This window comes from Rheinheimera sp., from assembly GCF_036782235.1.
Lineage (GTDB): Bacteria > Pseudomonadota > Gammaproteobacteria > Enterobacterales > Alteromonadaceae > Pararheinheimera.
On record NZ_DAIPZL010000002.1, the window covers coordinates 1 to 54,644 of the forward strand.

General features: G+C 49.0%; 62 protein-coding genes and 1 riboswitch (1 of these 63 running past the window's edge). Of the genes, 37 read left to right on the top strand and 25 right to left on the bottom strand.

What is annotated here, in order from left to right; genetic code table 11:
• Window positions 1-360: 360 nt before the first annotated feature.
• A complete protein-coding gene (locus V7P87_RS02175) occupies window positions 361-1,209 on the bottom strand; it encodes a YicC/YloC family endoribonuclease (RefSeq protein WP_333795972.1) in 849 nt (282 codons plus the stop codon).
• Window positions 1,210-1,455: 246 nt separating this feature from the next.
• Here V7P87_RS02175 and rph point away from each other — a divergent pair, with 246 nt between their 5' ends.
• The 3 genes from rph to V7P87_RS02190 all read left to right on the top strand — a co-directional run bounded on the left by rph (window position 1,456) and on the right by V7P87_RS02190 (window position 3,371).
• Complete coding sequence (gene rph / locus V7P87_RS02180) at window positions 1,456-2,169, top strand: ribonuclease PH (RefSeq protein ID WP_260657001.1); 714 nt, start codon at window positions 1,456-1,458, stop codon at window positions 2,167-2,169.
• 7 nt (window positions 2,170-2,176) lie between these two features.
• On the top strand, window positions 2,177-2,824 hold the full coding sequence (gene pyrE / locus V7P87_RS02185) for an orotate phosphoribosyltransferase (protein WP_333795973.1): 648 nt from the start codon (window positions 2,177-2,179) through the stop codon (window positions 2,822-2,824).
• 172 nt (window positions 2,825-2,996) lie between these two features.
• Window positions 2,997-3,371 (top strand): diacylglycerol kinase, encoded by a 375-nt coding sequence (locus V7P87_RS02190; protein ID WP_333795974.1) that lies wholly within the window; start codon window positions 2,997-2,999, stop codon window positions 3,369-3,371.
• Between the two features lie 20 nt (window positions 3,372-3,391).
• On the opposite strand, the gene slmA is transcribed toward V7P87_RS02190, so the two are convergent.
• The 3 genes from slmA to coaBC are packed head-to-tail and all read right to left on the bottom strand — an operon-like array spanning window position 3,392 to window position 5,687.
• Window positions 3,392-3,982: a nucleoid occlusion factor SlmA gene (slmA, locus tag V7P87_RS02195; protein ID WP_333795975.1), complete on the bottom strand. Its 591-nt coding sequence runs from the start codon at window positions 3,980-3,982 to the stop codon at window positions 3,392-3,394.
• Window positions 3,983-4,002: 20 nt separating this feature from the next.
• A complete protein-coding gene (gene dut / locus V7P87_RS02200; RefSeq protein WP_333795976.1) occupies window positions 4,003-4,461 on the bottom strand; it encodes a dUTP diphosphatase in 459 nt (152 codons plus the stop codon).
• The gene (gene coaBC / locus V7P87_RS02205; protein ID WP_333795977.1) at window positions 4,458-5,687 is read right to left on the bottom strand and encodes a bifunctional phosphopantothenoylcysteine decarboxylase/phosphopantothenate--cysteine ligase CoaBC; all 1,230 of its coding nucleotides are present in this window, start codon (window positions 5,685-5,687) and stop codon (window positions 4,458-4,460) included. The genes dut and coaBC overlap by 4 nt, the downstream gene beginning before the upstream one ends.
• A gap of 70 nt (window positions 5,688-5,757) precedes the next feature.
• On the opposite strand from coaBC, the gene radC reads away from it, so the two are divergent.
• The 5 genes from radC (at window position 5,758) to mutM (ending at window position 8,531) form a co-directional block, all read left to right on the top strand.
• Window positions 5,758-6,432 carry a RadC family protein gene (gene radC, locus V7P87_RS02210; protein ID WP_333795978.1) on the top strand — a complete coding sequence of 225 codons (675 nt, stop codon included), beginning with the start codon at window positions 5,758-5,760 and terminating at the stop codon, window positions 6,430-6,432.
• A 166-nt stretch (window positions 6,433-6,598) separates the two neighbouring features.
• Window positions 6,599-6,835 (top strand): 50S ribosomal protein L28, encoded by a 237-nt coding sequence (gene rpmB, locus V7P87_RS02215; RefSeq protein ID WP_260657007.1) that lies wholly within the window; start codon window positions 6,599-6,601, stop codon window positions 6,833-6,835.
• Between the two features lie 10 nt (window positions 6,836-6,845).
• The gene (gene rpmG / locus V7P87_RS02220) at window positions 6,846-7,001 is read left to right on the top strand and encodes a 50S ribosomal protein L33 (protein ID WP_031566726.1); all 156 of its coding nucleotides are present in this window, start codon (window positions 6,846-6,848) and stop codon (window positions 6,999-7,001) included.
• A gap of 234 nt (window positions 7,002-7,235) precedes the next feature.
• Window positions 7,236-7,712, top strand: a complete 477-nt coding sequence (locus V7P87_RS02225) for a hypothetical protein (RefSeq protein ID WP_296294854.1) — start codon at window positions 7,236-7,238, stop codon at window positions 7,710-7,712.
• A gap of 9 nt (window positions 7,713-7,721) precedes the next feature.
• Window positions 7,722-8,531, top strand: coding sequence for a bifunctional DNA-formamidopyrimidine glycosylase/DNA-(apurinic or apyrimidinic site) lyase (gene mutM, locus V7P87_RS02230; RefSeq protein WP_333795979.1), 810 nt, complete (start codon window positions 7,722-7,724; stop codon window positions 8,529-8,531).
• Between the two features lie 64 nt (window positions 8,532-8,595).
• Here mutM and V7P87_RS02235 read toward each other — a convergent pair whose 3' ends face one another.
• Complete coding sequence (locus V7P87_RS02235) at window positions 8,596-10,218, bottom strand: BamA/TamA family outer membrane protein (RefSeq protein WP_333795980.1); 1,623 nt, start codon at window positions 10,216-10,218, stop codon at window positions 8,596-8,598.
• Between the two features lie 146 nt (window positions 10,219-10,364).
• Window positions 10,365-10,694 (bottom strand): hypothetical protein, encoded by a 330-nt coding sequence (locus V7P87_RS02240; RefSeq protein WP_333795981.1) that lies wholly within the window; start codon window positions 10,692-10,694, stop codon window positions 10,365-10,367.
• Between the two features lie 141 nt (window positions 10,695-10,835).
• Window positions 10,836-10,932, top strand: a riboswitch (TPP riboswitch).
• A gap of 43 nt (window positions 10,933-10,975) precedes the next feature.
• Between V7P87_RS02240 and V7P87_RS02245 the strand changes: the two genes are divergently transcribed.
• Genes V7P87_RS02245 through V7P87_RS02260 form a run of 4 tightly spaced genes read left to right on the top strand, consistent with a single transcriptional unit; the run spans window position 10,976 to window position 14,770 of the window.
• Entirely contained in the window at window positions 10,976-13,063 is a 2,088-nt protein-coding gene (locus tag V7P87_RS02245) for a TonB-dependent receptor (RefSeq protein WP_333795982.1), read from the top strand.
• A gap of 11 nt (window positions 13,064-13,074) precedes the next feature.
• Entirely contained in the window at window positions 13,075-13,323 is a 249-nt protein-coding gene (locus V7P87_RS02250; RefSeq protein WP_296294847.1) for a thiamine-binding protein, read from the top strand.
• Entirely contained in the window at window positions 13,320-13,961 is a 642-nt protein-coding gene (gene pnuC / locus V7P87_RS02255) for a nicotinamide riboside transporter PnuC (RefSeq protein ID WP_333795983.1), read from the top strand. Before V7P87_RS02250 ends, pnuC begins: the two co-directional genes overlap by 4 nt.
• Complete coding sequence (locus V7P87_RS02260) at window positions 13,901-14,770, top strand: phosphotransferase (RefSeq protein ID WP_333795984.1); 870 nt, start codon at window positions 13,901-13,903, stop codon at window positions 14,768-14,770. Before pnuC ends, V7P87_RS02260 begins: the two co-directional genes overlap by 61 nt.
• A gap of 7 nt (window positions 14,771-14,777) precedes the next feature.
• On the opposite strand, the gene V7P87_RS02265 is transcribed toward V7P87_RS02260, so the two are convergent.
• Window positions 14,778-14,960, bottom strand: coding sequence for a helix-turn-helix domain-containing protein (locus V7P87_RS02265; RefSeq protein WP_333795985.1), 183 nt, complete (start codon window positions 14,958-14,960; stop codon window positions 14,778-14,780).
• Window positions 14,961-15,173: 213 nt separating this feature from the next.
• Here V7P87_RS02265 and V7P87_RS02270 point away from each other — a divergent pair, with 213 nt between their 5' ends.
• From V7P87_RS02270 to V7P87_RS02305, 8 genes are all read left to right on the top strand, one after another.
• Complete coding sequence (locus V7P87_RS02270; protein WP_333795986.1) at window positions 15,174-17,294, top strand: S9 family peptidase; 2,121 nt, start codon at window positions 15,174-15,176, stop codon at window positions 17,292-17,294.
• A 369-nt stretch (window positions 17,295-17,663) separates the two neighbouring features.
• Window positions 17,664-19,244 (top strand): sodium/proton antiporter NhaB, encoded by a 1,581-nt coding sequence (nhaB, locus tag V7P87_RS02275; RefSeq protein WP_333795987.1) that lies wholly within the window; start codon window positions 17,664-17,666, stop codon window positions 19,242-19,244.
• Window positions 19,245-19,446: 202 nt separating this feature from the next.
• A complete protein-coding gene (locus V7P87_RS02280; protein WP_333795988.1) occupies window positions 19,447-22,245 on the top strand; it encodes a monovalent cation/H+ antiporter subunit A in 2,799 nt (932 codons plus the stop codon).
• On the top strand, window positions 22,245-22,595 hold the full coding sequence (locus V7P87_RS02285; RefSeq protein WP_333795989.1) for a Na+/H+ antiporter subunit C: 351 nt from the start codon (window positions 22,245-22,247) through the stop codon (window positions 22,593-22,595). Before V7P87_RS02280 ends, V7P87_RS02285 begins: the two co-directional genes overlap by 1 nt.
• Entirely contained in the window at window positions 22,595-24,091 is a 1,497-nt protein-coding gene (locus V7P87_RS02290; protein WP_333795990.1) for a monovalent cation/H+ antiporter subunit D, read from the top strand. Before V7P87_RS02285 ends, V7P87_RS02290 begins: the two co-directional genes overlap by 1 nt.
• Window position 24,092: 1 nt before the next feature.
• Window positions 24,093-24,614, top strand: coding sequence for a Na+/H+ antiporter subunit E (locus tag V7P87_RS02295; protein ID WP_333795991.1), 522 nt, complete (start codon window positions 24,093-24,095; stop codon window positions 24,612-24,614).
• Entirely contained in the window at window positions 24,608-24,877 is a 270-nt protein-coding gene (locus V7P87_RS02300; RefSeq protein ID WP_333795992.1) for a K+/H+ antiporter subunit F, read from the top strand. The genes V7P87_RS02295 and V7P87_RS02300 overlap by 7 nt, the downstream gene beginning before the upstream one ends.
• A gap of 9 nt (window positions 24,878-24,886) precedes the next feature.
• Window positions 24,887-25,243 (top strand): Na+/H+ antiporter subunit G, encoded by a 357-nt coding sequence (locus V7P87_RS02305; protein ID WP_333795993.1) that lies wholly within the window; start codon window positions 24,887-24,889, stop codon window positions 25,241-25,243.
• A gap of 13 nt (window positions 25,244-25,256) precedes the next feature.
• Here the strand turns inward: V7P87_RS02305 and V7P87_RS02310 are convergent, their stop codons facing one another.
• From V7P87_RS02310 to V7P87_RS02355, 10 genes are read right to left on the bottom strand one after another with little or no spacing between them, the layout of a single operon-like run.
• A complete protein-coding gene (locus V7P87_RS02310) occupies window positions 25,257-25,532 on the bottom strand; it encodes an HPr family phosphocarrier protein (protein WP_333795994.1) in 276 nt (91 codons plus the stop codon).
• The gene (gene rapZ, locus V7P87_RS02315) at window positions 25,522-26,379 is read right to left on the bottom strand and encodes an RNase adapter RapZ (protein ID WP_333795995.1); all 858 of its coding nucleotides are present in this window, start codon (window positions 26,377-26,379) and stop codon (window positions 25,522-25,524) included. Before rapZ ends, V7P87_RS02310 begins: the two co-directional genes overlap by 11 nt.
• Entirely contained in the window at window positions 26,376-26,846 is a 471-nt protein-coding gene (gene ptsN / locus V7P87_RS02320; RefSeq protein WP_333795996.1) for a PTS IIA-like nitrogen regulatory protein PtsN, read from the bottom strand. The genes rapZ and ptsN overlap by 4 nt, the downstream gene beginning before the upstream one ends.
• A gap of 10 nt (window positions 26,847-26,856) precedes the next feature.
• On the bottom strand, window positions 26,857-27,144 hold the full coding sequence (hpf, locus tag V7P87_RS02325) for a ribosome hibernation promoting factor (RefSeq protein WP_260657028.1): 288 nt from the start codon (window positions 27,142-27,144) through the stop codon (window positions 26,857-26,859).
• A 25-nt stretch (window positions 27,145-27,169) separates the two neighbouring features.
• Entirely contained in the window at window positions 27,170-28,657 is a 1,488-nt protein-coding gene (locus V7P87_RS02330) for an RNA polymerase factor sigma-54 (RefSeq protein ID WP_333795997.1), read from the bottom strand.
• 48 nt (window positions 28,658-28,705) lie between these two features.
• Window positions 28,706-29,431, bottom strand: coding sequence for an LPS export ABC transporter ATP-binding protein (gene lptB, locus V7P87_RS02335; protein WP_260657030.1), 726 nt, complete (start codon window positions 29,429-29,431; stop codon window positions 28,706-28,708).
• A gap of 1 nt (window position 29,432) precedes the next feature.
• Window positions 29,433-29,921 (bottom strand): lipopolysaccharide transport periplasmic protein LptA, encoded by a 489-nt coding sequence (gene lptA / locus V7P87_RS02340; protein ID WP_333795999.1) that lies wholly within the window; start codon window positions 29,919-29,921, stop codon window positions 29,433-29,435.
• Window positions 29,911-30,465 carry an LPS export ABC transporter periplasmic protein LptC gene (gene lptC / locus V7P87_RS02345; RefSeq protein WP_333796000.1) on the bottom strand — a complete coding sequence of 185 codons (555 nt, stop codon included), beginning with the start codon at window positions 30,463-30,465 and terminating at the stop codon, window positions 29,911-29,913. The genes lptA and lptC overlap by 11 nt, the downstream gene beginning before the upstream one ends.
• Complete coding sequence (kdsC, locus tag V7P87_RS02350) at window positions 30,462-31,019, bottom strand: 3-deoxy-manno-octulosonate-8-phosphatase KdsC (protein WP_333796001.1); 558 nt, start codon at window positions 31,017-31,019, stop codon at window positions 30,462-30,464. The genes lptC and kdsC overlap by 4 nt, the downstream gene beginning before the upstream one ends.
• Window positions 31,019-31,987, bottom strand: a complete 969-nt coding sequence (locus V7P87_RS02355) for a KpsF/GutQ family sugar-phosphate isomerase (protein WP_296294819.1) — start codon at window positions 31,985-31,987, stop codon at window positions 31,019-31,021. The genes kdsC and V7P87_RS02355 overlap by 1 nt, the downstream gene beginning before the upstream one ends.
• Before the next feature lie 407 nt (window positions 31,988-32,394).
• Between V7P87_RS02355 and mlaF the strand changes: the two genes are divergently transcribed.
• The 7 genes from mlaF to murA all read left to right on the top strand — a co-directional run bounded on the left by mlaF (window position 32,395) and on the right by murA (window position 37,111).
• Window positions 32,395-33,210: a phospholipid ABC transporter ATP-binding protein MlaF gene (gene mlaF, locus V7P87_RS02360; RefSeq protein ID WP_333796002.1), complete on the top strand. Its 816-nt coding sequence runs from the start codon at window positions 32,395-32,397 to the stop codon at window positions 33,208-33,210.
• A complete protein-coding gene (gene mlaE, locus V7P87_RS02365; protein WP_296294815.1) occupies window positions 33,210-33,989 on the top strand; it encodes a lipid asymmetry maintenance ABC transporter permease subunit MlaE in 780 nt (259 codons plus the stop codon). Before mlaF ends, mlaE begins: the two co-directional genes overlap by 1 nt.
• A gap of 4 nt (window positions 33,990-33,993) precedes the next feature.
• Complete coding sequence (mlaD, locus tag V7P87_RS02370; protein WP_260657037.1) at window positions 33,994-34,461, top strand: outer membrane lipid asymmetry maintenance protein MlaD; 468 nt, start codon at window positions 33,994-33,996, stop codon at window positions 34,459-34,461.
• Window positions 34,461-35,129 carry an MlaC/ttg2D family ABC transporter substrate-binding protein gene (locus V7P87_RS02375; protein WP_333796003.1) on the top strand — a complete coding sequence of 223 codons (669 nt, stop codon included), beginning with the start codon at window positions 34,461-34,463 and terminating at the stop codon, window positions 35,127-35,129. Before mlaD ends, V7P87_RS02375 begins: the two co-directional genes overlap by 1 nt.
• Window positions 35,122-35,409 carry an STAS domain-containing protein gene (locus tag V7P87_RS02380; protein WP_296294810.1) on the top strand — a complete coding sequence of 96 codons (288 nt, stop codon included), beginning with the start codon at window positions 35,122-35,124 and terminating at the stop codon, window positions 35,407-35,409. The genes V7P87_RS02375 and V7P87_RS02380 overlap by 8 nt, the downstream gene beginning before the upstream one ends.
• A gap of 175 nt (window positions 35,410-35,584) precedes the next feature.
• A complete protein-coding gene (locus V7P87_RS02385; RefSeq protein ID WP_296294808.1) occupies window positions 35,585-35,842 on the top strand; it encodes a BolA family protein in 258 nt (85 codons plus the stop codon).
• Window positions 35,843-35,848: 6 nt separating this feature from the next.
• Window positions 35,849-37,111, top strand: coding sequence for a UDP-N-acetylglucosamine 1-carboxyvinyltransferase (gene murA, locus V7P87_RS02390; protein ID WP_333796004.1), 1,263 nt, complete (start codon window positions 35,849-35,851; stop codon window positions 37,109-37,111).
• Window positions 37,112-37,228: 117 nt separating this feature from the next.
• On the opposite strand, the gene V7P87_RS02395 is transcribed toward murA, so the two are convergent.
• The 3 genes from V7P87_RS02395 to V7P87_RS02405 all read right to left on the bottom strand — a co-directional run bounded on the left by V7P87_RS02395 (window position 37,229) and on the right by V7P87_RS02405 (window position 40,331).
• Window positions 37,229-38,317 (bottom strand): trypsin-like peptidase domain-containing protein, encoded by a 1,089-nt coding sequence (locus tag V7P87_RS02395; RefSeq protein ID WP_333796005.1) that lies wholly within the window; start codon window positions 38,315-38,317, stop codon window positions 37,229-37,231.
• Window positions 38,318-38,455: 138 nt separating this feature from the next.
• Window positions 38,456-39,817 (bottom strand): Do family serine endopeptidase, encoded by a 1,362-nt coding sequence (locus V7P87_RS02400; RefSeq protein WP_333796006.1) that lies wholly within the window; start codon window positions 39,815-39,817, stop codon window positions 38,456-38,458.
• Window positions 39,818-39,875: 58 nt separating this feature from the next.
• Window positions 39,876-40,331: a YhcB family protein gene (locus V7P87_RS02405; protein ID WP_333796007.1), complete on the bottom strand. Its 456-nt coding sequence runs from the start codon at window positions 40,329-40,331 to the stop codon at window positions 39,876-39,878.
• A gap of 107 nt (window positions 40,332-40,438) precedes the next feature.
• Between V7P87_RS02405 and zapE (V7P87_RS02410) the strand changes: the two genes are divergently transcribed.
• The 8 genes from zapE (V7P87_RS02410) to V7P87_RS02445 all read left to right on the top strand — a co-directional run bounded on the left by zapE (V7P87_RS02410) (window position 40,439) and on the right by V7P87_RS02445 (window position 46,855).
• Complete coding sequence (gene zapE, locus V7P87_RS02410) at window positions 40,439-41,551, top strand: cell division protein ZapE (protein ID WP_442967916.1); 1,113 nt, start codon at window positions 40,439-40,441, stop codon at window positions 41,549-41,551.
• 208 nt (window positions 41,552-41,759) lie between these two features.
• Window positions 41,760-42,188 (top strand): 50S ribosomal protein L13, encoded by a 429-nt coding sequence (rplM, locus tag V7P87_RS02415; RefSeq protein ID WP_260657045.1) that lies wholly within the window; start codon window positions 41,760-41,762, stop codon window positions 42,186-42,188.
• A 15-nt stretch (window positions 42,189-42,203) separates the two neighbouring features.
• Window positions 42,204-42,596: a 30S ribosomal protein S9 gene (rpsI, locus tag V7P87_RS02420; protein ID WP_260657046.1), complete on the top strand. Its 393-nt coding sequence runs from the start codon at window positions 42,204-42,206 to the stop codon at window positions 42,594-42,596.
• 485 nt (window positions 42,597-43,081) lie between these two features.
• Entirely contained in the window at window positions 43,082-43,672 is a 591-nt protein-coding gene (gene petA / locus V7P87_RS02425; RefSeq protein ID WP_333796008.1) for a ubiquinol-cytochrome c reductase iron-sulfur subunit, read from the top strand.
• Window positions 43,672-44,946 (top strand): cytochrome b, encoded by a 1,275-nt coding sequence (locus tag V7P87_RS02430; protein ID WP_333796009.1) that lies wholly within the window; start codon window positions 43,672-43,674, stop codon window positions 44,944-44,946. Before petA ends, V7P87_RS02430 begins: the two co-directional genes overlap by 1 nt.
• Window positions 44,946-45,686 carry a cytochrome c1 gene (locus V7P87_RS02435; protein ID WP_333796010.1) on the top strand — a complete coding sequence of 247 codons (741 nt, stop codon included), beginning with the start codon at window positions 44,946-44,948 and terminating at the stop codon, window positions 45,684-45,686. Before V7P87_RS02430 ends, V7P87_RS02435 begins: the two co-directional genes overlap by 1 nt.
• Window positions 45,687-45,753: 67 nt before the next feature.
• Window positions 45,754-46,392 carry a stringent starvation protein SspA gene (gene sspA / locus V7P87_RS02440; protein WP_333796011.1) on the top strand — a complete coding sequence of 213 codons (639 nt, stop codon included), beginning with the start codon at window positions 45,754-45,756 and terminating at the stop codon, window positions 46,390-46,392.
• A gap of 19 nt (window positions 46,393-46,411) precedes the next feature.
• Window positions 46,412-46,855: a ClpXP protease specificity-enhancing factor gene (locus tag V7P87_RS02445; protein ID WP_442967917.1), complete on the top strand. Its 444-nt coding sequence runs from the start codon at window positions 46,412-46,414 to the stop codon at window positions 46,853-46,855.
• Between the two features lie 65 nt (window positions 46,856-46,920).
• Here the strand turns inward: V7P87_RS02445 and ilvY are convergent, their stop codons facing one another.
• On the bottom strand, window positions 46,921-47,805 hold the full coding sequence (gene ilvY, locus V7P87_RS02450; RefSeq protein WP_333796013.1) for an HTH-type transcriptional activator IlvY: 885 nt from the start codon (window positions 47,803-47,805) through the stop codon (window positions 46,921-46,923).
• 184 nt (window positions 47,806-47,989) lie between these two features.
• On the opposite strand from ilvY, the gene ilvC reads away from it, so the two are divergent.
• Window positions 47,990-49,471, top strand: a complete 1,482-nt coding sequence (gene ilvC, locus V7P87_RS02455) for a ketol-acid reductoisomerase (protein WP_333796014.1) — start codon at window positions 47,990-47,992, stop codon at window positions 49,469-49,471.
• 159 nt (window positions 49,472-49,630) lie between these two features.
• A complete protein-coding gene (locus tag V7P87_RS02460; protein ID WP_333796015.1) occupies window positions 49,631-50,062 on the top strand; it encodes a methylglyoxal synthase in 432 nt (143 codons plus the stop codon).
• 10 nt (window positions 50,063-50,072) lie between these two features.
• Here the strand turns inward: V7P87_RS02460 and V7P87_RS02465 are convergent, their stop codons facing one another.
• The 4 genes from V7P87_RS02465 to V7P87_RS02480 all read right to left on the bottom strand — a co-directional run.
• Window positions 50,073-51,107, bottom strand: a complete 1,035-nt coding sequence (locus tag V7P87_RS02465; RefSeq protein WP_333796016.1) for a M48 family metallopeptidase — start codon at window positions 51,105-51,107, stop codon at window positions 50,073-50,075.
• A complete protein-coding gene (locus V7P87_RS02470) occupies window positions 51,107-52,168 on the bottom strand; it encodes a YjgN family protein (RefSeq protein WP_333796017.1) in 1,062 nt (353 codons plus the stop codon). The genes V7P87_RS02465 and V7P87_RS02470 overlap by 1 nt, the downstream gene beginning before the upstream one ends.
• Before the next feature lie 75 nt (window positions 52,169-52,243).
• Window positions 52,244-53,446, bottom strand: coding sequence for a cell division protein ZapE (gene zapE, locus V7P87_RS02475; RefSeq protein WP_333796018.1), 1,203 nt, complete (start codon window positions 53,444-53,446; stop codon window positions 52,244-52,246).
• Between the two features lie 139 nt (window positions 53,447-53,585).
• Window positions 53,586-54,644, bottom strand: the 3' portion of a protein-coding gene (locus V7P87_RS02480) for a S9 family peptidase (RefSeq protein WP_333796019.1). It continues 978 nt past the right edge of the window; 1,059 of the gene's 2,037 nt are visible here — the last part of the coding sequence; its start codon lies beyond the right edge, outside the window; it ends in the stop codon at window positions 53,586-53,588.

Below are 54,644 nucleotides of genomic sequence, written 5' to 3' on the forward strand. Positions count from 1 at the left end.
TGAAAACCGTTACCAAGAACGGCTGGGAAGTGTCTAGTTTATTGGTGGCGATTCACACTACAAAATACAGCCCGTCACCATCCGAGTGCTTGGCTGGTTCTTTGGTTAACAGGCTGTCTAGCTGTTTGGCTGTTAGCTTACCCATCAGTTACCCACCTCTATTTAGAGATAAATCAGTAGTTTGGCAGTATTTTGGCTTTTACCCACCACTGAGGTTTGTATGGTAGCTAGCATACCCACCATTTTACCCACCGTAAAGTGGTGGGTATTGGTGGGTGATAATGGACGTAAGTAGACTAAGTGTTGGTGTAATCTATTGATAAATATTGATTTTTAGATTATTTTGAACATTATTGGATGCTATTCCACGTTCTGGATCTGCTCCCGCATCTGCTCAATTAATACCTTCAACTCCACCGCCGTATTGGTGATCTCGGTAGAAATTGCCTTGGAAGATAGCGTATTCGCTTCGCGGTTAAATTCCTGCATCATAAAGTCGAGACGGCGGCCTACCGCGCCGCCTTGTTTCAGGCTGTGGCGGGTTTCTTTGATATGGGCGTCGAGGCGGTCGAGCTCTTCAGCCACGTCAGATTTTTGTGCCAGAAAGGCCATTTCCTGCTCAAGACGGTTGTTGTCGAGGTCGGCTTTAATTTCCTGCAGACGGCTCAGCATTTTGTCACGTTGCCATTGCAGCGCCTGCGGCAGGTGCGTGCGCAGGGTGGCGACGTGGCCGGCAATCTGGTCGAGGCGGTCGCGCAGCATTTGTTCAATTGCGGCGCCTTCGCGGCCACGGCCGGCCTGGAAGTCTTTCAGTGCAATGTCAAAACCGGCCAGTAACTCGGCCTGCAGGCTGTCCATATCGGCTTCCTGGGTTTCCATCACACCAGGCCAGCGCAGAATATCGGCTACATTCAGCTGGGCCTGCGGGCATTTGTCCAGCAGCTGCTGGGCAGATTGCAGCAACTGGTTGGCAAAAGTGTCGTTAATTTTCAGCTCGCCGCTGGCATTGGCTGCGCTGTAGCGCAGGTTAATTTCCAATTTGCCGCGGTTGAGGTTTTGCCGCAGTTTGTCGCGTAACAGCGTTTCTATACCACGGAACTGCTCAGGTAACCGAAAATAACTCTCGAGATATCTTTGGTTAACTGAGCGGATTTCCCATACTGCGTTGCCCCAGCTGGCTTTAATTTCGTGGCGGGCGAATGCGGTCATGCTATGGATCATGCAACTGTCCTTTAAAAACTACAAAAAACTGAGTATACCCAGAACCTTGCCATTAGGCGAATATGGCATGATGCCAGCACCTGGCTGTTGGCAGCGCTGCCTGGCGCAATAGCCTGAGCAATCACAGCAGCTGGCTAAACTGGGGCCAATCACAGCTGCGGATGGCTTTGCCGCGCACAAGCCTCTATAATGACCGGCTGAAATTTCAGCCAACTCAGTAAACAGAGGTCCTTCATGCGTCCAAGCGGCAGAACAGCCAGTCAAATCCGTCCTATCAGCTTCACCCGTAATTTTACCGCTCATGCCGAAGGTTCGGTGCTGGTTGAGTTTGGCAATACCAAGGTGCTTTGTACCGCTTCGATTGAAGAAGGGGTACCACGTTTTATGAAAGGACAAGGCAAAGGCTGGATCACCGCTGAATACGGCATGCTGCCGCGCGCCACTCACACCCGCAACGACCGTGAAGCTGCCCGTGGTAAACAAAGTGGCCGCACTATGGAAATTCAGCGTTTAATTGGCCGTGCCCTGCGTGCCGCAGTGGATTTATCTTTGCTGGGTGAAAACACTATCACTTTTGATTGTGACGTCATTCAGGCCGACGGTGGCACCCGCACTGCGGCTATTTCCGGTGCCTGTGTGGCTTTATGTGACGCTTTAAGTTTTTTACGCGCCAAAGGCAGCATTAAAACCAACCCGCTGAAATATATGGTGGCCGCGGTTTCTGTTGGTATTTATAAAGGTGAAGCAGTGGCTGACCTTGAATACACTGAAGATTCCGCAGCCGACACCGACATGAACGTGGTGATGACCGAAACCGGTAAACTGATTGAAATTCAGGGTACTGCAGAAGCCGAACCTTTTAGCTTTGAAGAAATGCAGGACATGATGGCGCTGGCCAAAACTGCTATCCGCGAAATTATCGACGAACAAAAACGTGTTTTAGCCTGAGGTAGTGATGAAAGCTTTTCAGATTGAATTTATTGAGTTTGCCCTGAGCCGTCAGGTGCTGAAATTTGGCTCTTTCACGTTAAAATCTGGCCGTACCAGCCCGTATTTTTTTAATGCCGGTTTATTTAATACCGGCGGCGACTTAGCGAAGTTAGGCCGTTTTTATGCGGCGGCAGTGCAGGATTCAGGCATTGAATTCGACGTGCTGTTTGGCCCTGCTTATAAAGGTATTCCTATTGCCACCACCACGGCAGTAGCGCTTTATGACCATCATCAGCGCGACGTGCCTTATTGTTTTAACCGCAAAGAAGCCAAAACCCATGGTGAAGGCGGCAATTTAGTTGGCTCGGCGCTGCAAGGCAAAATTATGCTGGTGGATGATGTGATCACCGCAGGGACGGCCATTCGTGAATCAATGCAAATTATTCAGGCGCAGGGCGCTGAACTTGCCGGTGTGCTGATTGCACTGGACCGGCAGGAACGGGGTCAGGGCGAGTTGTCGGCTATTCAGGAAGTTGAACGCGATTTTGGCACTAAAGTGGTGTCCATTATTGGCCTGAATGACCTCATCAACTATCTGCAGGGCAAGCCTGAACTGGCAGCGCATCTGGATGCGGTGACCGCTTACCGCGCCCAATATGGTGTCACTGTTTAACAGAGTTCAGACTTTCTTCAGGTAAAACTGCGATAACAGCGAAGGGCCAGCAGGCTGGCCCTGGTTGACAACAACAGGCTGTTTGACAGCAACAGAACCATGTCTTGGTATGCAAGGCATTTATTCACAGTAACAGCAGCAAATTTGTGCAAATCAGCAGGCAGGAAATTTTGTGATCAATAAACCCAATGGCAGCGGTTTGGGCCGCATTCTTAAAGCGACAGAATGTTCACGCAAAGGTTTTGTTGCCGCCTGGCGTTTTGAAGCGGCGTTCCGGCAGGAAGCTGTGCTTGCCATGCTGCTGCTGCCTTTATCCTTTTGGCTGGCAGATTCAGCGCAGCACTGGGCCTTGTTAGTGTCGGTATTATTGCTGGTGCTGATTGTCGAATTATTAAATTCCGCCATTGAAACCCTGACCGACAGGGTAAGCCTGGAACGGCATGAATTATCGGGCCGCGCCAAAGATTTAGGCTCGGCTGCTGTGACTTTAAGTTTAACTGTAGTGGCAATTGTCTGGGGCGTGGCGTTGTGGCAACAACTGAGTTAAAGCCGCTGCCAAAACGGCCTTTACTGAAACATACTCTGGCGTAATAACGCCCACTGCACGGCAAAATGCTGGCTGGGTAACCGGCTAAAACCAGAACGCACAAACTGGTGAATTTTGCCTTCACAAAGGGCCAGCAATAAGTTGGCCAGCTCGCCTTCATCCTGCACAAAACCTTTGCCTTCGCGTAACTTACGTTCGCGCAGGCACTGGCGCAGTTGCAGCTCCAGCTTGTCAAAAAGCAGCGCCACTCTTTCCCTGAGTCTTTCCTGCTCACCTTGTAAGGCGTCACCGGTCAGAATGCGGCACATGCCGGGGTTGCGGTCGGCAAACACCAGCAACATTTGCAAAATCAGCTCCACCCTTTGTTCGGTTTGTTTGTGTTCCTGCAAAATTTTACTGATGGTGCCAAGCAAAGTGGCTTCAATAAATTCAATTAAACCTTCGAACATCCGCGCTTTGCTGGGAAAATGCCGGTACAAAGCAGCTTCCGACACGCCCACAGCAGCCGCCAGGGCCGCTGTGGTAATACGTTGTCCCGGATGATTTTCCAGCATAGCGGCCAGCGCCTGCAGAATTTCATCTTTGCGGTTGTTGCTGCGTACTGTGCTCATATTGCTGTTGTCATTGGCATTTAGTGTTTGCCGGAATGGCCAAAACCACCTTCACCTCTTTCGCTTTGTTCAAAATCCGGCACCAGACTAAAATCGGCCTGCACGACCGGCATAAACACCAGCTGGGCAATACGGTCACCAGGTTGAATGGTAAAAGTGTCGCTGCCCCGGTTCCAGGTAGACACCATCAGCTGGCCCTGATAATCCGAGTCAATTAATCCCACCAGGTTACCCAGCACTATGCCGTGTTTATGGCCTAAACCTGAGCGGGGCAAAATGGTGGCACAAAGGTTCGCGTCACCAATATGAATGGCAATACCGGTTGGGATTAAAAAAGTTTCACCCGGTTTCAGCTCGAGCGGCGCATCTAATAAAGCGCGTAAATCCAGGCCGGCTGAGCCGGGTGTGGCATAAGCTGGCAGTGGATATTCAGTGCCGATGCGTGGGTCGAGAATTTTCAGTTCAATGCTTTTTTTCATTTTTTATATTGCTCAACAATTAATTGAATAAGGGCCTTTGCCAGGGTGCTCTTGTCCTGCAGCGCCAGTGAATGTTGCAGATCTTTGCCAAATACGGTCAGCGCATTTTGTTCGCTGTTAAAACCCTGACCCGCCACTGACACGTCATTGGCACAAATCAGATCGAGATTTTTCTGTTGTAGTTTTTGCATGGCATAAGCCAATACATTTTCGGTTTCGGCGGCAAAACCTACGGTAAAGGGGCGTCGCTGTGTCAGTGCGGCCACTTCCGCGATAATGTCGGGGTTTTTCACCAGTTGTAGGGTCAGCTCATCTTTACCGGCGGTTTTTTTCAGTTTCTGATCAGAGACTTCGGCCATACGGTAATCGGCCACTGCAGCACAACCAATAAAAATCTGCTGCTGTGGTGCAGCTGCCAAAGCAGCCTGATACATGTCCCGGGCACTGACCACATCAATACGGTTGACACCTGCCGGCGTTGTCAGTTGTACCGGACCGCTGATCAAGGTTACTTCAGCACCCAGTTTGGCGGCAGCGTCCGCCAAGGCAAAACCCATTTTGCCGGAGCTGTGGTTACTGATGTAACGCACCGGATCTATCGCCTCACGGGTAGGGCCTGCGGTAATCGCAATTTTTAAGCCCGCCAAAGGCTTGGGGTTTTGCTGAAAAAACGCCACCACCAACTCGGCCAGTTGAACGGCTTCCAGCATGCGGCCCATACCCACATCTCCACAAGCCTGCTCACCGGCTGCAGGGCCATAAATGTGAATATTACGTGACTTTAAGGTTGCTAAATTGATTTGAGTGGCTATGTTTTTATACATCTGCTGGTTCATGGCCGGTGCTATGGCCAAAGGCGCATTGGCCGCCAGAATGCAGGTAGTCAGCAGATCATTAGCCATACCGTGTGTGATACGGGCAATGACATCGGCAGAAGCCGGCGCCACCAGTATAAAATCAGCCCAGCGCGCCAGCTCGATATGACCCATAGCAGCCTCAGCGGCGGGGTCTAATAAAGATTGGCCAACAGGGTTACCCGACAACGCCTGTAATGTCAGCGGGGTAATAAATTCGCTGGCAGCCGGTGTCAGGATAACCCGTACTTCGGCGCCACGCTCTTTTAAGCGCCTGACTAAATCCGCACTTTTATAAGCGGCAATACCGCCGCTGATCCCTAACAGAATGTTTTTGCCCTGAAGCGGCAACAAATTGGCAGCTGTGGTCATGGAAAACAGGCCCGGAGTCGACAAAGTGGCCGTTAAGATAACACGAACTTCAACTCAAGGACGAGAGATGATGAGTATCAAACAATGGCCACAGGCCGAAAGACCCAGAGAAAAATTGCTGGCGCATGGCGCCGCATCTTTAACCGACGCCGAGCTGTTGGCTGTATTTTTAGGTAATGGCCTGGTGGGGGTGGATGCGCTGGCATTATCCAGAGAGCTGTTAACCGAATTTGGCAGCCTGAAACAGTTTTTCAGCGCCAGTGAACAAAAGTTTTGCCAGCGCCGTGGCCTTGGCATGGCGCGTTACGTTAAAACTCAGGCGGTACTGGAGCTGTGCCGGCGCTCTTTATACGAAGATCTCAAACGGGATATAGTGTTCAGCGAGCCGGCACTGGTAAAAAATTATCTGCAGTACAGCATCGGCATGGAAAAGCGCGAAGTCTTTATGTTGTTGTATTTAGACAGCCAGCACCGCTTGATTAAAGCAGAACCGCTGTTTTACGGCACAATAGATGCGTCACCTGTGTATCCGCGTATTGTAGTTCAAAGCGCTTTAGCGCATAATGCCGCCGCCGTTATTTTGGCTCACAATCATCCATCCGGAGTTGCTGAGCCGAGTCGCGCTGACAGAGCTATAACGGAGCGCCTGACCCAAGCCATGGCTTTGGTCGATATCAAGTTATTGGATCATTTTGTGGTCGGCGACGCAGAGGTCATTTCCTTTGCAGAACGCGGCTGGCTTTAAGATCTGATCGGATCGCAAACAAGATCGGTTAAATTCAGGGCAGAATTACCTTGAGTTTTAGACTGGGATCCTGTATAAATTGCGCCCTTTCAGAAATCCGGGGCATTCTTCCAGGCCAGAAGGATGACGATAGCTCGAGCTGAAGTAATTTTGGAGAAACATTGACATGTCTAGAGTGTGCCAAATCACTGGTAAAGGTCCGATGGTAGGTAACCGTCGTTCACACGCCAACAACGCAACTAAGCGCCGTTTCCTGCCTAACCTGCAAACTCACCGTTTCTGGGTTGAAAGCGAAAACCGTTTCGTATCGCTGCGTCTTTCAACACGCGCTATGCGTATCATCGATAAAAATGGTATCGATGCAGTTTTAGCTGATCTGCGTAAGCAAGGTCAAAAGGTTTAAGGATTAGAAAATGCGCGATAAAATTCGTTTAGTTTCTTCTGCTGGTACCGGCTTTTTTTATACAACTGATAAAAACAAGCGCACCATGCCAGAAAAAATGGAAATCAAAAAATTCGATCCTAAAGTGCGCAAGCACGTGATTTTCAAAGAAGCGAAAATCAAATAATCGGATTTATTTCCAAAAGCAAAACCCGGTCCTGTACCGGGTTTTTGTTTTTCTGCCCTTTGCAAAAAATGATTACGCCCTGATCAGGCTAGCCGTGCACAATGGCAGATGGTGTTGCTGTTATTTTGTCACTTGGCTTCTGCCTGCGCCTTTGCCGACAAAAGCCGCTGCTGTACTAGGCTTGTGCTTTGGCATGCATTACACTGCGTTTTTTCTGTTAAAGGTGAGCAGATTATGGCGCTGAGCCGACGTGACTGGAACAACATCATCATTTTTGCTGTGTTGGCGCTGATGCTGCTGTTTTTTATCGTGCCACAACAATTGGCCTTGTTAAAACAACAACAGCAACAAACGGAAAAGGTGATTGCTGAAGGTTTTAGTTTGCTACAGCTGCAGTTTGCGCAAACCAATGTGCAGCAAGCCGGCACTGTCTGGCATTTTCAGCCGCAGCTGGCAACAACAAACAGTGCCGCTGAAATTGCCAGTGCCTGGCAGCAGCTGCAGCTGCAGGCTGCCGTGAAAGCCATCACACTGGAAACACCGCCACTGGCCACTGTGGTGCTGCTGTTAGCTGGCGCCGACAGTGCTCAGCACTGGTGGTTATATCAGCATCAGCAGCAATATTATTTGCAGCGCCAGGGCCAGTCCGCTTTATATCCGATAACCGAAGTTCAATATCAGCAGCTGTTTCCACAGCCCTCTGTCCAGTGAGTGTGAGTGATGCCTGAATTACCAGAAGTTGAAGTGTCCCGCTTAGGAATAAGCCCGCATTTACAGGGCAGGACTCTTGTTGCAATGCAGGTGCGCCAGCGCCAGTTACGCTGGCCTGTGCCGGATGAAGTGATAGCCCTTTGCAATGAGCCCATTCTGGGGGTGTCGCGCCGGGCTAAATATCTTTTAATCCATCTGAGCGCCGGCGACATGCTGGTTCATCTGGGCATGTCGGGTAATCTGAAACTATTGCCCGCAACAACAGCGCCCGGTAAACACGACCATGTGGACTGGTTACTCGACAATCAGACTTTGCTGCGCCTCAATGACACCCGCCGTTTTGGTGCTGTATTGTGGCAAGCCAAAGGTAGCTTACATCCGATGCTGGCGGCGCTTGGCCCAGAGCCTTTAACAGCGGATTTTACCGCCGAACATTTGCATCTTTGCTGCCAGAAACGCAGCAGCGCCATCAAACTGGTGCTGATGGACAATCATGTGGTGGTTGGGGTGGGTAATATTTACGCCAATGAAGCTTTGTTTAAAGCCGGTATTTTGCCAACACGCCCGGCCAACAGTCTGACGCTGGCAGAATGTGCGGTGCTGACAGAAGTGGTAAAACAAACACTGCAGTTTGCTATTACCCAGGGCGGCACCACGTTAAAAGACTTCAGTCAGGTGGATGGTAAACCCGGTTATTTTAAACAGGAGTTACTGGTGTACGGCCGGGGTGGTGAAGCTTGCACTTCATGTGCCACTGAACTGCGGGAAGTGCGGCTGGGGCAACGCAGCACTGTATATTGCCCGGATTGTCAGCGCTGATCAAACTTCAGGCTCTGTACCGTCTGCCACCGCAACCCCGTCACAAGGGCTGCTGTCTGGCCGCTTAAAACTCTTTTTTCGCAATAAAACGCCAGCGCCAGCCGGATAATTCAGGGTTGTCGGTGACAGGTTTGGATAAATCTATGCTGATAATACTACCGCGGCTGGCGTGACTGGGCAGCAGCCGAAGACCGATGCCATAACCGTATAATCGGCCCTGATCCAGTTCAATTTGCTGGTCCGGATTATCCCAGGCGCGGCCAGCGTCAACAAAAGCGGCAATGGCCACATCAAATAACTGATATACATGCCAGGGGGTAATATAACGGTATTCACTACTGGCAATAATGGCTTTATCGCCGGTTTGATAATACAGCGGGAAAGCCCGCATACCTTCATCACCGCCAATGGCAATACGCTCATCGCGAAACAGATTGCCCCCCATGGCAACACGCAACTGACTGAGCCACACCTGATTGTCACTCAGATGTTTGATATACCGCAGCTGGGTGTTGAATAAACGCTGTTTTGGTAGTTCAGTGGCGTCCAGCAGGTGCAGATCGCTATTAAGCACCAGCCAGCTGCTTTGCCCCACAGCCCAGGTTTTATTCAAGGAAAGCTGATACTGCATACCGGCACTATAAGCACCAAGCCCTGTGCTGAGAGCACCCACTCTGGCGCCAAACTGCCAGCCAAAGTTAATGTCTTCGACCTTATTAAACAGATAAAAGTTATGCAGTTTCTGGTAATTGGATTCAAACCATTCAAAACCCAGCCAGACTTGTGATAAATCCCTGTCCGGTGGCGGCGGCAGGGTGGAATATTCGTTGGCGTTAAAGTGACGATCGTCCAGTTTTAGCCCAACACTGAGCCTTTGTACTGTCTGACCCTGCTGACCGAGTTTCCAGCCGGCATCAACCGACAAATACTGCACCTTGCTCTGATATTCGTTGTAAACATCACCCCGTTGATACTCGCTGATGTCTTTAATGTCTTTAAACACTTCAAAGCCGTAGGCGCGTTCGCTGCCAAGCTGATAAAAAGGTTTATTCAGCCGGAACTGGTAAGTTTCGCCATCGGAATTGTCGGCGTATTGCAGTGCGGTTTGCCAGTGGCTGCCCATAATATTGGGCGATAAAAACCGGGTTTTGTAACCATGGCGTTCGCTGTCACTGAAATACTCCACCATCAGCTGATTGCCGGTGCCCCATAAGTTGTCTTCGGCAAACCCCAGGTTGGTTTTGGTTTCGCCGCCTTCATGTCCGAGTGAAATTTTGGGTAATAACGACCAGTTATCCCAGCTGCTGACTTTCACCTGCACTGTGTTGTCGGCCGGGCAATAGTGACTGATGCTGACTTCGGCATGACGCAGATAACGGCGACTGCGCAGCAGCCGCTCAGTTTCATTTAATAAGGCTGGGTCAAGCCGCTGGCCCGTTTGAAACAATAAGTCGTCACGGATAGTCTGTTCGTCGGTGATCACATGGTAGTCATTGGCAAGATAATGAAACCAAACCACATGTTTTTTGTTCAGATCAAAAATGTCGTTACGCTGCAGTTCAACAGCAGCAATGGTCCAGTCTGAGGCTTTGCCCGGTAACGGCTGTTCCGCATTGACTGCAAAACATTCTACTGCCTGTATTTGCTGGCAGAAAAACAACAGTAATGTGATACATCGTCTGATCATTGTTGTGTCCTCACAAACTGCATCAGAGGTTGGTCCATCATATCAGCGCTTGGTTCATCATGTGGTTTTTGTTATTAAAAAAGCAAGAAATATCAAAGTGGTGGGAAAAGCTCTGCTAAAAGTTTAGCAGAGCAACACAGCAGATTTTATTGTTCGGCCTTTTTTATGGATTTAAGTAACGCCACCTGAGAGGGGCTGAGCCGGATCACGCTGCCAGGATAAGCACGGCCTGCCGGATAGTCCCAGTCTTTTGGTCTGGACTCGGCCACCACTTCTTTAAAACTCTTGCAGACTTTTGTAGAAGGTTTGCTGCCAAGTTTTTTGACATAAGCTTTTAAATAATCGTCACTGACACCTTCATTGGCCAGTACACAATACCCTTCGGTGGAATAAACCACTTCTTCAGCATCTTCTGCCTTCAGGTTTGACGTTACCAGAAGTCCCGCAATTAAACACAAATACAGACTTTTTTTCATATTTTTCCTCTTGTTAGTCAGCCACGCCTGAGCGGCGTTGTTTTAAAACTAGCTGAGTTTTAGCCAAGCGCCAGCCAGAAGCTTTTGCTGGTTCTAGCCGGTGCTGATTGCATGGCTGAAAAAAAGCCGATACACTGCCGCCGCAAAACCAAGGGGTGCGAAAGCTGAGATGCCAAAAGGCAAACCCTAAGAACCTGATCCGGATCATGCCGGCGGAGGGATGGTGTCTTTGACTTCCTTATACGCGGATGATCCATTTTTCTCACTGGAGTCATCTGTCGATGCGTCTGAAATCTGCTGTTTCTGTTATTGCCGTTGCGGTTTCCACTGTTGTTGCCCCTTATGCTGTTGCTGATGCGGCCGAGCAAGCTATTGAGCGTCTGAGCATTAAGGGCGATTTTCGTCAGGCTCAATTAAACCAGTTGCCCGGCAGTGTAGCTTTGATTTCAGAGCAGGACATTAAACGCCAGCACGCACAGCATCTGGATGATGTGTTGCAACAACTGGGCAATGTTAATTTTGCTGCCGGTGCTTCACGCGGCCGTTATCTGCAAATGCGCGGTATTGGTGAGCGCAGTGAGTTTGTTGACAGTATTAACCCGTCGGTGGGAGTGCTGGTGGACGGCATTGATTATTCACTGCTGGGATTACCTTCGCTGCTCGATGTGCAGCAGCTTGAGGTGTTTCGCGGCCCTGAAGCTACCCGTTTTGGGGCCAATGCCATGGCGGGCATGCTGAATTTTGTCAGTAGCGAGCCGGTATTTGAGCAAAGCACCAGTTTGTCGGCCAGCGTTGCCAACTACAACAGCAATCAGCTGAGTCTGGTGCATAACAACAGTCTGTCAGAGCAGTTTGCTTTCCGGCTGGGGGCTGAACATCAGTCTTCCGATGGTTTTATTAACAACCAGTTTTTAAACCGTGATGACACCAACAATATTGATGAAAATCATCTGCATACTAAATTCCGTTATCTGGTGTCGGAGCAGCTGACACTGGATGCTGTGCTGAATCTGCACGATATTAACAATGGGTATGATGCCTTTTCACTGGACAGAAACAGAACCACCTTGTCGGATGAACCAGGCCAGGATAAGCAGGATATTGCTGCAGCTATGGTAAAAGCCCATTATACCGGCTGGCAATTTGCCGAGTCCGTCACTCAGTTCAGTGTGCTGCATGCTGACAGCGATTATGGTTATGATGAAGACTGGAGTTTTCAGGGCATTCACCCTGATGGTTATGCCACCACGGATCAGTACCTGCGCGAGCGGCAAAACTACAGCCTGGATCATCGTTTTGTAGCGCTGGACCAAAGCTGGGTCAGTGGTTTTTATGTCAGCAGCCAACAAACCGATTTAAACCGCAACTATGGCGATTCATTTGCCGGTGAAGTTTATCCGTTTTTCAGTGAGCTAAAACGGCAGAACATCGCCTGGTATCTGGAAAGTCAGCATCAGCTGGCTCCTGACGTGAAGCTGACCGGTGGGCTCAGAGCTGAACGTTATCAGGACGATTACCAGGACAGTAACCAGATTATGCAGGACGGTGATGACTGGATGTGGGGCGGTAAACTGAGCCTGGATTATCAGGTTTCAGCCCAAAGTATGGTGTATCTGCTGGGCTCCCGTGGTTATAAAGTCGGTGGTATTAATGGTGAAGCGCTGGCCAAAGCCATGGATCCCAAAAACAGCAGCATTGCCGCCTTTCTAAAAGCCCACCCAACCTTTGCGCCTGAAACTTTATGGAATGCCGAGTTTGGTGTCAAAGCCACCACCGCAGAGCAAATGCTGGTGAGCCGGGTTGCTGCGTTTTATATGTGGCGCGACGATATGCAGGTAAACGGCTGGGTGAATCGTGGCACTAAGTTTATTGGTTATTTAAGCAATGCCGGCAGTGGCCGTAACTATGGCGTGGAAATGGAAAACCGTTTGCAGCTAATGCCAACGCTGGCACTTTTTGCCAACGCCAGTGTGCTGCACAGTGAAATCCGTGATTTTGTCACCGAAAAAGGTGTTGATCAGACGGGCCGTGAACAGGCGCATGCGCCGGATTTTCAATACAGCCTGGCGCTGGAATGGAGCATGCTGGATAACCTGCAGTTGAATACCGGGCTACAACACAAAGCCGGTTATTTTTATTCCGACTCGCATGATGCCAAAGCAGAAGGCATGACACTGCTGAACCTGAAACTGAGTTATCAGCTGGATGCATTGGAGCTGGCGCTGTGGAGCCGCAACGCCCTGGACGAAACTTATGGTGTGCGGGGCTTTTATTTTGGCAACGATCCGCGTGATGGTTATCAAGAGCATGTGTACGAACAATTTGGCGAACCGCGCCGTGTTGGCATCAGTGCCAGTTACCAGTTTTAAGGAGTGAGTTGATGCAACTTTCTATCGAAATCAGTAAATATCCGCTCACCGCCGAATATATCGAACCTATTGTGGGTTTTATTGCAGAGCTTAACCGCGAGCCTGGCTTGATTGTGGTGACCAACACCATGAGCACCCAGGTGTTTGGTGAATACGACACTGTGATGGCGGCGCTGCAGCGTTGTATCAAATGGTCTTTTGAGCGTTATGGCAAAGTGGTGTTTGTGGTGAAGTTTATTCATGGTGATTTAAGACCATGAGCGAGCTGCTCAGCGGCATTGTCTCTGGCTGGCAGCTGCAAACCAGCCTGGAATTACTGGCAACAGTGCTGGCGCTGGCTTACACAGTGCTGGCCATTCGCCACAGCTTATGGTGCTGGCCGGCAGCATTGCTCAGCACCTTATTAACGTTACAAATTATGCTGCAATCTCAGCTTTTTACCGACGCTTTGTTGCAGTTGTATTATGCCGCTATGGCGCTCTATGGCTGGTGGAACTGGCAGAAAATGCGCCAGCATAGTCATGGTGTGCCTCAAACTGTGGTGGAATGGCGGTTGTCACAACATCTGCTGTTGATAGGCGGCACTTTCAGCGCTGGCTTGCTGCTGGGCTTTTTGATGGCCAACTACACCAGCACTGATTTTGCTTATCTCGGGGCTCAGGTCAGTTGTTTTGCAGTGGTCAGTACCTGGCTGGTGGCCAAAAAAGTGGTATCAAACTGGCTGTACTGGGTCGTGATTGATGCGGTGTCTATTTACATCTATCTGCAAAAAGATTTGTATTTTTTCAGTGCACTTTTTGTTATTTATACCGTCATCGCAGCGGTAGGGTATCTGGCATGGCGCAGCAGCTATCAAGTTCAGCAGAACAACAAATCTGGCATCTGTGTCAGCGGTTAGAATTTTTTGCTTATCATCTGCCGCTGGCGCTGCAGAAGCTCGCCACCAGCAGTACCAACGATAACTATTATATCCACACTCAGCGTGGCCATTACCTGCTCCGGCACTACGCACCTTTTGTTGAAGGGGTGTGCCGGCAGCAGGAGCTGCGTTGTCAACATGCCGCCGCCGCCGTGGGTGTGGCGCCGGCGCCCCTTTGTCTGAACAACCATCAGCGGATGCTGGTGAGTGAGTTTTTAACCCGCAGCCGGCATTTTGACTGGACTTTGCATCATGGTGAACTGATGCAGCTGGTGGAAAAACTGGTGCGGTTGCACCGCTTGACGGTACAAACTCCTGAGTTACAACCGCTTTTGTATTTGCAGCAGTTATATGACGACTTACCAGAGCACAACAGGCTGCAGCTCCCGCAGGATATATTTGCTGCGCTGCAGCAAGCTGCTGCTGATTTTATGCAGCTGCCGGGGGATATTGTGCTTTGTCATATGGATTTGCACAGCGGTAATATTCTGCTGCAGCAACAACGTATCTGGTTGATCGATTTTGAATATTGCCAGCGGGCGGACAGCAGTTTTGATTTGGCCGCTTTAGTGCTGAATTTGCAGATGAGTGCTGGCGAAGAGCAGGCGATGTTGGAGTTTTATCTGCAATACCGGCCGCAGGCGGCCACGGCGTTACAAATGAGGTTGAGGCTGGCAAAACAGTTATATAGCGGATTTTGCTGGTTATGGTATCTGACGTTGCCGGACCACAGTGACAAGGCGGAGCAGGCGCTGATAAAACTGCGGCAACTGTTGTTACCGCAGTGATTGGTGATTAGATCCCACCCAGACGTTCGGCCAGCGTTTTGTAACGTTTTACATCGTCTTCTTCAAACATTGGTTTACCGTCGGCATCTTTACCTGCCGCAACCAATAAATTTTCCCTTGCCAGACGTTCTACCCGAATTTCCTGAATTGCCAGAAAAGCGGCCACTTCAGCTACTGTCATTAATGCCATGATCATGTCTCTACGTTATTGAGCTTTATAATATAAGCCTAAAATTTGCGATTTGTGAATAGCTTATAAGTGCTTGTTGTCATTAGGGGATGATCACTTTCGCAGCATTCAGTCAATTTGGCGCAAAGGCTAGAGCATTTGTATGCACTGTGTTAACTTTTGGTGTCGTAAAAGCAATAACTGCATGAAGCACACTAATTAAGAGAACTTCTGATGGCAAAAATAATGCAAACCTTATGCTCCGGCATCATGGTATTTGGGGTAATGCAAATGGCTTGGGCTGAAACTGCAGCTCCTGTGGCTGCACAAAAACCTTATGTGGTGAAATCACCCAATGGTGACAGGGTAGATCCTTATTATTGGCTCAGGGATGACAAAAGGCAGGCGCCAGAAGTGTTGTCTTATCTGAATGCCGAAAATAAATATTATCAGGACTATGCAGCCAAATACGCTGAGCTGAATAAGCAGCTGTCGGCAGAAATTATCGGCCGGGTGAAGCAGGATGACAGTGCAGTACCTGCGATCAAAGGTGATTATTCTTATTACAGCCGCTTTGAAACAGGTAAACAATATCCGATTTATGCCCGTAAGCCTAAGGCCGGCGGCGCCGAGCAGATTATGCTGGATGTCAATAAAATGGCTGAAGGCAAAGACTTTTATCAGGTCAGCAATTATCAGGTTAGTCCAAATCAGCAATTGCTGGCTTATGCCGAAGACACCACAGGTCGTCGTAATTACACGCTGAAGATCCGCGATTTACGCACCGGCCAGGACCTGCCCGACACTTTGACCGGTATGGATGCGTCCCTTGCCTGGTCGGCCGATAGTCAATCTTTGTTTTATATCGAAAAAGACAAACAAACCTTACTTGGCAACAAAGTAAAACGCCATCAGCTAGGCCAGGACAACAGCAAAGATGAGCTGTTATATGAAGAAAAAGACACCAGCTTTTATATGGGGGTTGGCAACAGCGGCGATGACCAGTATGTGGTGATATGGCTTGGCAGCACAGTGTCGAATGAAATGCTGGTGCTGAAAAGTGACGATAAAAGCGGCAAATTCCAGACTGTAGCGCAACGTCAGCGTGATTTTAAATATGACATTGAACATATTGGTAATCGCTGGGTGATTAGAACAGACTGGGATGCGCCAAATTACCGTTTGATGACAGTTGCTGATGACCAGATAGGTGACAGAGCTCGCTGGCAGGAATTGCTGGCGCATAATCCTAAAGTGTTTATCGAGTCTTTTCAGTTATTTAAAGACTATATTGCCGTTAATGTGCGCAACGATGGTTTAAATAAAGTGCAGGTAATGCCTTGGGCTGATCTGAACAAAGCCAGTTACATCGACTCAGGTGAAGCGGCTTATGTGGCATACACCAACGTCAATTATCAGCAAGACACAGAATGGTTGCGTTACAGCTATACCTCGTTAACCACACCTTCGTCCATTTATGAAATGAATATGCGTACCGGCGAAAAACGTCTGTTGAAAGAACAGGAAGTGCTGGGTGGTTTTGATAAAAACAATTATCAAACTGAGCGGGTTTGGGCGACGGCAACAGATGGCACCAAAATTCCGGTCAGTCTGTTGTACAAAAAAGGCCTGAAAAAAGACGGTACAGCACCTTTATACCAATATGCCTATGGCTCTTACGGCAGCTCCAGCAGCCCAAGCTTTAAAGCTCCGGTGTTGTCGCTGGTTGACCGCGGTTTTGTTTATGCAATCGCCCATATCCGTGGTGGCCAGGAAATGGGCCGGCATTGGTATGAAGACGGTAAATTGTTGAAAAAGATCAACACTTTCACAGACTTTATCGCTGTAACCGATTATTTGGTTGCTGAAAAATATGCTGCTAAAGATAAAGTATTTGCGATGGGCGGAAGTGCCGGTGGTTTGCTGATGGGTGCTATCGCCAATATGGCACCGGAAAAATATCGTGGCATTTTAGCCCATGTGCCTTTTGTTGATGTGGTCACCACTATGCTGGATGAGTCTATCCCGCTGACAACTAACGAGTTTGATGAGTGGGGCAACCCGAAACAAAAAGCTTTTTATGACTATATGTTGTCGTACTCCCCTTATGATCAGGTAAAAAAACAGGCCTATCCGGCCATGCTGGTCACCACTGGTCTGCACGATTCACAGGTGCAATATTTTGAACCGGCCAAATGGGTGGCCAAATTACGCACCCACAAGACTGATAAGAATCCGTTGTTATTCCGCACCAATATGGAAGCGGGTCATGGTGGCAAATCTGGTCGTTTCTCCCGTCTGAACGAAATTGCCGACGAATATGCTTTTGTGTTGTCGCTGCTGGCACAACCTTAGCAGCTAAGCCTTTGTTGTTAAAAATAAAACGCCTGCATCTTGCAGGCGTTTTTTTGCCAATTACCGTCAGGCCCGCATAAATACAGCTACAGGAACAAATGTTAGCGTGGTTTTAGCGGTTATTTTCTGCTTTGCAGCTTTGGTTAAATTTTTTGGCGTTTGTCTGATTTCTGCCATTTGTTCATCGGGCTGTCATGGACATTCTGCAGTGAACTCGGTATAAGAATCTGACACAGATAGCATTTTTGAGCATTTTGCCCATTTCTACCTGCTCAGAACAACGCAGTGTTGCCAAGGTACGCTATCTTTGAACGGACAGGACAAATTCTGCTCCGCTGAACGTCATAATAAAAACTATGGGTACAAGTTATGAAAGCATCCGGCACCGCGCTCGCCATTTTTAACAACTTTCTCGGTCAGTCGCCAAACTGGTACAAACTGACCATCATCATGTTTCTGTTTATTAATCCGCTGGTTTTTATCAATCATCCTTATCTGGCTGGTTGGTTACTGGTGATTGAGTTTATTTTTACCTTGGCGATGGCGCTCAAGTGTTATCCGCTGTTGCCGGGTGGTTTGCTTGCCATTCAGGCGATAGCGATGGGCATGACCAGCACCCACAAAGTAATGCACGAAGTTACTATGAATATTGAGGTGATTTTGCTGCTGGTGTTTATGGTGGCTGGTATTCACTTTGTCAAAGATCTGCTGTTGTTTGTGTTTACCAAATTATTGATCCGCGTGCGGTCAAAAATAGGCATTTCAATGGCTTTTACTTTTATGGCGGCATTTTTGTCGGCATTCCTTGATGCCTTAACAGTGGTGGCTGTCGTCATTGCCGTTGGTATTGGTTTTTATGCGATTTATCACAAAATTTCTTCCGGCAAAGGTTTTATTGACCCCCATGATCATAGTGTGGACACTGAAGTGGCCGAGTTATCCAGAGCAGATTTAGATGCGTTTCGTGGTTTTTTACGTAACTTGCTGATGCATGCCGGGGTAGGTACTGCATTGGGCGGGGTTTCCACTATGGTGGGCGAACCACAAAACCTGATTATTGCTGCTGCGGTTGGTTGGGATTTTGCTGAGTTTGCGTTGCGGATGAGCGCTGTGAGTGCGCCTATCTTGATCTGTGGTTTATTGACCACAGTGGTGGTAGAAAAATTCCGCATTTTTGATTTTGGTGTGCGTCTGCCAACCGCGGTGCAGGACGTACTCATCGCTTACGATAAATACCAGACTGCCAAAATTACTTCGTCAGACATTGCCAAACTTTGGGTGCAGGGCATTATTGCGGTGTTATTGATCCTGTGTCTGAGTCTGCATATTGCCTCTGTTGGCCTTATTGGTCTGATGGTCATCATTCTGGCGACCACTTTCTGTGGTGTGACGGACGAGCACGCCATAGGCCATGCTTTTAAAGAAGCGCTACCTTTTACCGCTTTGCTGGTGGTATTTTTTGCTGTAGTGGCAGTGATTATTGACCAGCATTTGTTTAGTCCGGTGATTGCCTGGGTGCTGACCTTTGATGGTCAGCTGCAGCTGGCAATGTTGTTTTTGGCAAACGGCGCTTTATCCATGGTCAGTGACAACGTCTTTGTCGGCACTGTGTATATCAATGAAGTAAAAGCGGCCTGGGAAGCGGGCAGTATCAGTCGCGAACAGTTTGAGTTATTGGCCATTGCGATTAATACCGGTACTAACCTGCCAAGCGTGGCAACACCCAATGGTCAGGCGGCGTTTTTATTCCTGTTGACCAGTGCTTTGGCACCGCTGATTCGTCTGTCTTACGCCAAGATGGTGTGGATGGCGATCCCTTACACTATTGTGTTAACTATCGTTGGATTAACCTGCACAGTGTGGGTGTTGCCTGAGGTGACGCACTGGTTTTATGACGCTGGCTGGATCCACCATTATGTACCTGGTGCAGCGGCAGTGCCCGGACACTAATCCGGCAAGGGGGTGGGGTTTTATCTTAGATAACACCCCATTTATCCGATTTCTGCTTTAAAAATTGCAGGCCAGCCGTCAGATCCCTGCATTGTCACCGCATCTGTTGATGTGCAGCAGGTAATCTTCTTGTGACCGGTTCAGTCCGAAGCAACGTAATAAATGGTATAGGCCTACTTAACAAAAGAGGAAACTGAGTCTGGTGAGCACTTTATTATGGATAGTGGTGTTGCCGCTGTTGGCCAGTATCTTTGCAACGGCAGCGCGGCACTGGCAGCGCAGTTCCCTTGCTCTGGCAGTCGCTGCTTTCCCCGCACTGGCGTTGTTGCTGTTATTACCCATGGGCAGTGCTATTTTTTCCGGTGAAGTATTGCGCTACCAAGTGCAGTGGTTACCACTGATTGGGTTGAATTTCAGTCTGCATCTGGATGGTTTGTCGTTTTTATTCAGCCTGCTGATCCTTTGTATCGGTTTGCTGGTTATTCTTTATGCCCGCTATTACCTGTCGGCACAGGATTCGATGGCCAGGTTTTATGCGTTTTTAATGTTGTTTATGTTTGCGATGCTGGGTGTGGTCTTGTCCGGCAATCTGCTGCAAATGTGGTTTTTCTGGGAGCTGACCAGTATCAGCTCGTTTTTATTGATTAGTTTCTGGTCGCAGCAGGGGGATGCCCGTAAAGGCGCCAGAATGGCGTTAACAGTCACAGCGGCCGGTGGTTTGGCACTGTTGGCCGGTATTGTGCTGCTTGGGCAAATTACCGGCAGTTATGAATTGTCGGTCGTGCTGACGCACACTGAACAATTACAGCAACATGCAGCTTATCCCGTAGTGTTGGTGCTGGTGTTGCTGGGCGCTTTTACCAAGTCTGCGCAGTTTCCTTTCCATTTCTGGCTACCTAATGCGATGGCTGCACCAACGCCCGTTAGCGCTTACCTGCATTCGGCGACTATGGTCAAAGCCGGTATTTTTTTGCTGGCCCGGTTATATCCGTTATTATCCGGGACCGAATTATGGTTTTTAGTGGTCACCCTGGCCGGTTTGGCCACTTTGCTGGTGGGCGCTTATTTTGCGTTATTTCAGCATGATCTAAAGGGCTTGCTGGCTTATTCAACCATTTCCCACCTTGGCTTAATTACGTTATTGCTGGGGTTAGATACTGATTTGGCCGCGGTGGCCGCCATTTTCCATTTAATTAACCATGCCATTTTTAAAGCGTCATTATTTATGGCTGCCGGTATTATTGACCACGAAACCGGTTCCCGCGATATGCGAAAAATCAACGGTTTATGGAAGTATATGCCGGTTACTGCCACGCTGGCGATGGTGGCGTCGGCCTCGATGGCCGGTGTGCCGCTGCTCAACGGTTTTTTATCCAAAGAAATGTTTTTTAGTCAAACCCTGCATCAGGGAGTGCTGGGGTCGTTAAGCTGGTTAATTCCGCTGTTGGCCACAGTGGCAGCGATTTTTGCCGTTGCTTATTCAGCGCGTTTTATTCACGACGTGTTTTTTAACGGTGAACCTATTGGCCTGAGCAAAACGCCGCATGAACCACCACGTTATATGCGGGTGCCGATGGAGATTCTGGTGGCCTTTTGTGTCTTGCTTGGGGTGTTCCCGCAGTGGTTTATCGGTGATTTATTGTCGCAGGCCGCTGTTGCTGTGCTTGGCGGTGCAGCGCCGGAATACAGTCTGGCGCTGTGGCATGGTCTGAATTTACCGTTGCTGATGAGTGTGCTGGCGCTGGCTGGTGGCATAGTGCTTTACATCAACCGTAAACATTTATTTGTATTTCAGGCCGGCTTTGCGGAACAACCGGCGATTTATCGTTTTGAAAATATATTGCAGCGTTTTGTGCAGCGTTGTCGCAGTTTGACTGCAGCTATCGACAATGGCAGTTATCAGCGTTTTGCTGCTCTGATGTTGTTACTGGTGCTGTTGTTGTGTGGTGCGCCTTTGCTGGAGCTTGCGTCTCTTCAGGGCAGCAGGCCGGCTTTGCCGCTGGATATGTTGGTGCTGGCCGGGGCTGTTATTTTATGTATCGCCGCTATCGCCACTGTACTGACTATCCGGCAACGGTTATTGTCGCTGGTAATGATTTCGGTGGTCGGGTTAATGGTCAGTCTGGCCTTTGTGCGGTTTTCGGCGCCGGATCTGGCACTGACCCAGTTATCGGTGGAAGTGGTGACTGTCGTGCTGCTGATGCTGGCCTTGTATTTCCTGCCGCATAAATCGGTGAAACAATCTTCACCTGGCCATTTGGTGCGGGATTTGGCGTTGGCGACAGGGATTGGCGTGGTGATAGGCAGTCTGGCTTTTGCTATGCTGACCCAGCAAACCGACACTATTTCAGATTATTTCCTGCAAAATGCCAAAACCGGCGGTGGTGGCACCAATGTGGTGAATGTCATTCTGGTCGATTTCCGGGGTTTTGATACCCTGGGGGAAATTACCGTATTAGGCATCGCCGCGCTGGGCATTTTTAAAATGCTGACCGGTATTCCACGTTTTATGTCTGGCGCCGATGGGGAAGGCAGGCGCTGGGCGCTCGATAGTCATCCGCTGTTACTGGCTGTGGTGTCGCAGGCGTTATTACCGCTGGCGTTATTGGTTTCTGTGTATATTTTCTTTCGCGGGCACAATATGCCAGGCGGTGGTTTTGTTGCCGGCTTGATTACCGCTGTGGCGATGATTCTGCAGTATGTGGCGCAAGGGGTGGACTGGGTCAAACCCAGATTAAAAGTTGAGTATTCCACCTTAATTGCGCTTGGAATTTTATGTGCCACAGTCACCGGCCTTGCCAGCCTGTTGTTTGGCCGGCCATTTTTAACCTCCTGGTTTGATTATTTTAACCTACCGCTGGTGGGGACTATTGAACTTGCCAGTGCCATGGCTTTTGACTTGGGGGTTTATCTGACGGTGGTGGGGTCAACCTTATTGATCCTGGCGAATTTAGGTAAAGTAACCACCCGTTATCGTCCTGTGCATAAGGAGCAACCATAATGGAACTGGTGATGGCGATTGTGATAGGCGTATTAACCGGCTGCGGTGTGCTGCTGGTGCTGAGGGCCCATACCTTTGCTGTGGTGCTAGGGTTAACCATGCTGTCTTATGCGGTCAATCTGTTTATTTTTGCCAGCGGCGGTTTAACTGCAGGTAAAGGTGCCGTGCTGGGAGTAACAGACATCTACGCTGATCCCTTGCCGCAGGCGCTGGTGTTGACTGCTATTGTAATAGGTTTTGCCATGACGGCATTTTTAGTGATCCTTGCCATTCGTGCCCGGGCTGAGCTGGGTAATGACCATGTGGATGGCCAAAGTGGTTCGCGGCAACAGCAGGAGTCGCGGTTTTGATGCAACATGCAGTGATTTTTCCGATTTTAGTTCCGTTAATTACCGGGGCTTTATTATTATTGCCGCCAGTGCAGGCGTCAGTGAGTAAAAGACGTGCACTGGGCGGCATTGGGTTGTTGCTGTTGTTGCTTAGTGCCTGTTATGGGCTCTGGCAAAGTGCGGGCGGCGTGCAAAACTTTTACCTGCTGGGTAACTGGTCTGCGCCTTTTGGCATTGTCTTGCTGCAGGATAAGGTGTCGGCCATTTTTGTACTGTTAAGCACAGTGCTGGCTTGTTGTTGCTGGCTGTACAGTCTGGCTGGTGAAGATGAACGTGGTGCTTATTTCCAGCCTTTATTACAGTTTTTATTGATGGGCATTCATGGTGCCTTCTTAACCGCTGATTTATTTAACCTTTTTGTGTTTTTTGAAGTGCTGCTGATTTCCTCTTATGGTTTGCTGCTGCATGGTGGTGGTAAAGGGCGTACCAAAGCGGCTTTGCATTATGTGTTATTAAACCTGTTAGGCTCTGCGCTGTTTTTACTGGCGCTGGCGCTGCTGTACGCCATGCTCGGTAGCCTGAATATGCAGGATATGGCGCAGCGCATCACTAGTCTGGCACCGCAGCAGGTGTTAATAGTCAAAGCGGCTGCCGGTTTGTTATTGCTGGTGTTTGGTTTAAAAGCGGCGCTCCTGCCATTGCATTTCTGGTTGCCGGCCGCTTATGCCAATGCGTCGGCTTCGGTTGCGGCCATGTTTGCCGTCATGACCAAAGTTGGTGTTTATTGTGTGATGCGGGTATTTGGCAGCTTGTTTGGTGACAATGCAGCTGAGCTGGCTGGTTTTGGCCGGGATTTATTATGGATTGGCGGCCTTGCCACTATGCTGTTGGCCGCCGTGGGTGTACTGGCGGCACAATATCTGAAATTGCTGGTGGCTTACTTGGTGTTGCTGTCTGCCGGCAGTTTACTGGCCACCCTTGCACTTGGTCATAGCGGTGCTGTTGCCGCAGTGCTTTATTACAGTCTGCATTCCACCCTGGTGGCAGCGGCTTTATTTTTACTGGCAGATTTAATTGCTGCGCAGCGTGGCACGGTACAGGACAGGCTTGTAGCGGGCCGGCCTTTGCAACAGGCATGGCCATTGGGGGTGCTTTTTGTGATAGCAGCACTGGCGGTGGCGGGGATGCCGCCCTTGTCTGGCTTTGTGGCAAAAATCTGGTTAATGCAGGCCGCCACTGATCTGCCCAGCCGTCTTGCGTTATGGTCGGTGTTGTTGTTCTGTAGTCTGCTGGTGCTGATTGCGTTAACCAGAGCCGGCAGTACCTTATTCTGGCGGGCGAAAGCACAGGTTATGACTGCACAACGCGCCCATGCCGTGCAATTTACGGCAGTGTGTCTGTTGCTGCTGGCAAGCCCGCTCCTGGTGTTTTTTGGGGAAGCTGTGATGCAGTTTTGTGTTGAGGCGGCAACCCAGTTGCAGTTTTTGCCGAATGTGCGTGCAGTAGGAGGGCAATAACATGAAGTTTATCAGCGTATTATTGCCAACACCTGCCCGAAGTTTATTGCTGTTTGTGGTCTGGTTATTACTGAATAACAGTGTGGCGCCTATCCATCTGATTGTTGCTGCAGTGTTGGCAGTGCTGATCCCGCAGTTGACGGCACCTTTTCGTGATCCCCAACCGCCGATCCGGCGTTGGGGTCTGGCTCTGCGTTATATCGGTCGGGTGTTGCTGGATATAGTACTCGCTAATTTACAGGTGATTAAGCTGGTATTGGGGCCAAATAAAAATCTGAATCCTGGTTTTGTGCTGGTGCCTCTTTCAATGACAGAAGCTTTACCTTTAACCATTCTGGCCGGCACAGTTTCATTAACGCCAGGCACTGTCAGCGCTGAAATTTTACCCTATCAGTTGGATGAAAACAGCGCCAAGCCTAAGTATCTGCTTTTACATGTGCTTGATTTACATGATGAAGCTGAGTTGATTGCCAGTATCAAACAGCGTTATGAGCAACCACTGAAGGAGATATTCCAATGTTAAATCAGATAGTCATGGTTGCGATGATTGGCGTAGGAATCGCCTTGCTGTTGAACCTATGGGCTTTATTGCGCGGTCCCAGTGTGCCGGATCGTCTGTTGGCGCTGGATACCATGTACATCAACAGCATTGCGTTATTGCTCTGTTACGGTATTTATGCCGCCAGTATTCTGCATTTTGAAGCCGCACTGTTGATTGCCATGCTGGGCTTTGTCAGTACAGTGGCAGTGTGCAAATTTATGTTACGTGGTGACATTATTGAATAGGAGAGAACCATGACCTTGCTGGAATGGATCATTGCGTTACTGGTGATAGCTGGCACCTTGTTTGTGCTGGTGGGGTCCTTTGCTTTAATTAAACTACCTGACTTTTACACCAGGTTGCATGGACCGACCAAGGCCACCACATTGGGGCTTGGCAGTCTGGTGCTGGCGTCGATGTTGTTCTTTAATTTTGTCGAACAACAACTGAATCTACAGCAGCTGCTGATTGCGTTGTTTTTATTTATTTCTGCCCCTGTCACCGCTTATATGCTGATCAAAGCCGGTTTACACCAGAAGCTGACGCCAACAGCAGCCACCCAACAACAACAGCTGATGAAACAAAGGGACAAACTAGCTAAAGGTGAATAAAGGTGAGGGCAGTTTAGTTTTCGTCAAAACCGTTGTTAATCAGTTCAACCACAGATTTTAATGCCGCTTCTGCTTCTGCGCCGTGCGCCAGTACCTCAACGTTTTTGCCTTTGCTGCTGGCAAGCATTAACAACGCCAACACACTACTGGCATCGGCAGTTTTGCCTTCCTGTTGTAGCTCAATTTTGGCATCAAACTTCTGACACAGTTGCGCCAGTTTGGTAGCGGCGCGGGCATGTAAACCCAGCTGATTTACGATAGTGACGGTTTGAGAAAAACTATTTGCCATGATGACGCACCAATTCGCGGTGGCGGATCTGCACATCTTCCCGCAGTGCTTTAAAACGTGCTGAGAGCGCTTCAACAATATAAACAGAACGATGCTGACCGCCGGTACAACCGATGGCAATGGTCAGATAACTGCGGTTATTGCGTTCCAGATGAGGCAACCAGGTGCCGATAAACTGATTAATTTGTTCGGTGTACTGACCTACAACTTCCTGTGCTGCAAGGTAATCTTTCACTGGCTGATCAAGGCCGGTCAGAATTTTCAGCTCAGGCTCCCAATGTGGGTTTGGTAAAAAGCGGGCGTCAAACACATAGTCGGCATCTTTAGGAATGCCATATTTAAAGCCAAAAGACTCAAACAGAATCACCAGCCGTCCGGTTTTTTGGCCCAGAATACGTTCACGTAGTTGCTCTGTCAGCTGGTGTACGTTTAAGTCGGTGGTATCTATATACAAATCGGCACGGCTGGAAATAGGGTCCAGCAGCTGCTGCTCGCGTTGAATCGCTTCATCCAGCGACATGGCCTGATGCGACAACGGGTGCAGGCGGCGCGTTTCACTGAATCTTTTGATCAAGCTGCTGTGGGAAGCATCCAGATACAAAATGGTAAGTTCAACTTTACGCGGCAGATAAGACAGAATTTCAGTGAGCTCTTCCGGCTCTTGTGGCAGGTTGCGCACATCAATACTGACGGCAACCCTTTCATACTGACCCATCACCGCGTTGGCCAGGGTGGGCAGCAGATTCACCGGAATATTGTCGACACAATAGTAACCCAGGTCTTCCATCACGCGAAGTGCAACTGATTTGCCGGAACCTGAGCGACCACTGACGACAAGGAGTTTCATTTGCTGGCCACCATATCTGAGTGGGTCAGCAACAACTGATACAGATCATGATCTGAAGCTGTATGACGGATTTTGCGGGTTAAATCTTTCTGACTGAGTAACCTTGCGATGCCAGCCAAGGTGGTCAGGTGGGTCTGGCATTGATTTTCTGGGATCAGTATGGCACAGAAAATATCTACCGCCTGGTTATCAATAGCGTCAAATTGAATAGCGTCCTGACTGACCACAAAAACTAACACCGGGCTGGTGACGTCTTTGAGTTTACCGTGCGGAATGGCAATTCCACCGCCAATGCCGGTTGAGCCCAGTTTTTCGCGGGCCATCAGGGCTTCAAAAATAGTGGATTCTGCTAATTGCGGTAATTGCTGGTGTGCAAGCTCGGCAATATATTCCAGAATACGTTTTTTACTATTAAAAAGGACCGCACTTTTTGTGCAGTCCTTCGATAACATTGAGCTTAAGTTCATAAGTCCGTAATCAATGACGAGAAATTTTCTCTTTGTGTTTAATGACTTGTCGATCAAGTTTATCGATCAGCTGGTCAATAGCAGCGTACATATTATCATCTTCGCTGACTGCAAACACCTCTCCGCCGTTTAAATGCAGTTTTGCTTCGGCAATTTGTTTTAATTTCTCCACGTTGAGCACAACATGTACGTTGTTGATGTGGTCAAAATGCCGTTCAAGTTTTGAAAACTTGCTGTCTACATAGTCTCTCAGTGCTTCAGTGATTTCAACATGACGACCAGTTAGATTGATTTGCATAGACATTTCCTTCTTTGATGAGCACTTATAGCAAGCTCTTGCGCTGATTTGACGGCGGAATGTACAGAGATTCACGGTATTTGGCGATGGTCCGCCTTGCTACGTTGATGCCCTGTTCAGAAAGAATTTCTGCCATCCTGCTATCGCTTAACGGCTTTGCAGGATTCTCCGCTGCCACCAATTTTTTTATAAAAGCCCTGATGGCGGTCGACGAACATTCGCCGCCACTCTCTGTACTTACATGACTGGAGAAAAAGAACTTAAGTTCAAATATTCCTCTGGGCGTGTGCATGAATTTTTGTGTGGTCACCCTGGAAATAGTGGATTCATGCATGCCCACCATCTCTGCCACGTCGTTGAGCACCATGGGTTTCATCGCTTCTTCCCCATGCTCAAAAAACGCTTGTTGCTGCTGCACTATACAGTTGGCAACCTTTAATAAAGTTTCGTTGCGGCTTTCCAGACTCTTTAAAAACCACTTGGCTTCCTGCAAGTGAGAGCGGATAAACTGACTGTCGGCCGAGTTTCTGGCGTTGCGCGACATGGCGGCGTATTGTTCGTTGATCCTGATTTTTGGAAAAGCATCCGGATTTAACTCAACCATCCAGCGGCCTTTGATTTTTTTCACCGATACATCCGGAATGGTGTACTGCTGCTCTTCACGGATCACATCGGCACCAGGGCGCGGGTTCAGGCTGTGAATAAGCCGCATCACTTCGCGCAGGTCATCTTCTTTGAGTTTAGTCACGCGCATCAGAGAACGGAAATCTCTGTTGGCTAAATATTCGCTGTAGTCCCGGATAATGCCGCAGGTTTCGGCCAGAAAAGGCGTATGTGGGTCAAACTGACGCAGCTGCACTAATAAACATTCCTGAATGGTGCGGGCGCCAACACCTACAGGGTCAAACAGTTGAATACGTTTGATCACAGCTTCGACTTCATCGGCTTCGACGTCTGGCATGCCAAGCGAATCGAGAATGTCCTGGTTGCTGATGGTGAGTAAACCATTGCCATCAATAGCTTCTATAATAATTTCGGCAATGGCAAGGTCGGTTTCGGTAAAAGGTGTCAGGCGCATCTGCCAGCGTAAATAATCTTGCAGGGTTTCGCTGGTTTCACCCTGAAACACGTTGTCTTCGTCACCATTGTAGGTATTAGCGACTGGGGCTGCGCTGACTAAGTCGTCCCAGTTGCTGTCAAGCGGCAGGTCTTCTTTGATATTTTGCTCCGTCATGGCCTCGCTGGTATCGGGCACTTCCGGGTCAAAATGTTCGTCACTGGAGTAGCTGTCTATTTCGGCTTGTTCGTGTTTGTCGCTCGCTTCCGGTGCACTGCTGCTTTCATTGAAGTTGTTATAGTCATCCTCCGCTTCCAACAGCGGGTTGGCATCCAGAGCTTCCTGAATTTCCTGCTGTAATTCAATGGTCGACAGTTGCAACAGCTTGATGGCTTGTTGCAGCTGGGGAGTCATTGTGAGTTGCTGTCCAAGCCGGAGTTGTAAAGATGGCTTCATGTACTTCTGGTCACTCCTGACGGCCAGTATCCACTGGCTTTTTGCTAACTATAGCCTGAATTGTTCGCCGAGGTATACATCTCTGACCTGCTGATTTGCTAATACATCGGCCGGCGAGCCAGAAGCTATCAGTTCGCCATGACTGACAATATAGGCAATTTCGCAAACATCAAGCGTCTCGCGCACATTGTGGTCGGTGATTAGCACCCCTATGCCTCTGTTACGCAAATGCTGAATAATTTTTTTAATATCCAAGACTGAAATAGGGTCCACGCCGGCAAAAGGTTCGTCCAGTAAAATAAAGGCCGGATTGGCCGCTAAAGCCCGGGCAATTTCCACCCTGCGTCTTTCACCACCGGACAAACTCATGCCCAGGCTGCTACGGATATGGGTAATGTTAAATTCATCCAGCAGTTCGTCTGCTATTTGCTCACGCTGCTCGTCTTTTAACTCTTTGCGCGTTTGCAAAATGGCCATCAGGTTGTCGTACACCGTCAGTTTGCGGAAAATTGAACTTTCCTGCGGCAGATAACCAATGCCCTGACGGGCACGGGCGTGAATAGGGTCGAAAGTCATATCATGGCCATCGAGTGTAATGCTGCCTTTATCTGACGGCACCAGGCCCACTATCATATAAAAAGTGGTGGTTTTACCGGCGCCATTGGGGCCGAGCAAACCAACGATCTGGCCTGCTTTCACTTCGAGGCTGACGTCTTTAACCACCTGACGGCCTTTGTAACTTTTCGCCAGATGCGATGCGACAAGAGTTTTCACTTTAGTTTTTCTCTGGGATAAATACGGTACTGACCCTTTGGGTGTCTTTGCCACCTTCAGCATTGAGTTTTTGCTGTGCCAGGTCATATTGAATTTTGGCACTTTTCACCACACTGCCGCTTTGATTGATTTCGGCGTTGCCGGTTAATGTCAGGATGCGGGTGGCAACGTCATAACGGATTTCGTTGGCCATGGCTTCTATTGGTTTGTCACCATCCAGCACCTGCGAATAAGAGGCCGGTGTGCCGCTGGCAATAAATACCTCTTTACCCTGGCCTTTGGAGCTGTCCACTTCAAGACGTTCGGCTTTGATTTTTAACGAGCCCTGGGTAACCAGCACATTGCCAAGGTACACCAGTTTTTTCTCTTTGACGCTGCCGTCAAAATTATCAGAGCTGACATTCACAGGTTCGGCAAAATCGTTATTGGCCGCCTGAGATGCCAGCGAACAGAGGCCAAGCAACAAGGCCAGCAGCAAATTATTTCTCATGGCGATAAACCGTCCCTTTATGTTGATGAAGTTGTAGTTTCTGTTTGACTAAATCAACCTCGACGCCCTGGCCATTGATGGCAAAACCGTCGCCGCTGATCAAAACCTGCTGCCTGCTTTGCAGCATTTGTTGTTCAAACAAATATTCCAGCTGGTTCGTTTCGAGTTTGTTAAATAATTCACCTGATTTCAGATTGTCCAGGATCACCTGTTGTTCCAGCACAACTTTGTCATCCGGATACAACACACCGTGGTCACTGCTAACCTGCCATTTGGGCAGCTGATCTTCAAAAATGGTGTAAGCAGGGGCTTCAAACTGAATTTGCCCAAGCTGCTCAAAGTGCGACATTTGCCGGGCCTTGATCAGGCCTGACATATTGCCGCTGCCGTCAAAACTGGTACGCACTAAGTCGTAGGCAATAAAGTCGGGCGCCAGTTCCTGCTCCGCATTGGTCGCTGTGCTTTTACCTTCATTGTCCAGCCAGCCGTATAACAGGCTGGCACAGGTCAGCACCAGTAAAAACCAGAAAATCTGTTGTTTCATGAGCTGCTTCCGTCAAAGCCGGCAAATTTTTGCTGGCTGATCAGCAGTAAATCACAAAGCTCACGCACAGCGCCATAACCACCCGGCAGGCAGGTGACATAATGGGCATGTTGGCGTAAATAAGGATGGGCATCTTTGACTGCAACAGAAAGACCACAATGTTGCATCACTTTCCAGTCGGACAGGTCATCACCAATATAAGCAATCTGTTGATTTTCAAGCTGTAACTTTTGTTTCAGTTCATTAAAAGCCGGAATTTTATCTTCCTGCCCCTGATAGATATAGGGCACTGTTAATGAGGTCATACGTTGACTGACAATGTCAGATCGCCGGCCTGTGATGACTGCCACTTCGATGCCTGCATGGCGTAGCGCTTTAATGCCATAACCGTCACGGGTATGAAAAGCTTTGAGCTCTTCACCGGCATCGCCCAGATAAATCCGTCCGTCGGAGAACACACCGTCCACGTCACAGATCAGCAAGCGGATTTGTGCGGCTTGCTGCAGCAGCTGGCCCTGAACCTGCTGATATAACTGACTAAATAAATCTGACATTACAACACTCCGGCCCGCAGTAAATCATGCATATTCATCGCGCCTATCGGTGTTCTGTCGTCTGACAATACAATCAGGCCATTAATTTTCTTTTGTTCCATAATTTTCAGCGCTTCAGCGGCCAGCATATCGGCTTTGGCAGTAATACAGTTGCGGATCATCACGTCGGCAATCAGGGTCTGATGAATATCGACTCTTAAATCGAGCAAGCGCCGTAAATCACCGTCAGTAAAAATACCGGCCAGCTTGCCTTGTTCATCTACGATGGCGGTCATGCCCAGACCTTTTTGTGATATTTCTAACAAGGCCTGCTTAATGGTGGCTGAAACAGGTACCAGCGGTATTTGTTCGCCCTGGTGCATCACATCCTGCAACCGTAACAATAACTTTTTACCCAAACTGCCGCCCGGATGTGACAGCGCAAAATCATCGGCGGAAAAACCACGGGCTTCCAATAAAGCAACAGCCAGAGCATCCCCCATCACCAGTGCTGCTGTGGTGCTGGCTGTTGGTGCCAGCCCAAGCGGGCAGGCTTCCTGTTCCACTTTGACACATAAATGCACATCGGCAAGGCGGGCCAGGGTTGATTGAGGATTGCCGGTCATGGCAATCAAGCCAATGCCAAGGCGTTTTAACACCGGAACTATCAGCAGTAACTCATTGGTTTCGCCTGAATTGGACAGGGCCAGTACAATGTCACCTTTGGTGATCATACCAAGGTCACCGTGGCTTGCTTCACCTGGGTGGACAAAAAACGCCGGAGTACCGGTTGAGGCCAGAGTGGCAGCGATTTTATTGCCGATATGGCCGGATTTTCCCATGCCGATAACAATAATACGGCCGCTACAGTCAAACATCTGCTGGCAAGCGCGTTCAAAATTGTGATCCAGATACTGGTTTAATCCAACAATGGCTGCAGCTTCAATCGCAAAGACTGCCCTGGCTTTGGCACAGTAATCTATAGTCACGGTGTTTCTCCTGCGGCCGGGCTGATTTTCCCGGTGATGGTTAAGCTGATATTCAGTTAACTTCGACAAAATGCGAATAAATATCAAAAACAAAGCGGTTCGTCACTGAACTGGCACAGCATTAAAGCCTATAAGCCAGCAGCGCCCGCAAAACTGCGACATTTTCCTGCTTCTCTGGTGGAATTGCAAAAAAAACCGTGAATTGGTGTAAGTTTCGATTTTTGCAATCGAATATTACAATTTTTTCTGCGCACTCATGCTGTTAATGCAGGTAAAATACGCCGAACTATTAAACAGTGGTCTTGCATCCGGACGTCCCTGACTTTATATTGCGCGGCGTTTTGCCTGGGGCTTTGCTGGTTTTTATGATAACCAGCTCAATCAAGGGATTTAAGTTGGAACAAAGCATGGGAAATACAACGGCTGAGCCGCTGGTGAACATTCAAAACCTGACCTTCCGCCGCGGTGAGCGGGTGATTTATGACGACATGAGCATGCAGTTCCGTCGTGGTAAAGTGACCGCCATTATGGGGCCGAGCGGGATCGGGAAAACCACCTTATTGCGTCTGATCGGCGGTCAGCTGAAACCGGACAGCGGCCATATCTGGTTTGATGGTGTTGATATTCCAGTCCTTGGCCGCAATGATCTGTATCAGGCCCGCAAAAAAATGAGCATGTTGTTTCAAAGCGGCGCTTTATTCAGCGATATGTCTGTGTTTGATAACGTGGCTTTTCCAATCCGCGAGCATACCAAATTGCCGGAAGAAATTATCCGCATGATGGTACTGATGAAACTTGAAGCTGTAGGTTTGCGTGGTGCACGCGATTTAATGCCGGCTGAGCTGTCTGGTGGTATGGCACGCCGTGCTGCGCTGGCGCGTGCTATTGCGCTGGATCCACAACTGGTGATGTATGACGAACCTTTTGCCGGTCAGGACCCTATTTCGATGGGTGTGATAGTACGGCTGATCCGTTCTTTAAATGATGCACTGGGGCTGACGTCTATTGTGGTGTCCCATGATGTCAACGAAGTGATGAGTATTGCCGACTACGTCTATGTAGTGGCAGAGCGCCGGGTGATTGGCCATGGCACACCGCAGCAGTTGCGGGTGCATGAATCGCCGCTGGTACAGCAGTTTTTACAAGGTCTGGCTGATGGTCCTGTACCTTTCCATTTTAAAGCGGCCGATTATGCCGGGGAATTAATGGAGTTAAAGGATTAATGCTCGATAAATTACAACAACTTGGCGCTGCCACTATAGCGTCTGTGCAGGGTTTTGGCCGCGCCGCCCTGATGGTCTTAGGGGCTTTATGGGGCCGGCCCAGGTTTGTCAAAGCCTGGCCTTTATATATCAAGCAGTTTTATGTGGTTGGCGTGTTATCGCTGCTGATCATTGTGGTGTCGGGGTTATTTATCGGCATGGTGTTGGCGCTGCAAGGTTACACCGTCTTGTCAAAGTTTGGTGCCGAACAAATGCTTGGCCCTTTGGTGGCGCTCAGTTTGCTGCGTGAACTGGGACCCGTGGTCACAGCTTTGTTATTTGCCGGTCGCGCTGGTAGCGCACTGACCGCCGAAATTGGTCTGATGAAAGCAACAGAACAACTCTCCGGTATGGAAATGATGGCGGTTGATCCGCTGCGCCGGGTGATAGCTCCGCGTTTTTGGGCTGGTGTGGTTTGTATGCCACTGCTGGCGCTGATCTTTAATGCCGTTGGTATTCTCGGTGGTCATCTGGTGGGTGTGGACTGGCTGGGCGTAGATGCAGGCGGTTATTGGTCGGCCATGCAGGCCAACGTTGATCTGCACGAAGATGTGCTGAACGGCGTGATCAAAAGTATGGTGTTTGCGTTTTTGGTGACAGTGATTGCGCTGCACAAGGGATTTGATGCGGTTCCGACTTCGGAAGGGATCAGTCAGGCGACAACCCAGACTGTTGTCACTGCCTCGCTGGCGGTGCTGGGTTTTGATTTTGTATTAACAGCTGTCATGTTTGGTGGATAAAAAAATGACCACACGTAAGTTAGAAATTTTAGTGGGTGCTTTTGTCGCTTTGGCGATTGCCGCTTTGTTATTACTGGCGATGAAAGTTGCCAATACCGGTGTGACCGGTTCGGATCAAAGTTATAAGTTGTATGCCAAATTCGACAATATCGGCGGCTTAAAAGTACGTTCGCCGGTGAAAGTAGGTGGGGTTGTGGTTGGCCGTGTTGCCAGCATTCAGCTGGATCCTGAAGCTTTCCAGCCGGTCGTGACCCTGGAAATTAACAGCAGTTACAGCAATTTCCCTGAGACCAGCTCTTTGTCCATTCTGACTTCAGGTTTGCTCGGCGAACAATATATTGGTTTACAACCAGGTTTTGTCGACGAAAACGTAGAAATTCTGGCTGATGGTGATTATATCGAAGACACCAAGGCGGCCATTGTACTGGAAGAGCTGATCGGTCAGTTCTTGTTTAACCGTGGGAATCAATAATGAACAGAATCTTTAAATTTGCCACAGCGCTGCTGCTGGCTATCAGCACTGTGCCGGCACAGGCAAACTCTGCCGCTGTGCCTACTTATGATGATCCATACAAAATGATGGAAGTGCTGGCGGATAAAACTTTCCGTCGTATTGCTGCTGACCAGCCAAAAATCAAAGCTGATGCTGAAGTACTGCGTACTATTGTCAATGAAGAGTTAGTGCCTTATATCGACAGTCGTTACGCCGCAGGTTATGTGATTGGTCAGAGTGTGAAACTCAACACTGTACCAAAACAAGACTTTAATACTTTTGTGGATGCTTTCCAGAATTATATGGTGGGTACCTATGCTGGTGTGTTTACCCAATACCGCGACCAGAAAGTGATTATTGAGCCAGGTCAACCAGTTGATAAACAACGCAAAATTATCACCATCAAAACACGGGTGATAGACCCGGGCAAACCTGATATCAAAATTGAGTTTAAGCTGCGCCGTGTGAAAGATGCCAATAACTGGCTGGTATATGACATGGTGGCCGAAGGTATTTCTTTACTCGACAGCAAACGCTCTGAGCTGGGTAGCCTGATTCGTCAGCAGGGTTTGTTAAGTGTGGCAGCGCTTTTGGAAGAAAAAGCCAAAGCGCCTATCAAAGCGCCAGAGAAGAAAAACAATGCTTGAGATTAAGCAGCAAGGTGCAACAGTCGAGTTCAGTGGTGAGCTGAACTGCAACACTGTGGTTAAACACTGGCCCTTTAAACTGTTGGACACCTTGCCTAAGCAGGCAGAATTTAATCTTGGTAAGTTGCGTCATGTCGACACTGCTGGTTTAGCCTGGTTGTTACAGCAACTGGCGCAGGCCAACAAAAAAGGCATAGTGCTGCGTTTTACACAAATGCCAACCCAGCTGCGTAATCTGGCGGCGGTCAGTGATGTGTTGCCACTTTTGCCAACAGACTAGCTGAAATCGCCGCTGAGTCAGGCTATAATGCCGCCCTTAGCAGTCACTGAAGATATGCTTCTCTGATAAACTCTGACAACCCGGCATTGCCGGGTTGTTGTTCTCTATGCGGTCAGCCCGTTGTGATATGCAAATGCGGATGGCCGGATGACTTTTGCCGATTGGTGGGTGCCTGATGGACATTAAACAAATTGAACAACGCTTAACCGAACAACTAAACCTGGTTGAGGTGTATGTCAGTGCTGATGGCAGTCATTATGCAGTGACCGCTGTAGGCGAATGTTTTGACGGCTTAAGCCGGGTCAAACAACAACAACTGGTATACGGACCACTGATGGCTGAAATTGCCGATGGTTCTATTCATGCCTTATCAATCAAAGCCTTCACGCCAACTCAATGGCGTCGTGAAAAACTTCTTAATCCTCCGGTGTAAGTACATATGCAACAATTTTTAGTAACAGGTGGCGCCACCCTGAAAGGCGATGTCGTGATTTCCGGAGCCAAAAATGCCGCTCTGCCTATTTTGTTTGCAACTTTGCTGGCCGAACAACCTTCAGTGATCAGCAATGTACCGGTGCTGAAAGATATTGATACCACGTTTAAGCTGCTGACCATGTTTGGTGCCCAGGTGCAGCGTGATGGTCATCAGGTGACAGTGGACGCCAGTCATATTCACAGTCAGATGGCACCCTATGAATTAGTAAGAACCATGCGTGCTTCTATTCTGGCACTGGGCCCGTTATTGGCGCGTTTTGGTCATGCTGAAGTATCTTTGCCCGGCGGTTGTGCCATTGGCGCCCGGCCGGTTAATCTGCATATTGATGGTCTGCGCAAAATGGGCGCAGATATCAGTGTGGAAAACGGTTATATCAAAGCCAAAGCGGCTCGTCTCAAAGGTGCACATCTGGTGATGGATATGGTCAGCGTGACCGGCACTGAGAACCTGCTGATGGCGGCTGTGCTGGCAGATGGCGTTACCATTATCGAAAACGCCGCCCGCGAGCCGGAAGTTGTTGATTTAGCAAAATACTTAGTGGCGATGGGCGCTAAAATCAGCGGTGCCGGCAGTGCCACTATTAAAGTAGAAGGTGTCGAGCGTTTAACAGGTGCCGCTCACAGTGTACTGCCGGACAGAATTGAAACCGGTACTTTCCTGGTTGCTGCTGCTGTCACCGGCGGTGATGTGACCTGTCGTAATACAGATCCAACCGAGCTAGAAGTGGTGCTGGAGAAACTGCGTGAAGCGGGCGCTGAAGTGACCACTGGGGATGACTGGATCCGGCTGAATATGACAGGCCGTACTCTGAAGTCGGTGAATGTAAAAACCACTCCACATCCCGGTTTCCCAACCGATATGCAGGCGCAGTTTACTGTGCTTAATGTGCTGGCCGAAGGTGTAGGTGTGGTGACCGAAACCATTTTCGAAAACCGTTTTATGCATGTGCCTGAATTGCAGCGGATGGGCGCTCAGATCCAGCTTGAAGGCAATACGGCAATGTGTCAGTACACGCCGCAGCTGACTGCAGCTCAGGTGATGGCGACAGATTTACGCGCTTCTGCCAGCCTGGTCATAGCAGGTTTAGTGGCTACCGGCAATACAGTGGTCGATCGAATTTATCATATCGACCGTGGTTATGAGCAGATTGAGCATAAACTGCAGGCCTTAGGTGCCCGCATTGAGCGTATTAACGCGGCAGCCTAAGTTATTGCTTAAAAGTAAACCCGCCAAATGGCGGGTTTTTTTATCTGCAGGGCAAGGGTTTTACTGTTGACCTATTGGCGATCCGGAGTGCGTGTGAATAACCCTGGGCAAGCCTGGTTAATCTGTGTCGGTACGCACACCAATACGGGTTGGGATCATCATTCGTTCGCCGCGGCGTTCAATCAGAATTTGTACTTGGGTGTCAGGCGCAGCTTCTGCGACCAAATCCAACGCCTGGCCGACGCTGGTTAAAGTCACACCGGCCATTTCCAGCAAAATATCATCAGCTTGTAAACCTGAAACTGCTGCAGGACCAAAAGCGTCTACTTCGGTTATTTTCATGCCATAAAAATGCTGGGCTGTGGAGACTTGCCGCTCGCCGGCAGAATTGATCACAGGTTCACCGCTTAACCCCAGATAACCACGCACCACGCGGCCATGTTTAATCAGTTTTTCCATCACTGTATGCGCCAGTTTATAAGGTACGGCAAAAAATATGCCCTGAACTTCCAGATTGCGCTGCCGTTGGAAAGCTGCGGTATTAATACCAACCAACACCCCATTGCTGTTGACCAGAGCGCCGCCGGAATTACCGGCATTAATAGCGGCATCCATTTGCATAAAATCGGTATAAGTGTTGGTGCTGAGGCCAGCGCGGCCTGTGGCACTGATAATGCCCTGAGTAATAGACTGGCCTAAATTCAGCGGGTTACCTATGGCAAGAACTAAATCACCCACCTGAGCTTCTAGATTCGGTTGTTGTGGGATCACTGGCAGATCGGTGGCCTGCACATACAACACGGCGAGGTCGGTCATGCGGTCCTGCCCAATCAGAATGGCTTCAAGTTGGCGTCCATCCTGCAGTGCAACCACAATTTGGTCGGCACCATTGACCACATGATAGTTGGTCAGAATATAACCGTCGGAGCGCATAATGACGCCTGAGCCTAAAGACTGATTCTGAATAATCCGGCGCTGATAAGAGCGGGGGTCTTGTTGGGTACTGACGGTGTATACATTCACCACGGATGGGGCTGCCGCCCTGACCGCTCTGGCATAAGAGATAGCCGCAGGTTCAGCGTCGTGATTACTGAATAACTGACTCAGTTGCAACTGACTGTTCTGCTGAAAGAACAATAGCCACAACAGCGCGAGCGCCAGGCCATACGCTATGCTTTTTATAATAAAAATCAATTGTTTAGCCACGGTTTATATCAATGCCAGCCAAAGTAATATCAGCATAACATTGTTCGGGGGCAAGCTGTAGCAGAAAAAAGTAACGAAAAACAACCAACAAGGCCGCAGACTAACCAGACTGCGGCCTTTAATGCCAACTAAAGTGCCTTAGCGGATCAGCACATAATATACGTTGTCTTCACGCTGAACCTGCAGGGCGATGACCCCTTGAGCTTTACTCAGTACTTCTCTGAGTTGCGCCACTGTGTCTACCTTGGTGCGGGCAACACCAATAATCACGTCACCTTTTTGCAGACCAAGCCGTGCAGCAGGCGAGCCATTGGCTACCTCAGAAATCATCACACCAGGGGTGCCATCCGCAGTTTTGCCGTTGGCAAAGTTGGCACCGGCCAGCATTTCATGCAAGTTACCCGCTGTGACATTGGCCTGATCAGCTGCCGACAGTTTCACGCTCAGATCCAGCTGTTTATCTTCACGTAAAATGCCAAGTTTTACTGATTTGCCAACGCCTAAAGTACCGACTTTGGCGCGTAGTTCTGACATGGAGGAAATGGTTTTACCATTGAGGCTGACAATAACGTCACCGGATTTGATGCCGGCTTTATCGGCACCACTGTCTGGTGTAACCCGGCCAACAAAAACCCCTTTGGACGATTTTACTTTCATTGCTTTGGCAAGTTCGGCATTCAGATCATTGCCTTCAATGCCCAGCACACCCCGTTTGACTTCACCGTATTCAATAATTTGGCTGACCAGATTATTCATCATGGTGGAAGGAATGGCAAAACCTATACCGATATTGCCGCCGTTTGGGCCCAGAATAGCGGTGTTAATCCCTATCAGCTCGCCTCTGAGGTTGACCAGAGCGCCACCTGAGTTGCCACTGTTAATAGCAGCGTCGGTTTGAATGAAATCTTCATATTTTTCAATGTTTAAACCACCGCGGCCCAGAGCGCTGACAATGCCTGAAGTGACGGTCTGGCCTAAACCAAAGGGGTTGCCGATGGCGACAGTAAAATCACCAACTCGCAGATTGTCTGAGTCGGCAATTTTAATTGCGGTCAGGTTGTCGGCTTTAATTTGCAGCAAGGCAATATCACTGTCCGGATCTTCACCAATTTTTTTGGCTTCAAAGGTACGGCCATCGGTCAGAGTGACCTGAATTTCACTGGCCTGATTAATCACGTGGGAGTTGGTGACAACATAACCTTTGGCAGCGTCAATAATCACACCAGAGCCCAGACCACGGAAAGGTTGCTCCCGGCGCAATTCGTTCTGACCAAAAAACTGCTGGAACGCATCCGGTAGACGTTGGCGCACTTCACGGTTTCCGGCCACGTTAATATTCACCACTGCAGGTGTCACTTTTTCCAGCATAGGCGCCAGGCTTGGCATTTGTTCACCGGATTCGGCGCCAAAAAATGGTAATTTAGCAGAGACCGGCAGAGGATTTGTCAACAGGAAGGCAGCCAGCACGCTGGCGGTGACAATAGATAACTTCATTTTCATTTGGGGTTTGTCTCCATGGGAACACTGCCTCTAGAGACTCACCCCAATAAAAAAAGTTTCAGACTTCAGATTTTTTTTCTGTTGGGAAAGTTTTTAAGATACCGCTGGAATGCCCTGCATAATCAAGTGGTTGTTCAGTGCGAACTTCAGCTTTTCTGCGGCGTTTCTCGTCGATTTGGTCAATAGATAACCTGATCTGTTCAGCAGTATCTGTCGATAAATAGTTCAGCTCGGTGTTTTCACTATAACCAGGACGTTCAATCAGCTGCATCTTGGTTCTGGCCATGTGACGGGCAATTTTTTCATAATTGTCCTGCAACTGCGCCATTAACTGATGGGTGGTATCCAGATGGTGTGACACGTCATTGCGGTATTTCTGTAATTGCTGGCGGCTTTCATCCAGCTCCAGCTGTAATTTATGCTGATTAAACTGCCTTAAACTGAAAAGACGGGCGGCTACTGCACCTGCCACTAAACCTGCGGCAAACCAGATCAATGCCATAGATAAACTCATAAAAACTCCTGAAAACTGCTCAAATCTTTTCTAGTGTAACCTAACTTGTTAAACACAGTGGTAAGGCGTGTTACTATACCAGCTAATTTTAATCGTCTGAATGGCCAATGCCCTCTGCAGTTCACACCATGACACCACAGCAAAAGTATCAGCTTGATTTACAGCGCCCGGATTTTCATTTTGATGCGGCTCAGCAACATGCCGTGATTCAATTGCAAAGGTTGTATGACGACTTTTGTCAGCAGCAACCGGTCAAAGCCACTTTCTGGCAAAAGCTGACCGGCAAACAACCGCAGCAACAGCCGCTGCGTGGTTTGTATTTCTGGGGTGGTGTTGGCCGCGGCAAAACCTATCTGGTGGATACTTTTTTTGATTGTTTGCCAACAGAGCGTAAGTTGCGTATTCACTTTCACCGTTTTATGCACAAAGTGCATGAAGACCTGTCTGAACTGGCTGGCCAGCCTAATCCGCTTGAACTGGTAGCTGACAGATTTAAAGCACAAACCGATATTTTGTGTTTTGACGAGTTTTTTGTCTCTGACATTACCGACGCGATGATTCTGGGAACCCTGATGCAGGCACTGTTTGCCCGGGGTATTACCCTGGTGGCAACGTCCAATATTGAACCAGATGGCTTATACAAAAACGGCTTGCAACGGGCGCGCTTTTTGCCTGCTATCGCACTCATCAAACAACACACGGATATCGTGAATGTTGACAGTGGTATTGATTACCGTTTACGTACTTTAACCCAGGCCGAAATTTACCATTCGCCGCTTGATCAGGCGGCGCAAGATAATTTGCTGAGTTATTTTAACGCATTATCGCTGGAGCCACGCCAGCAGCATGCAGTGATTGAAATTGCCCATCGTAAGCTACAAACCTGCTGGGAAGCTGAAGGCATCGTGTGGTTTGAATTCGGCGAGCTCTGTGAGTCAGCCCGCAGTCAGTACGACTATATGGAACTGAGTAAAATTTATCATACCGTGCTGCTGGCCAATGTCCGGGTTATGGGGCAAAGCAACGACGATGTGGCGCGGCGTTTTATTGCGCTGGTAGATGAGTTTTACGAGCGCAAAGTCAAACTGATTATCTCCGCCGAAGTGCCGATGGAGCAACTTTACAGCCAGGGGATTTTGTCCTTTGAATTTAAACGCTGTTTAAGCCGGTTGCAGGAAATGCAGTCGCACGATTATCTGGCGTTGGCGCATTTGCCGTAACGCTTTTTCTGACGTGCGCCGCAAGCGGTTTTTTTTCGAAAAAAAGCTGTTATTTGCCATTGGTTAATATATAATCCGCGGCCGGCCCACGTTACAGCCTGAATCTGCCGTAGCCTGGCAGTTTGATGAACTCGAAGGGGTTCGATAAACGACATAATCTTTGCCCGAAGGTTATGTGAGGTGTAACTGATAATTTTTGGATAGTTTGATGAAAACTTTTACTGCTAAACCAGAAAGCGTAACTCGCGACTGGTATGTTGTTGATGCTGCAGGTAAAACCCTGGGTCGTATCGCAACTGAAATCGCTCTTCGTTTACGCGGAAAGCACAAGCCAGAATACACGCCACACGTTGACACCGGCGACTACATCATTGTAGTTAACGCTGACAAAGTGACTGTAACTGGCAACAAAGCGAAAAACAAAAAGTACTACTCTCACTCTGGTTTCCCAGGTGGCATCAAAGAAATCACTTTCGAGAAGCTGCTGGAAAAGAAACCTGAGATGGTACTTGAGACTGCGATCAAAGGCATGCTGCCAAAAGGTCCACTGGGTCGCGCTATGTTCCGTAAGTTGAAAGTGTATGCAGGCGCCGAGCATCAGCACGCTGCCCAGCAACCACAAGTTTTAGACATCTAAGCGGAGCATATCGATATGGCACAGAATCAATATTACGGTACTGGTCGTCGTAAGACCTCTACAGCACGTGTATTCCTGAAAGCGGGCGCTGGTAACATCGTTATCAACCAACGCACTATCACTGAATACTTCGGTCGTGAAACTGCTCGTATGGTTGTGATGCAACCATTAGAGTTAGTTGAAATGGTTGGCAAGTTTGACATGTACATCACTGTAAAAGGTGGTGGTATTTCTGGTCAGGCCGGTGCTATCCGTCACGGTATCACCCGTGCATTAATGGAGTTCGACGAAACTCTGCGTCCAGCACTGCGTAAAGCCGGTTTCGTAACCCGCGACGCGCGTCAGGTTGAACGTAAGAAAGTCGGTCTGCATAAAGCCCGTAAACGTCCACAGTACTCAAAACGTTAATTCGTTTTTACTGTTGCAAAAAACCCGGCCTGTGCCGGGTTTTTTTATGGGTTGTTGCCAGGAGCCTGGTCAGAATGGCTGTGAGTAGCGGCCTAAGCCATAGGATTCAGCGGCTTTACTGCTGCTGGTTCTTTTCTGGTGCCGCTTGTTCATTGTGAAAAACATCGGCCGCATCTGATTGATTTTCCACCAAAGTCTTTCGTCCTTTTTTACAAGCTGCTGCTATAGTTTGCAGTTATGCCAGAGTCAATGGGGGAGGGGCAGCGTTACTTTTTTGTAAAAAGGCCGATGGCGTTTACGAACCTTGTGCCGGATCAAACAAAAGCGAAAAAAATAGTTCTGGTGGAGCCAAGAGATTCAGCCTAAATCCTTGTATCAGGCAGGGCTTTTCATTATGATCCGCCGTATTTTTCAACTTATAATAATCGCTGAAATTCAGCCGCTTAAATCGTGCAAAATTTAAGCGTTAACGTGGAGATGAGTGGATGAGCAATGCGCCAGTCGATCATGGTCGCCGTCGCTTCCTCACTATCGCAACCTCAGTGGTAGGTGGCGTTGGTGCAGTTGGAGCAGCCGTTCCCTTTATTGCGTCCTGGAACCCGAGTGAAAAAGCCAAACAAGCTGGTGCTGCTGTTACAGCAAACATCGGCAAACTCGAGCCAGGTCAGTTAATTCGGGTGGAATGGCGCGGTAAACCGGTTTGGGTTGTAAAACGTACACCGGAAATGCTGGAAACCTTAACCAAGGTTGAAGGCCAGTTAAGAGACCCTGCTTCAGAAGATGAACAACAACCGGCTTATGCCAAAAACCAGCATCGCTCGAAAAAACCTGAAATTTTTGTCGCTGTTGGTATCTGTACCCACTTAGGTTGTTCTCCAACTTATAAAATGAGTGACTTCGACGCTCATGTTGAAGGTATCGCATCTGGTTTCTTCTGTCCTTGCCATGGTTCAACCTATGATATGGCGGGTCGGGTGTTCTCCGGTGTTCCGGCACCAAAAAACCTGATGATCCCACCATATATGTTCACTGATGACACTACACTGCTCATCGGTGCTGACGAGGGGACTGCCTGATGTTTAAAAATTTCATGAACTGGATCGAATACCGTATGCCATTTATGGAGAAAATGAATCTCCATGTGATGCAGTATCCGGCGCCAAAAAACTTTAACTTCTGGTACTTCTTTGGCTCACTGGCCATGTTAGTGCTGGTGAATCAGATCCTGACCGGTATCTGGTTAACAATGAACTTCGAACCTTCAGCTGAACGTGCTTTTGCTTCAGTTGAATACATTATGCGTGACGTCGACTACGGTTGGCTGTTGCGTTATATGCACTCCACTGGTGCTTCGGCATTCTTTGTGGTGGTTTACCTGCACATGCTGCGTGGCATGATGTACGGCTCTTATCAGAAACCACGGGAACTGCTGTGGATCTTCGGTATGCTGATTTTCCTGGTGTTAATGGCTGAAGCCTTTATGGGTTATTTGCTGCCATGGGGTCAGATGTCGTTCTGGGGTGCTCAGGTAATTATCTCTATCTTCGGTGTTATTCCTGGGATCGGTGATGATTTAACGCTGTGGATCCGTGGTGACTACGTGATTTCAGGTGCAACCTTAAACCGTTTCTTTGCGCTGCATGTAATCGCTTTACCATTGGTGTTAGTAATTCTGGTATTCCTGCACATTATTGCGCTGCATGAAGTGGGTTCAAACAACCCTGATGGTATCGATGTAAAACGTCCAAATGACGGCACTAAAATCGATAACAACGTGTCAGACAAGTTTACTTTCCACGAATATTTCACCAAAGGTGGCAAAAAAATTATCGTTGACGCTATTCCTTTCCACCCGTATTACACGGTGAAGGATATCGTTGGTGTGGTGGGTTTCCTGCTGGTGTTCTGTGCTGTGATTTTCTTTGCTCCTGAAGGTGGTGGTTATTTCCTGGAAGCTCCGAACTTTGAACCGGCAAACCCGATGAAAACACCGGATCACATAGCTCCTGTGTGGTACTTCACACCTTTCTACGCCATCCTGCGTGCAGTTCCTGATCAGCTGTTTGGTGCCATTTTTATGTTCCTGGCCATTATCTTCCTGGCGCTGTTGCCATGGTTAGATCGTTGCCCTGTGCGTTCAGTGCGCTACCGCAGCAATCTGCACAAATGGAACCTGGTGAATTTCTGCGTTAGTTTCGTCGTGTTAGGTGTGTTAGGTGTACTGCCTGCTACACCAACTTATACGCTGATTGCACAAATCGCTTCGTTTACTTATTTTGCGTTCTTCGGTTTGCTGTGGTTATACAGTAAAAACGAAAAAACCAAGCCACTGCCTGTGAGGTTATCATAATGCTGAAACAGTTATTGTCAGTACTGGCACTGGTTGCATCATCTGCTGCGTTTGCAGCAGGTGGTCCTGCTGTTCACCTGGACAAAGCGCCTATTGACCTGCATGACAAAGAGTCGCTGCAACGTGGTGCCAAGATGTTCCAGAACTACTGTCTGGGTTGTCACCAGATGGAGTATCAGCGTTACTCACGTACTTTCCGCGATCTGGGTATTCCGGATGAAGTAGGTATGCAGGAGCTGGCTTTTACCGCAAATAAAGTCGGTGACTACATTAAAAACGCGGCGCCAAAGGCTGATCTGGCCAAATGGTTTGGTGCGCCACCACCGGATTTAACCAACGTTGCCCGGGTTCGTGGTCCGGACTGGCTGTACACTTATTTACGTTCGTTTTATGCCGATCCAACACGTCCATTTGGTGTAAACAATGACGTGTTCCCGCTCGTGGGTATGCCTCATGTGCTGCAAGAGTTGCAGGGTGTGCCTTATAAAAAGCATGAAACCCGTCTGGTGGATGGTGTATCTAAAGATGTTTACGTTGGTATTGTCACCGACGGTACAGGTGAGCTGAGCACAGAAGAATACGACCGTGCAGTGGCCGATCTGGTGAACTATCTGGAATACACCGGTGAACCTTCCAAACTGGAATCTCATAGCCTCGGTATTAAAGTGATGATCTTCCTACTGATTTTCTTCGTGCTGGCGTTCTTGCTGAAGAAAGAGTACTGGAAAGACGTTCACTGAGTCAGTCAAGCTGACAAATAAGGGGCCTGGTGGCCCCTTTGCCGTTTTAAATTTACCGGAGGAATTCATGGCGATACCTGCCAACAGGCGCGCGGCGATGACGTTGTTTGCATCAGCCAACGACATGTACAGCCATCAGGTCAGAATGGTGCTGGCCGAAAAAGGTGTCAGTGCTGACATTTTGCTGGTCAGTCGCGATAACCTGCCGGAAGATGTGTATGAAGTGAATCCTTACGGTTCGCTGCCCACTTTGCTCGATCGCGATTTAGCCTTGTATCAGGCCGATATCATCATGGAATACCTCGATGAACGTTTTCCGCATCCGCCTTTATTACCGGTATACCCGGTGGAGCGCGGTAAAACCCGGCTGATGATGTATCGTATCAAACACGACTGGTACGGTATGGCGGAGAAAATTCTGCAAGACAGCGAAGATGCAGCTGAAGCAAGGCGTGATTTACGGGAAAGCCTGTTATCCATAGCGCCGCTGTTTCAGGAAACCCCTTATTTTATGAGCGAAGAATACAGTCTGCTGGACTGTTATATGTCGGCTTTATTGTGGCGTCTGCCATTATTGGGCATTGAGTTATCAGGCAACGGCGCCAAAGCATTAAAAAACTACATGAACCGTTTGTTTGAGCGTGATGCTTTCCAGCAGTCGCTGACTGAAGCTGAACGCGAGATCCGCCGTAACAGCCAATATTGAGAATCCAATAGTGATGAAAATGACCCCAAACCGTCCTTATTTACTGCGTGCTTTTTACGAGTGGATAGTGGACAACAATCTGACCCCTTATCTGGTGGTGGATGCCACAGTACCTGGGGTGAAAGTGCCATTACAGCATGTGCAAAATGGCCAGATAGTGCTGAATATCAATCCGTCAGCTGTGGGTAATCTATTGCTTGGCAATGACGCTGTTACTTTTAATGCCCGCTTTGGCGGCAGTCCTTTTGCACTTTATATTCCGCAGCGTGCAGTGCTGGCCATTTATGCCCGCGAAAACGGCGCCGGTACCATGTTTACGCCGGAAGAAGATGAAGACGATATACTGGCCGAAGAACTGTTGGACGAAGAAGCTGAATTGATCAGTAGCCATACTGATGCACCAGAGCCTGATGATCCGGGCAATAAACCAAAACGCCCTTCTCATCTACGGGTGATTAAATAAGGCAGTGTTCTGCTGTAATAGATAAAAACCGGCTAATGGCCGGTTTCTGCTTTCAGGGACAGTCTTTATTTACGCTCGGCAGCAATTTGCCAGAAAGCCCGCATTAGGGGTTCATGGAGTCTTTTTGATTGCATACAAATCCCCAAATCAAAAGGCTCAAACTGATAATCCAAAGCCACAGTGCGAACCCGCTCCCGCACCGGGCTATGTTGCACCACAGGTTCAGGCACCACAGCCACACCGGTGCCAAGCGCCACCATACTCACCATAGCTTCATGACCATCTACTTTGGCCACCATATTGGGGCTGAAATTTTCCGCTTTTAACCACTGTTCCAGCCTGCTGCGTGCCGGGCCATGCTCGGGCACTATCATCGGAATGTCTTGCCAGCGAATAGGTGCTTCGTTTAATAAATCATTCACTTTGCACGGCACCACAGGGGCAATCAGCTGCAACGGCAGTTTGGCGATGCTGGTAAACGCCATATTCAGCGGCAAATTGGGCGGATACACCGCCAGTGCGACATCTGCTTCGTCGTTTTTTACCTTGTCCAGCGCCACAGCAGCATCGCCTGTGGTCAGCTGAATTTCTGCCCTTGGGCATAACAGCCGGAATTTATCCAGAATATCGGGCAAATGGCTATAACTTGCGGTCACAGTACAAAACAATCGCAGTTGCCCTTGTAACTCATTGCTGGTTAAAGATAAATCCACCTGAAGCTGATGCCAGTCTTCCAGATACTTTTTCACAAACTGCTGAAAACGTACACCAGCTGGCGTGAGGCGCACCGATCTGTTGTCGCGGCTAAACAGCTGCACGCCTAAATCATCTTCCAGCCGTTGAATAATGCGGGTCAGGGTAGAGGGGCTGACATACAGCTGCTCGCTGGTTTTGCTGAAATTCAGGCTGCTGGCCAGATGCTGAAAAAGTTGGGCGCTGCGAAGGTCCATGTCAAAACCACCTGTATTGCAAAAAGTGAAATATTGTATTGAGAATATATCACTTCACGCAATGAGTTGGCTGGATTATTGTGGCTTTATCAAAACGGCACAACAAAGGGTTGTGCTGTTCTGCCACAAAGTGCAGGGGCTCAGGCTCATGTTTGGCAAATAAGCAAATTCAGGTACAAAGATTATGGCTAATTATTTCAACACGCTGAACTTACGCCAGCAGTTAAAGCAGCTGGGCAAATGCCGTTTTATGCAAAAAGAAGAATTTGCCGACGGTTGTAACTTACTCAAAGGTTGGAAAATTGTCATAGTCGGTTGTGGTGCTCAGGGGTTAAACCAGGGTTTAAACATGCGTGACTCTGGCCTGGATATTTCTTATGCCCTGCGTGCTGATGCCATTACACAAAAACGTAAATCTTTTGTGCAGGCCAGTGAAAACGGTTTTGTGGTAGGCACTTACGAAGAGTTAATACCAACGGCAGATTTGGTCTTAAACCTGACGCCGGATAAACAGCACACTTCAGTGGTAAAAGCCGTCATGCCTTTAATGAAGCAAGGTGCAACTCTGGCTTATTCACACGGTTTTAATATCGTCGAAGAAGGCAATCAGATCCGCAAGGACATTACCGTTATTATGGTGGCGCCAAAATGCCCGGGTACTGAAGTGCGGGAAGAATACAAACGTGGTTTTGGTGTACCGACCTTAATTGCGGTGCATCCGGAAAACGATCCAAAAGGCCAGGGTTTGGCGATTGCCAAAGCTTATGCCTCTGCCACAGGTGGCGACCGTGCCGGCGTATTAGAGTCAAGCTTTGTGGCGGAAGTGAAGTCCGATTTGATGGGTGAACAAACCATTTTATGTGGCATGTTACAAACCGGTGCCATTCTGGCCTACGACAAACTGGTGGCTGATGGTTACGACGCCGGTTTTGCCGCCAAGCTGATTCAGTACGGCTGGGAAACTATTACCGAAGCGCTGAAACATGGTGGTATCACCAACATGATGGATCGGCTGTCGAACCCGGCAAAAATTAAAGCTTATGATTTGGCAGAGCAATTAAAAGGCATTTTACAGCCGCTGTTTGCCAAACATATGGACGATATTATTTCCGGCAAGTTTTCTGAAACCATGATGGCCGACTGGGCCAATGACGACAAACAATTGCTGGGCTGGCGTGAAGAAACCCGTCAGAGTGGTTTTGAAAATGCGCCTGTGAGCGCAGAACATATTAACGAACAGGATTATTTTGACCGTGCCATTTTGTTAGTGGCTATGGTTAAAGCAGGGGTTGAACTGGCCTTTGATACCATGGTGGAAGCCGGTATTGTTGAAGAATCCGCTTATTACGAGTCGCTGCATGAAACGCCGCTCATCGCCAATACCATTGCCCGCAAGCGGTTGTATGAAATGAACGTGGTGATCAGCGACACCGCCGAATACGGCAACTACCTTTTTGCCAATGCCGCTGTACCTATGCTGCGCGAGCTGGTGAACAATATCAGCCCTGAATTGCTGGGCAAAGGGGTAAACCCGGCCAATAACGGCGTGGATAATATCCGGCTGATTGAAGTGAACGAAGCCATTCGTCAGCATCCGGTGGAAATTGTGGGTAAAAAATTACGTGGTTACATGACAGCGATGAAACGCATTGTGGTGAGCCAATAACTGAGTTTTACGTGGACCTTGGTTGTTTGCCCGGCTTTTTGCCGGGCTTTTTTTTGCCTGAATACCAGGCTTAGTTCCATACTGGCTGCAGCTACAACATAAAACACAATGCCTTTTGGCTTTGAGCGACAACACAGTTTTTGACAACAGGAGACAACAATGAAATCTATTGCGCTGGTGGCACACGACGGTAAAAAAGCCGAACTTCTGGCCTGGGTGCAACAGCATGCAGCTTTTTTTCAGCAAAAGCAGCTGTATGCCACCGGCACTACAGGGCAGTTGTTACAGCAACAGCTGCAACTGCCGGTGCATTGCCTGGCCAGTGGCCCTTTAGGCGGTGATCAACAAATAGGCGCATTAATCGCAGAGCAAAAAATCGACTGGCTGGTGTTTTTCTGGGATCCGCTCAGTTCACAACCGCACGACCCTGATGTCAAAGCGCTGATCCGGCTGGCGGTGGTGTGGAATATCCCGGTGGCCTGCAATAGCGCCACCGCAGATTATATTGTCAGTTCCAGCTTGTTCAGTCAGGATTACCAGGCGGCAAAACCGGATTTTTCTTCACACCTGAACAGATTCAGCCGAAACTGAAAACCGGATCTTATCTCGGGGTTGGAGTGGCAGCGGGCTGATTTTTTGTTTGTTCAATCCGCTCACGGCTGGACGGATGCGAGCTGAAATAACGGGTCCATTGTTCCATGCTGGCGGAGTCCTGTTGCTGGCTGATGGCCTCAATGGCATCGGCAAAAGCACTGCTGTTTTTACCAAGAACTACTAAAGCGCGGGTGGCAAATAAGTCGGCTTCAGATTCCATATCACGGGAAAAAGCGGCCTGCATTAAGCTACTGCCGCTGCCGAGCAATACTTCGCTTAACACTTCCAGATCGCTGAAAATCAGTGCCAACAGCATAGTGGTGGCAGTTGATTGTGCCAGCAGCTGTAAACCATGCTGATGTTGCACATGACCTGCTTCATGCAGCAGCACAGCGAGCAGTGCATCGGGTTTATCGGCCAGCAAAGTCACCAGCTCGTCGGTGACGACGATAGTGCCGCCCGGTAAGGCAAAAGCGTTGGCGCCCATGCCTTTGGCCAGCCGGAACTGGATATCGGGTGTAAATATCAGCGGCTCTGGTAACTGCGCTATTGCCAAGAGCCATTGTTGCCTTAATTGTTGTTGCTGCGCCTGTGGCAAAGCCGAATTATCCAGCAGGGTGTTATCCAGAATTTGCATACTTTGCCGGTCTATGGTGAGACTGACGGATTTGGGCAAATAAGGCACCAAAGCTTTGGCAAAACCCGGTAAACCGCTGCTTGCCAGCCACCATAACAACAAAGGCACCAGCAGCACCGACAAGCCAATCGCCACTTTATGTTGCTCCAGCCGGGTGGCAAGACTGGCTTTTCCATCCAGACTCAGGCGTAAGCTCACATCATCGGGCACAAAATAACTGCCATCGTCAAAGTGCAGCTCAGTGGCAAGGCCCGGTAAATCAAGGCCGGTGCTAAAGTTGCTACCTTGCCATAGCACTTCACCTTCAGAGCTGCGAACAATCAGCTGCTGATGCTGCCGTTGTAACAGCGCTGCGCAGCAGTTGCTGCGCCCGGCAAAATAATAGGTGCCGCTGTAACTTTGCATCAGGTTAATGAAAAATCAGCGTCGTACAAGTCGGCGGCATCTTCGGCAAAAGCAGAAGACTCTTTAGCCAGCTTGTCGCGCATCGGCTCAAGTCCAGGTTGTACTGTAACCTCGGTATATTCTGCCAATAACCGGCTCATCCGCACCATGGCCCATGGCAGTGCCAAACCTAAAGTGCAGATAATGGCCAGCATATTGCTCAGTTGCACCGCAAATAAAGTGAGGACTGGTAAATCTGACTTAAAACTAACCAGCTCAGGTAATGTGGTGTTGTTGAATAAATGGTTACGGATCAGCGCTTTATATACAGCGCCAGCCAAAGTCAGTATCACAAAATAACCAAAAAATACCGGTGCCATCAATAAGGGTGAAGGTTCAGCAGTGTTAAACAGCGGGCCAACGGCGGCAATCACACCTACACCCACCAGCAGCAGGCTGATAGCAACAATAACTGCGCCCAGCGTAGCTTTGTAATAAGCCGAAGTTTCGGTCTGCACCTGCAGCTGCTTACCGCCATAACTGATGTTTTGGTACACAAACTGATCAAGCTTTTTAATGGCCCAGGGCATGGCCAGATATAAGGTAAATACCGACACAAAAGGTAATAACAAAAAATAGATAAAAGCGTCGCCATAACTGCCATGAAAACCAAAACGCACATTGCGGTAACTGGTCATGCGCAGGTTAAAACGAATACCTTGCACCATCAGCCAGGGCAGAATAAACAGCAGTGCAAAACTAAAAAGCACCGCCAGAAAAGGCACCACTGTGGTTACAAAAGAAATAGCGATAAAAACCGCAACTGCCAGCAAGCGGCCTTTTAAAATTTGTATTGGGGTAGCGAGGTAACGGAAGTTATGTCCATCCACTTTGGTGTGGCCATAAAAATACTGTTTATTGCGCACCTTAGCCCAGGCGCTGTAGATGCCAAGGGTGACAATGGTCAGCAGCACATTGACTATCCAGATGCCGAAATATTCACCGGCCTGACCGCTAAAACTGACTCTGCTGCGACGTGCCGCTGGTTGCGGCGCAGTTTGAGTGGAGATTGATGTTTCCATAGCACTTTCCTTGTTAATGGTTGTATCCAAAAGTAAAAAATTAGTGTATCCCCGCCACCTTGCTTTTGTCGAGCCTCAGATGTCTTGGCGTGCCTGTTTTTGGCTGATCACGACCGACGATAAAACGACAGCAGTCGCCGGCACAGGCAGCTGTTGCTGTTCACCTGAAGCTCCTGTAGCTGGGGCGGGGGTTAACAGCTGGTGGACAGGCCAGCTTTGCATTTCGTAAATCCTTGAAATACAACGCTCGAAAGCGAACTTCAGCTGACTGGCCTGATATAACTCAGTCACAGCTACTTCGCTGGTCAGCAGCAACAAACAGCCTTTGTCGTAACATTCATCCACTAACGCAATAAATCGCCGGGCTTCATTGTCGAGTTTGCTGACAAACACAGTGCTGTGCTCACGCTGATAATTTTCTTCCACCCCATGCAAAATGGCAGTGTCCGACACCTGATGAAACTGCGGAATATCCGCCACTGCAATCAGGCGAAACTGTGCTGCCAGCGCCATATAATCGAGCTGACTGCGTGGCCCTGAGCATAACGCCATAAAATCAAAACCAATAGCGTGCTGGTTGCGCCAGAGTGTTGGGATTTGCCGTTGCAGGACCTCAAGTTGTGAACAAGGTTGCAGCGGCCCAGCTAATTCTGTGGTGATATTTTTCAGCCAGTCCGGGTTTTGCCCTACACCAAAATAACAAAAATCGCTGTGGCCAAGCCTGCGATAATCCAGCCCGTTATCCAGTGCAAGCAGCTGACAATGCTGCTGCAATAAAGCTATGGTGGGTAAAAACCTGCTGCGTTGCAGGCCATTGGCATAAAGTTGCTGCGGCGCACAATTTGAGGTGGTCACCAGCACCACACCCAGCTGAAACAGCTCTTGCCACAAGGTGCCAAGCAACATGGCATCGCCAATGTCGCTGACAAAAAATTCATCAAAACACAAAAGTTGGTATTGATGGGCCCAGCACCCGGCTATCTGCCGCAGCGGATTGGCGCTGCCGCTCAGTGCATGTAATTCCTGATGCACCCGCGCCATAAAGTGGTGGAAATGCAGCCGGACCTTGCGTTTGACCGGCAAATACGCAAAAAAGCTGTCCATCAGCATGGTTTTGCCACGCCCGACCGGGCCATATATATACAAGCCCTTTGTGGGTTGGCCGGCGCTGAGTTGATCGGCCAGCTGCTGCAGCTGTTGCAGGCAGTGCCACTGTATTTGATCAAACTGCAACTGGCCCTGTTCTACCTGCTGTTGATACTGCTTAAGCATGTTCATCTGTTATGGCCTGAGGGTGCAATGGTGCCAGCCCTGTGTTCTGCATCAGTTTGAAAAAAAGGCCGCTACGATAGCGGCCTTTGCAGGATGCGGCAAGTTGCCGGTGAATAAGAGATCAGCTGTGTGACCAACCTGAGTGCTAGGCGCTGGGGCCTTTGCCGATATAACGCTCCAGCCAGTTCAGCACCTCGCTGTACCAAAATACTGAGTTATTGGGTTTTAAAATCCAGTGGTTTTCATTGGGGAAATACACCAGCCGTGCATCCACACCTTTGCCTTTGAGGACACCATAAACTTCCAGCCCCTGATTTACCGGCACGCGGTAATCCTGCTCGCCGTGGATCACCAGCATGGGCGTTTTAAAGTTTTCGGCGTACATGGCCGGGCTTGCTTTTAATACATTTTCCTTTTTATCCCAGGGCGAACCGGCGTAAGCATGCACCCGGTGAATAGTGCTGTCAGAGGCAAACTGCGCCATCAGATCGTAGACTCCGGCGTGATTCACCAGCGCTTTGTATTTGCTGCTATGGCCGGCAATCCAGCTCACCAGATAACCGCCGTAGCTGCCCCCAGCTGCGGCAATACGGCTTTCATCGATATAACCGCGTGACACCAGGTGATCAATGGCGGCTTCGGAGTCAAAAAATGGTTTAGTGGCATGGTCACCATGAATGGCCTCGGCAAAAGCCTGGCCAAAACTGGTGGAGCCATGGAAGTTCGGCATGATAGTGACATAACCTGCAGCGGCAAATACCTGCGGGTTCCAGCGGTAGTTAAAGTTGTCACCAAAATAACTGTGTGGCCCACCATGCAATAAACTCAGCAGCGGCCAGCGTTTTTTCGGGTCAAAGTTGGGCGGAAACACCACAAACATCTGTATGGCTTTGCCGTCGCTGCCTGCAAAAGACATTTCTTCCACTTTGCCAAACTGGGTGTTTTGCTGTTGCTGATGATTAAACTGACTGATTTGTTTTAAGGTGCGGTTTTTATTGTCCAGATAAAAAATTTCCGGCAGCTGGCTAATGCCATGTTGTACCAGCACAAACTGTTGTGGCCCTGCTACCTGGAACTGCTCATTGCTGGCCTGACGTAACACCTGTTTCACAGCGCCGCCCTGCACCGGAATAGAAAACACCGACTCACGCGCTTTGTCAGCGGCGATAAAATACAACATGGTGCTGTCTTTAGAAAAATACCA

What these genes read in the sequence shown, in the direction of transcription:
- lptA (WP_333795999.1), bottom strand. Translation starts at nt 29,921, where the DNA reads ATGAGAAATAATTTGCTGCTGGCCTTGTTGCTTGGCCTCTGTTCGCTG.
- mlaE (WP_296294815.1), top strand. Translation starts at nt 33,210, where the DNA reads ATGCTCGATAAATTACAACAACTTGGCGCTGCCACTATAGCGTCTGTG.
- rpmB (WP_260657007.1), top strand. Translation starts at nt 6,599, where the DNA reads ATGTCTAGAGTGTGCCAAATCACTGGTAAAGGTCCGATGGTAGGTAAC.
- V7P87_RS02385 (WP_296294808.1), top strand. Translation starts at nt 35,585, where the DNA reads ATGGACATTAAACAAATTGAACAACGCTTAACCGAACAACTAAACCTG.
- zapE (WP_333796018.1), bottom strand. Translation starts at nt 53,446, where the DNA reads ATGAACATGCTTAAGCAGTATCAACAGCAGGTAGAACAGGGCCAGTTG.
- V7P87_RS02235 (WP_333795980.1), bottom strand. Translation starts at nt 10,218, where the DNA reads ATGATCAGACGATGTATCACATTACTGTTGTTTTTCTGCCAGCAAATA.
- V7P87_RS02400 (WP_333796006.1), bottom strand. Translation starts at nt 39,817, where the DNA reads ATGAAAATGAAGTTATCTATTGTCACCGCCAGCGTGCTGGCTGCCTTC.
- V7P87_RS02260 (WP_333795984.1), top strand. Translation starts at nt 13,901, where the DNA reads ATGGCGCAGCAGCTATCAAGTTCAGCAGAACAACAAATCTGGCATCTG.
- nhaB (WP_333795987.1), top strand. Translation starts at nt 17,664, where the DNA reads ATGAAAGCATCCGGCACCGCGCTCGCCATTTTTAACAACTTTCTCGGT.
- zapE (WP_442967916.1), top strand. Translation starts at nt 40,439, where the DNA reads ATGCCCTCTGCAGTTCACACCATGACACCACAGCAAAAGTATCAGCTT.
- rph (WP_260657001.1), top strand. Translation starts at nt 1,456, where the DNA reads ATGCGTCCAAGCGGCAGAACAGCCAGTCAAATCCGTCCTATCAGCTTC.
- V7P87_RS02285 (WP_333795989.1), top strand. Translation starts at nt 22,245, where the DNA reads ATGGAACTGGTGATGGCGATTGTGATAGGCGTATTAACCGGCTGCGGT.
- ilvC (WP_333796014.1), top strand. Translation starts at nt 47,990, where the DNA reads ATGGCTAATTATTTCAACACGCTGAACTTACGCCAGCAGTTAAAGCAG.
- coaBC (WP_333795977.1), bottom strand. Translation starts at nt 5,687, where the DNA reads ATGACCACAGCTGCCAATTTGTTGCCGCTTCAGGGCAAAAACATTCTG.
- V7P87_RS02405 (WP_333796007.1), bottom strand. Translation starts at nt 40,331, where the DNA reads ATGAGTTTATCTATGGCATTGATCTGGTTTGCCGCAGGTTTAGTGGCA.
- V7P87_RS02445 (WP_442967917.1), top strand. Translation starts at nt 46,412, where the DNA reads ATGACCCCAAACCGTCCTTATTTACTGCGTGCTTTTTACGAGTGGATA.
- rpsI (WP_260657046.1), top strand. Translation starts at nt 42,204, where the DNA reads ATGGCACAGAATCAATATTACGGTACTGGTCGTCGTAAGACCTCTACA.
- rplM (WP_260657045.1), top strand. Translation starts at nt 41,760, where the DNA reads ATGAAAACTTTTACTGCTAAACCAGAAAGCGTAACTCGCGACTGGTAT.
- V7P87_RS02270 (WP_333795986.1), top strand. Translation starts at nt 15,174, where the DNA reads ATGGCAAAAATAATGCAAACCTTATGCTCCGGCATCATGGTATTTGGG.
- sspA (WP_333796011.1), top strand. Translation starts at nt 45,754, where the DNA reads ATGGCGATACCTGCCAACAGGCGCGCGGCGATGACGTTGTTTGCATCA.
- V7P87_RS02295 (WP_333795991.1), top strand. Translation starts at nt 24,093, where the DNA reads ATGAAGTTTATCAGCGTATTATTGCCAACACCTGCCCGAAGTTTATTG.
- pnuC (WP_333795983.1), top strand. Translation starts at nt 13,320, where the DNA reads ATGAGCGAGCTGCTCAGCGGCATTGTCTCTGGCTGGCAGCTGCAAACC.
- rapZ (WP_333795995.1), bottom strand. Translation starts at nt 26,379, where the DNA reads ATGAAACTCCTTGTCGTCAGTGGTCGCTCAGGTTCCGGCAAATCAGTT.
- V7P87_RS02250 (WP_296294847.1), top strand. Translation starts at nt 13,075, where the DNA reads ATGCAACTTTCTATCGAAATCAGTAAATATCCGCTCACCGCCGAATAT.
- V7P87_RS02430 (WP_333796009.1), top strand. Translation starts at nt 43,672, where the DNA reads ATGTTTAAAAATTTCATGAACTGGATCGAATACCGTATGCCATTTATG.
- mutM (WP_333795979.1), top strand. Translation starts at nt 7,722, where the DNA reads ATGCCTGAATTACCAGAAGTTGAAGTGTCCCGCTTAGGAATAAGCCCG.
- ilvY (WP_333796013.1), bottom strand. Translation starts at nt 47,805, where the DNA reads ATGGACCTTCGCAGCGCCCAACTTTTTCAGCATCTGGCCAGCAGCCTG.
- V7P87_RS02265 (WP_333795985.1), bottom strand. Translation starts at nt 14,960, where the DNA reads ATGGCATTAATGACAGTAGCTGAAGTGGCCGCTTTTCTGGCAATTCAG.
- V7P87_RS02380 (WP_296294810.1), top strand. Translation starts at nt 35,122, where the DNA reads ATGCTTGAGATTAAGCAGCAAGGTGCAACAGTCGAGTTCAGTGGTGAG.
- murA (WP_333796004.1), top strand. Translation starts at nt 35,849, where the DNA reads ATGCAACAATTTTTAGTAACAGGTGGCGCCACCCTGAAAGGCGATGTC.
- V7P87_RS02435 (WP_333796010.1), top strand. Translation starts at nt 44,946, where the DNA reads ATGCTGAAACAGTTATTGTCAGTACTGGCACTGGTTGCATCATCTGCT.
- V7P87_RS02465 (WP_333796016.1), bottom strand. Translation starts at nt 51,107, where the DNA reads ATGCAAAGTTACAGCGGCACCTATTATTTTGCCGGGCGCAGCAACTGC.
- V7P87_RS02330 (WP_333795997.1), bottom strand. Translation starts at nt 28,657, where the DNA reads ATGAAGCCATCTTTACAACTCCGGCTTGGACAGCAACTCACAATGACT.
- pyrE (WP_333795973.1), top strand. Translation starts at nt 2,177, where the DNA reads ATGAAAGCTTTTCAGATTGAATTTATTGAGTTTGCCCTGAGCCGTCAG.
- V7P87_RS02310 (WP_333795994.1), bottom strand. Translation starts at nt 25,532, where the DNA reads ATGGCAAATAGTTTTTCTCAAACCGTCACTATCGTAAATCAGCTGGGT.
- V7P87_RS02375 (WP_333796003.1), top strand. Translation starts at nt 34,461, where the DNA reads ATGAACAGAATCTTTAAATTTGCCACAGCGCTGCTGCTGGCTATCAGC.
- rpmG (WP_031566726.1), top strand. Translation starts at nt 6,846, where the DNA reads ATGCGCGATAAAATTCGTTTAGTTTCTTCTGCTGGTACCGGCTTTTTT.
- V7P87_RS02305 (WP_333795993.1), top strand. Translation starts at nt 24,887, where the DNA reads ATGACCTTGCTGGAATGGATCATTGCGTTACTGGTGATAGCTGGCACC.
- hpf (WP_260657028.1), bottom strand. Translation starts at nt 27,144, where the DNA reads ATGCAAATCAATCTAACTGGTCGTCATGTTGAAATCACTGAAGCACTG.
- petA (WP_333796008.1), top strand. Translation starts at nt 43,082, where the DNA reads ATGAGCAATGCGCCAGTCGATCATGGTCGCCGTCGCTTCCTCACTATC.
- V7P87_RS02175 (WP_333795972.1), bottom strand. Translation starts at nt 1,209, where the DNA reads ATGACCGCATTCGCCCGCCACGAAATTAAAGCCAGCTGGGGCAACGCA.
- V7P87_RS02240 (WP_333795981.1), bottom strand. Translation starts at nt 10,694, where the DNA reads ATGAAAAAAAGTCTGTATTTGTGTTTAATTGCGGGACTTCTGGTAACG.
- V7P87_RS02290 (WP_333795990.1), top strand. Translation starts at nt 22,595, where the DNA reads ATGCAACATGCAGTGATTTTTCCGATTTTAGTTCCGTTAATTACCGGG.
- V7P87_RS02245 (WP_333795982.1), top strand. Translation starts at nt 10,976, where the DNA reads ATGCGTCTGAAATCTGCTGTTTCTGTTATTGCCGTTGCGGTTTCCACT.
- V7P87_RS02460 (WP_333796015.1), top strand. Translation starts at nt 49,631, where the DNA reads ATGAAATCTATTGCGCTGGTGGCACACGACGGTAAAAAAGCCGAACTT.
- lptC (WP_333796000.1), bottom strand. Translation starts at nt 30,465, where the DNA reads ATGAAACAACAGATTTTCTGGTTTTTACTGGTGCTGACCTGTGCCAGC.
- kdsC (WP_333796001.1), bottom strand. Translation starts at nt 31,019, where the DNA reads ATGTCAGATTTATTTAGTCAGTTATATCAGCAGGTTCAGGGCCAGCTG.
- radC (WP_333795978.1), top strand. Translation starts at nt 5,758, where the DNA reads ATGAGTATCAAACAATGGCCACAGGCCGAAAGACCCAGAGAAAAATTG.
- V7P87_RS02470 (WP_333796017.1), bottom strand. Translation starts at nt 52,168, where the DNA reads ATGGAAACATCAATCTCCACTCAAACTGCGCCGCAACCAGCGGCACGT.
- mlaD (WP_260657037.1), top strand. Translation starts at nt 33,994, where the DNA reads ATGACCACACGTAAGTTAGAAATTTTAGTGGGTGCTTTTGTCGCTTTG.
- ptsN (WP_333795996.1), bottom strand. Translation starts at nt 26,846, where the DNA reads ATGAACTTAAGCTCAATGTTATCGAAGGACTGCACAAAAAGTGCGGTC.
- V7P87_RS02300 (WP_333795992.1), top strand. Translation starts at nt 24,608, where the DNA reads ATGTTAAATCAGATAGTCATGGTTGCGATGATTGGCGTAGGAATCGCC.
- V7P87_RS02225 (WP_296294854.1), top strand. Translation starts at nt 7,236, where the DNA reads ATGGCGCTGAGCCGACGTGACTGGAACAACATCATCATTTTTGCTGTG.
- mlaF (WP_333796002.1), top strand. Translation starts at nt 32,395, where the DNA reads ATGGGAAATACAACGGCTGAGCCGCTGGTGAACATTCAAAACCTGACC.
- dut (WP_333795976.1), bottom strand. Translation starts at nt 4,461, where the DNA reads ATGAAAAAAAGCATTGAACTGAAAATTCTCGACCCACGCATCGGCACT.
- slmA (WP_333795975.1), bottom strand. Translation starts at nt 3,982, where the DNA reads ATGAGCACAGTACGCAGCAACAACCGCAAAGATGAAATTCTGCAGGCG.